Raw genomic sequence first — 57311 nt, 5'->3', positions numbered from 1 at the left:
TCGATGACCCGGAAACCCTCCGTTGAAAGATCGCTCGCCCCGACCGCGACGACTTTCCCGTCCCGGAACAGGACCGTGCCATTATCTATCCGTTTACCCGCTCCGTCGAACACGGTCGCTCCGACCAGCGCCGTCGCCTCGCCCGGATAGGGTGAGTAGGTCGAGGGGAAGGGACCCTCGGCCTCGGTCTTGGCGGCGAAGCGCGGGGCGTCGTCCTTATCCGCGCTGCTGGCCGTATTCGCCGAACCGGTGGTAGCGCATCCGGCAAGCGCAAGCGCGCTCGTCGCAGCGATGAGAGCTTTCATCATTGTCATTCCCCTCCCGATTGGCCCGCTTATTCAGCGGGGCGGGTCGCTGGACGCATACCGGCAGCCTGCGGTTCGCCGACCTCGTCCTGACCCAGAAGGTCGTCATCGACCGTATCGTCCGAAAGCGTGTTGAGGTGCATCAGTTTCTTCACGAATGGGCTCAGCACCATCACACCGACACCGATCGCGACAGCGAACATACCGACATCCGAATAGACATCGAGCACAACCTGTTTGCCCGCTTCTTCTCCGACGCCCTCGGCTCCGGTCGCCGCAGCGATCAGGCCAGCGGCGAAGTTACCGGTGGCCGATGCAAAGAACCATGTGCCCATGATGAGGCTGGCGATCTGCGGCGGTGCGAGGCGGTTCATCGCCGACAGGCCGACAGGCGAGAGGCAAAGTTCACCGGTCGTGTGCAGCAGGTAGATGAGGAAGATGAAGATAACCGGCGTCGGAACATCGATCCCGACGCTGTTCGCACCCCAGACGAGGACGAGGAAGCCAAGGCCGACCTGGACCACGCCAAGGCCGAACTTCATCGGTGTCGATGGCTCCATGCCCTTGCGCCCAAGCACGGTCCACACGGTTGCGAATACCGGCGCGAGCAGGATGATGTAGATTGCGTTGATCGACTGGAAGGTCGATGCCGGCACGCCGCCGCGGTCGACATGGCGGTCGGTGAACAGGTTCAGCGAAGAGCCGGCCTGTTCAAACAGCGCCCAAAAGATGATCGACACTATGATGAGGAACATCGCGGCGACGATCCGGTCGCGGTCGTGATCGGTCTTCGCGATCATCTGCAATACCATGACCGAGATAACGCCGCCCAAACCGATGACGGCAGGAAGGCGCCAGAACGCATCGCCATTGGACACGAAGAACATCGAGATGACGAGCAACGCGCTAAGGCCGATATAGGACATCAGCGCAGGCTTTGGGGCCCGGTCATAGCTTCCATATGGCAGCTGGAAAGTCGCGATCGCGAGGACGTAGCAGACCAGAGCCGCGCCGAACGTGCCAAGGAAGACGCCAACCGCATCCTGGAACTGGATGGCGACCCAGCAGAACGCGACGAGCAGGACGCCGACGCCGTACACGCCGAATTCCCTGCCCTTGGCGAGGATCGCAGGCGGCTCGCCCCGACCCAGCAGCAGCGGCTTGCCCCATACGAACACGATGAGGCCGAGCAGCATGCCGATGCCCGCCAAGCCGAAGCCGTATGCCCAGCCATAGGTTTCTCCGATATATCCGCACAGCAGCGAGCCAATCGCAGCGCCGAGGTTAATGCCCATGTAGAAGATCGTATAGGCGCCGTCGCGGCGCACATCGGTGCGCGGGTAAAGCTGTCCGACGATCACCGAGATATTGGCCTTGAGGAACCCTGAGCCGACGATGATCAGCGCCAGCGCCAGCCAGAACACGTAGATGATGGGATTACCTTCATTGCCCGCCGCCGGTTCCCCCTCGAACGCCATGAAGAAATGGCCCAGTGTCAGCAGGACAGCCCCGAACAGAACTGCCTTGCGCTGACCCAGATATTTGTCGGCAAGATAACCGCCGATCACCGGAGTGATGTAAACGAGAGCGGTGTAGGCTCCGTAGATGACGCCAGCATCGCTGTCCGAAAAGAGCCAGTGTTTGGTCAGGTAGAAAATGAGCAGCGCGCGCATGCCGTAATAGGAAAACCGCTCCCACATTTCGGCGAAGAAGAGGACAAACAGTCCTTTTGGATGTCCCAGCAGTGTTCCTGCGCTGTCCCCGTGCGGAAGCTCTTGCGTTGCCATTGTCGTATTTTATCCCGTCATTTGCGCGGTCGCGCGCGTCCCCGAAAGTCCGGCACCCTAGCGCCTGTTTCGCCTCTGTGAAGCCTTAGTTGCATGTGAAACCTGAATGCGGGGTGGAAAGCCGGGAACCTTGACGCGCCTCGCTGTATTATGTCACTGATGCACTCAGCGAGGGAATCATGAGCCAAAGCCGACCCGTCTACCTGAAATTGCGCGATCAGATCGCGGCCGCCATTATCGAGGGGCAGTATCCCGAGGGCAAAATGCTTCCATCGGTCCGCGCGCTCGCTGCCGAACAGGGCGCAAACCCGCTTACTGTCGCGAAGGCCTATCAACAATTTCAGAACGATGGCTTGGTCGAAGTGCAGCGTGGGGTCGGCATGTATGTTGTCAAAGGCGCGGCAGAACAGCTCCTTAGGCGTGAAAGGGAGCACTTCCTGCGCGAAGAATGGCCCGAAATCCGTGCACGAATGGAACGGCTAGGCCTCGATCTGACCGAGCTAGCGGAGTGCAACTAGGGCATGCTCTCAGTAAAGCTCTGAAAAATCTACTTATCTCCTGAAATACGCGGCGCTGAAGTTATTTCCGGTCGTTCGCTTGCGAGAAGTACTTCGCTCTGGCACACTTCGTATTGGAGTGTTGTCCGTCGGGTCCGGGCAACTTGGGGAAAAATTGCGAGGGAACTCGCCTTTGGCAGACCGGCCCTGCGATGCCGGGATTGCCAGGAGATCGAAATGATCAGATCCGAACTGCTGCAAGAGCTGCATAAGGATAACCCGGAACTGCGAGCCGAAGAGGTGGAGCAGGTTCTCGACATCTTCTTCGATGAGATTGCGCAGCGACTTGCCGAGGGCGGGCGCGTGGAACTGCGCGGTTTCGGCGCGTTCTCGACACGCGAACGCGAAGCGCGCACCGGGCGCAACCCACGGACAGGCGAAGCTGTCGATGTGCCAGCGAAACGGGTGCCGTATTTCAAGTCAGGCAAGGAAATCCGTCAGCGCCTCAACGCCGATTAGGCGCTGAGAAGAGGGCGAATGCCAGCGCCGGTCAGGCGGCTTCCATGGCAGCTTCATCCTGAGCCCGGCTGGGCGCAGGTCGCTTGCGCTCGACATTCAGCGCTGAAAACACCTTCTCGACCACTCTTTCCGGGCCGCCCTCTCCGCCGCTGACGACCGGCACCAGGCCCATCTCTTCGAATTCGTTTTCGGCCTCTGAGGTCGGCAGGGCCACGATACGGTGGATCGCAGGCAGACGCTCCTCGACCAGCGGGGTCAGATCCCGCGTGAGTGCTACGTTGCCGGTGGCCACGACCAGCACTTGCCGTCGCTCCATCCCCAGCGCATCCCAGCTGCGCGGATCGGCAGGATGGGCGTGGTGCGCGTGATAGCCGTCCGCAATCGCCTGTTCGAAGCGCGCATGATCAGGCTCGACCGCGAGAAAATCGATTTCGTTGTAGCTGAGAGCATCCGCAACCGCGCGGCCGGCGGGGCCAAGGCCGATGATCACAACCGGGCCATTATCGCCCTCCATCTTCTCATCCGGAGGGCCGGAGCGCAGCTTTCCGGCGAGCTTGCGGCCAACATTCGAAACGAACGGGGTCACCGCCATGCTGATCGCAATTGCTGTCACGAGAATGGCGAGCGGTTCGCTTTCGACGAGACCGGCAACCGTCGGGATCGCGAAGAGGACCAGCGCAAACTCGCTGCCTTGGCCAAGGAGAAAGCCGAGCTGGATCGATCCCGGGACCGACCAGCGATTGGCAAGACCCGCGATTACATTGAGCAGGCATTTCAGGACGATCAGGCCAAGTGCGGCGCCGATAATCGTCAGCCAGTTATCAGCCACGATGGCGGGATCGATGCCAAGCCCGACGGAGATGAAAAAGAAACTCAGGAACAGTCCTCTGAAGGCGTCAATCTCCGCCTGTACCAATATGCGATAGCGCGAATCCGCCACGGCCATGCCGCCCAGGAATGCGCCGAGCGTAAGCGACAGACCCACTACGCCCGTGGCCCAGCCTGCGGCGAGCGCAATGAACAGCGCGGTTGCGGTATAGACCTCGCTGCTGCCCGCGCGGGCGATCAGCCGGAAGAGCGGACCGGTAAGATACCGGGCGAAGATCACCGCCACGCCGAACGCCGCAAGCGCTTTCAATCCGGCCAGTCCAAGCGCAGGGGCCATGGTTCCGCCGGTGCTGAGCGCGCCGGCGGCCACCAGCAGCAGGATGGCCGCAATATCCTGAAAAATGAGGATCGATTGCGCCGCTCTGCCGACCGGACAGTCCTCCTGATCGCGTTCTCGAACGAGGCCGATCACCACCGCAGTCGAGGAAAGGCCCATCGCGAACCCGCCGATAATCGCGAATTCCAGCGGCAATCCGATCGCCCAGAAAAGGAGCGCGAACGTACCTCCCGCGACAAGCATCTGTAGGCTACCGAAGCCGAAAATGTTGGCGGCTTCGGCGCGGATCCGACCTAGCGAGAAGTGCAGCCCGAGATTGAAGAGCAGGAACATGACGCCTGCCTCCGCCATCGCTGCAACCACGGGCCCGCTGAAGTCATCAGCATAGCCCAGTGTGGCGATACCGAGGCCGAGCCCAAGGTACCCGACGATGGGATTAAGCCGGCATGCCCGCGAGACAAGTGCAGCGCCGATGCCGAGGCCCAGCAAGGTGATCGCCGGTTGAATCGTCGCCACCACCGAATGCGCGTCGTGAATCTCGCCTGCCATGATACCCCGGACAGCTGTTTCGTTTCCGACACGCAAATGGGCCATGGCGTCACACCATGCAAGCAGCAGCTTGGTCTTGCCCTTTGCGCTGTTGCCCACAGCCGCATGGCTGGCTATCGCGCGGTCTGCTCGCATTTTGGCGAGGCGGGTGTGGCGGAATGGTAGACGCCGGGGACTTAAAATCCCCTGATCCTATAGATCGTGTGGGTTCGAGTCCCACCACCCGCACCAGCTGCATCAATGCCATTCGCGCATATGCGAACAGTTGGTCCGCAGAAATCGCACGAATGATCCAATTGTTAACGGATGCCGCGGTAGAGCACCCGGTCTGCGCTTAATACCAATCTAGGCCTGTGGCGGCATATGTGCGGCCAGGTAACGGGCAGGATAGAGCATTATGGAGCATTCGGCGATTTCACCGCGCACTCAAGCAAGTCCGATCGACGCGAGCGATTTGCGTGAAGCGCCGCGTTTCACGCTGCTCGTTCGCGCTGCGAAGCTGGTGAGTTCCCAAGGGGAATTCGTTTGCGTGATCAGAGACGTATCCGAAACCGGAGTGAGCGTAAGACTGTTCCACCGTCTTCCTTCGGACGATTTGATTGAATTGCATATGCCCGGTGGCGGCACCTACCAGATCCGTTCCGTATGGGAGCGTGACAATCAGGCGGGTTTCGAATTCGTCGAGCGGGTGGATATCGCGCGCCTGATTCACGAGGCCGACGAATACCCGAAGCGCGGTCTGCGCCTTGGGGTCTGCTTTCCGATCGTCATAACGGCGCTCGATCGAAGTTGCGAGGCAATCGTCGAGAACCTCTCGCAGCAGGGCGCGAAGATCGAGTGCGAACAGCTGTTCGCGATCGACCAGGCCTTGCTCATACAGAGCGACGATTTTGCCGAGGTGAGAGCGAAAGTCCGCTGGCGCCGCAATTCGCACTACGGACTTGTATTCGATGACACTCTGACTCTGGGTGATTTTGCACGGCTCGCCGCGAAGCTTCAGGCTCCTGCGCTGTTGATGGCTTGATGCTGTTTCGCTGAATTAAACAGCTCCGTTTACGGCTCGCTAACCATTTTCCTTCACTCCGGTCTTTGCATGGAAGCCGCGGCCTTAGCTGCGGCGTGCAAAACGGGGGCCGTTAATGACTGTGGTTGGCGAAAAGCAGCCTGGAATTCTTGATGTCGATGTTGCCATTATCGGCGCCGGACCTGCAGGTCTGACTGCGGGTTACCTGCTGACCAAGCAAGGCAAATCGGTCGCGATCATCGAAAAAGACGAGACCTATGTCGGCGGCATCAGCCGCACGGTCGAGCATGACGGTTATCGTTTCGATATTGGGGGGCACCGCTTTTTCTCGAAGTCGCAGCAAGTCGTCGATCTCTGGAACGAGATCCTGCCCGACGATTTCATCCAGCGCCCTCGCATGAGCCGCATTTATTACGAGGGCAAATTCTACAGCTATCCGCTGCGCGCCTTCGAAGCGCTTGGCAATCTGGGCCTGCTGCGTTCGACTGCGTGCATGGTCAGCTATCTTCGCTACAAGCTGTTCCCGATCAAGGATGTCAAAAGCTTCGAGGACTGGACCACCAACCAGTTCGGCAAGAAACTCTATTCGATCTTTTTCAAGACCTACACCGAGAAGGTGTGGGGCATGCCGTGCGACGAGATGAGCGCCGACTGGGCCGCCCAGCGCATCAAGGGGCTGTCGTTGTGGAACGCAGTGACCGACGGGCTGAAACGCTCGCTCGGCCTCAACAAGAAACCCAATGACGGGCAGGAAGTGAAGACGCTGCTCGAAACCTTCCGCTATCCGCGGCTTGGGCCGGGCATGATGTGGGATGCCGCGCGCGATCACATCGTCGCAACCGGCAAAGGCCAGGTCTTGATGGGCCACGCGCTCGACAGGCTTGCCAGCGATGGCAATGGCGGCTGGTCGATGACGGCTGACGGCCCGAATGGAAAAGTCCAGATACGTGCGAAAGACGCAATCAGCTCCGCGCCGATGCGCGAGCTATCCATGCGCGTGCACCCGCTTCCGCAGAGCAGTTTGCAAGGTTCCAACCTCAAATATCGCGATTTCCTGACAGTCGCGCTGATGGTCAAATCCGAAGACCTCTTCCCGGACAACTGGATCTACATCCACGATGACCGTGTGCAGGTCGGACGCGTGCAGAATTTCCGCAGCTGGTCGCCCGAAATGGTGCCGGATGAGGACATGGCTTGTGTCGGGCTCGAATATTTCTGTTTCGAAGGCGACGGGCTCTGGTCGTCGTCGGACGAGGATCTGGTCGCTCAGGCGACGCGCGAAATGGAAATTCTCGGCCTTTGCGACCCGGCGAAAGTCGTGGGCGGCACGGTCGTGCGCCAGGAAAAAGCCTACCCGGTCTATGACGACGAGTACGAGGCCAATGTCGAGGCTATGCGCGTCGAACTCGAAGAAAAATATCCTTCGCTGCACCTGGTCGGTCGCAACGGTATGCACCGCTATAACAATCAGGATCACGCGATGATGACCGCGATGCTGACGGTCGAGAATATTCTCGCCGGAAAGCGTATCTACGACACTTGGTGCGTGAACGAGGACGCCGAATACCACGAGGCAGGCGATGAGGGTGCGGAAGCGTCCATCCCAGCCCGCGATGCGGCGACGGACACGAAGCCGCTGAGCGATGATCAGGTTGCTGCTCTCACGTCTTTGCGCGGGGTGCCCGAGCGCATCGCGCCGGACGCCGAAGAGCCACGGCGCAAGTCGGCTTAGGTCAGGGGCTGGGGGAACCAACCAGGCATGTCGCAAATGATCGGCACCTTGATCGGCAAACTGCGCGACGTCCGCTTTGTGCGCTATGTGCTGGCGAGCGTCGGGGCGCTCGCTGTCGATGTCGGCGCTTTTCTTGCATTGCTTTCGATCGGCATGGCGGCCGCTGCTGCCTCGGCGATCGGCTATTCGCTGGGCATTCTTGCGCATTGGCTCATGTCGAGCCGTGCGGTTTTCCAGGACAATGTCGCCGCAGGAGGGCTGGCGCGCACTCGGCAGAAAGCCCTGTTCGTCATTTCCGCGCTAGTAGGTCTGGCTCTCACCACGGCCATCGTCGGACTGGCCGATTACACCGGCAGCGATCCGCGTATCGCGAAACTTGCCGCGATCGCAGTCAGCTTCACGGCGACCTGGCTGATCCGCGCCCGCATCGTGTTCCGCCCCTCGCCGGGCGCGGCGCAGGGAGGGTGAGACGATGCTGGTCGAACGTCGCGGCAATGCACTGCCGATTGAATTTCTCGCTCGCGTAGGGATTGCCTGGGCGGTCGTGTGCTGCCTGTTGATGGTGGTTCACTGGAGCCTTATCGCCAGCGGACGTTTTCCCGACCCGGACGACATGCTGAGATTGGTCCAGGTGCGTGATCTGCTAGCCGGCCAAAACTGGTTCGATCTTCACCAATACCGCATCGATGCCGCAGGCGGCGGCGTCGCCATGCATTGGTCGCGGCTGGTCGATATCCCGCTGGCGCTCGTCATCTTTGTCCTGACACCCATTGTCGGGACCGCAGCCGCAGAAACTGCGGCGCTGGTTATCGTACCGCTGCTCACGCTGCTCACGGCCATGCTGCTCGCCGCGCGTATCGCGTGGAAATTGCTGGGCGATGAGGAAGCGACGCTTACGTCGCTCATCCTCGTCATCTCTATCCCGGTCCTATTCCAGCTGAGCCCGATGCGGATCGACCATCACGGCTGGCAGATCGTGTGCGCGCTCGCGGCTGTAAACGGGCTGATGGCGCGGTCGAAATGCGCAGGCGGCTGGACCGTGGGCGCCTCGCTCGCCATGTGGCTTTCGATCTCGATGGAGGGGCTTCCGCTCGCCGCGGCTATCTTTGCGGTTCTGGCATGGCGCTGGCTCAAGGATCGTGGGGAGCGCCAATGGCTCGTCAGCGCCATCCAGTCGTTCACGGTGATCGGCGGGGCGTTGTTTCTCGCGACCCGCGGTATCGGCGACCTTGTCAGTTATTGCGACGCGATCAGTCCCTGGCACCTTGCCATGTTTGCTTGGGGCGCCGTGGTGCTCACCGTCCTTGCCAAGATGGAGCCGCTGCCGCGAGGTATGGTTTTTGCTGGTTTCGTCGTTGCAGGTGGCGGCGCGCTGGCCACGATGTTTGCTGTCGCCCCGCAATGTGCGACCGGCGGATTTGCTGACCTCGATCCGGTCGTCGCTGAGAATTGGCACCAATATGTCAGCGAAGGCATGCCGATGTGGCGGCAGACGCTTCCGGTGGCATTACAATATGTCGTAACTCCGCTGATCGGGCTGGTCGCCGCACTCAATCTCGCCCGCCAATCGCACGATTGGCTGCGGCGGTTCTGGTTCGATTATGCGCTGATCCTCGGCGCAGCATTGCTCGTATCGCTTCTGGTAGCCCGTGCCGGTGCTGTCGCCTGCGTCCTCGCAGCGCCACCACTGGCATGGCAGGTGCGCTCATGGCTCAGGTCGATCCGCGCCATGAAAAAACCTGCCCCGCGCGTGGCCGCCATGGTCGCGGTCGCCTGCGCGCTGCTTCCCACATTCCCGCTTGTCCTGCTGACGAATGCGATGCCGGCTCAGGCTTCCCTCGGCAACGGCCGCATCGCGGCAATCGTACCAGAACCGCCAAAGCCTGCGACATGCGAGGTGAAAGACGTCGCCCCGCAGCTCCGAACACTGGAGCAAGGTGAGTTCTACGCGCTGATGGACATCGCACCGCACCTGCTTCTGACCACCGAGCACAGCGTTGTCGCGACTGGCCACCATCGCGGCGACGAATCGATGAAAGTCCTGATCGAAACGGCCCTTGGGTCATCCGACGAGGCGCGCGATGTCCTAAGTGAGCGCGGCACCAAATACGTGATGATCTGCCCATCGTTGGACGAGCTGGAAATCTATTCCAAGCTCGCCCCTGATGGTTTCGCTTCGGAGCTACGAGAGGGCACTGCGCCTGAATGGCTTCAGCCGATCAAGCTTGATGGCGAAACCGGCCTCAAGGTGTGGGCCGTCCAATAGCAGCGGCACTGCGCCCCTGCGTTACGCCGGGACGAATTCCATCGCGAGGCCATTGATGCAGTGCCGCTTGCCCGTCGGGCGAGGGCCATCTCCGAAAATGTGGCCAAGATGCCCGCCGCAATCGGCGCAATGCACTTCAGTCCGCGGATATCCGATCTTGTAGTCGACCGAGGTTCCGACAGCGCCGTTATCGATCGGCTTGTAAAAGGACGGCCAGCCGCTGCGGCTGTCGTATTTGTGCGCGGATGAATACACGCTGTTGTTGCAGCCGGCGCATTTATAGACGCCCTCGCGCTTTTCATGGTTGAGCGGCGAGGTGTATGCGCGCTCGGTCCCGGCCTCGCGCAGGATGCGGTATTGTCCGCGGGTCAATTCGCGCCGCCACTGTGCATCGGTCTTGCGGACGCGAAAGTCTTTTCTTGCTTGCGCCGACGCCGCACCGCAGCTTGCCAAAACGGGCAGGCTAGCGGCAGCAGCGGCAACAGCCATAAAGTTGCGGCGGTTCGGTTTTTTGATCTTCATTTTCGTATTTCCGGTAAAATTTGAACGTGCTTCACTTTCACCTACGTAAGAAACACGGGAAAGGTTACACGCAGCGACAAATTTTTTGCCCGGCAATCAGAACTCCGTGATCTCCACCTCTAACTTACGGAAACCATGGACGAAATTTGCGCGCACGCGCTCGACGTCGCCGGCGACATGCACGCGCATCCGGCGCTTGTGCATCTCTTCGAGCAGCACGCGCAGCTGCAATTCGGCGAGCCGCGCACCGACGCAGCGGTGGATGCCGTAGCCGAAGGCGATGTGCCGCCGCGCATTCTCGCGTGTGATGTCGAGCTTGTGCGGGTCCGGGAAGATATCCTCCTCGTGATTGGCCGCGAGATACCACAGGACGACCTTGTCGCCTTTCTTGATGGTCTTGCCAAAGACTTCGGTGTCCTCGGTGCAGGTGCGGCGCATATGGGCTAGCGGCGTCTGCATTCGCAGGCATTCCTGCACCGCGTTCGGGATCAGTTCCGGCTGCTCTTCGAACAGTTTCCGCTGGTCGGGAAACTTGTCGAGCGAATGGATGATCCCGCTCATCGTGTTGCGGGTGGTGTCGTTGCCACCGACGATAAGCAGAACCAGATTGCCAATGAACTCCTCGGGCCGCATCTGGTTCATCGCTTCGGAATGCACCATCATCGAAATGAGGTCGTTGCCCGGCTCCTTGTCCTTAGTGCGCTCGATCCAGAGCGACTGGAAATAGGCCGCCATTTCGTGGAGGAACTCCCACCGCATCTCGTCGAGCTCGCGCACGCCGGCAAGCTCGGTGTCGCCCGACCAGTCGGACCAGAAAGTCAGCATCCGGCGATCTTCCCACGGGAAGCCGAACAGGATCGCAAGCATTCCGGTGGTCAGTTCGATCGATACCTCGTCGACCCAGTCGAACACTTCGCCGCGCGGCAAGGTATCCAGCAATTCGCCGGTGCGCTGGCGAATCTCGGCTTCCATTTCCGTCATCGCACTCGGCGTGAATTTGGGCGCGACTGTGCGCCGCTGGCCGGTGTGCTGCGGGCGGTCCATCGCGATGAACATCGGTAATTCGCGGCGGTCCGCGTTGCTTTCCGCCAGCTCTTCCTCGGTCAGGCGCTCAAGAATGGTGATACCGCCATATTCCCAGCTCGATGAGAAGATGTCGGGCAGCGCCTCGATATGTTGAATTGCCTTGTGTCCAACCACCGACCAATAAGGGCCGTAGGGGCTTTCAGGTATCCAGTGCAGTGGGCCTGCGTTCTGCATCTCCTTAACGATCGGCTGCCAGCGATCCTCAAAATAGATATCGCTGCGGCTGAGGTCCCATTTGTGCGGATGCTGCGGACGCTCTTCTGGATGCTTTTCGTAATGCTTCGTCAGCGCCTCATAGGCGGTTGGCGAATTGCGAACTTTCGGACGCTCGGGTGCCGTCGTGGCCATTTCACTCTCCCATCGAGGGGCTTGTGCCCCATCGTTGAGTCGCATCCTGCCGTAACTGACACGGGTGTCAATAGTCAGTTGCGATTTGCGACTTATTCTGCGGGCTCGATGGAAGATTGTTGCGCGGGTGAACGGTTGAAGAGCCTGCGCTTTTTCGTGTCGCGCCCCGCGCCGCCCGATTTCATCACGCGCTTGCGGAATAGCAGAGATCCAGCCTTGATCAGCAGAAAGGCTGCGACCGCCTGCCAAGCGACTGCTGCAATATGCACCCACAATGTCTCATCGAGCGCCGCGCGAGCGAGCATCGCGAACGGTGATGACAGCGGGAAGAGGATCGCGAAGGTCTCAAGCGCCGATCCAGGCAAGGTGATGGTGTAGGCTGCCAGAAAGAACACCATCAGCTGCATCATCGTGACCGGCATCGACATGGTCTGCACTTCGCGAACCGTCTCAGCCATCGCGCCGATAGCGAGGAACAGAGCGCCGAGGAGCAAATAGGCCATGGAAAAATAGATAATCCCGAACAGCAGAAACATCGGCCAGCCGACGGCAGGGCCAGGCAAGCTTCTGAAATCGGTCTGGGTGACGACGACGATCGCGTCTTCTGCGAGCGCCCAGAAGCTCCAGCCGAGCGCCCCCCACACCGCGATGCCGACGAAGGACACACCCAGCATCGCAAACAACTTGCCCATGAACACCGCATCCATCGGCAGCGCTGCGGCGAGAATCTCGATGATCTTGTTGCCTTTCTCCTCCGCCAGGTTCGACAGCACCATCCCGGCGAGCAGCATGGTCAGGAGAAACAGCACCATTTGCGATGCCTGTGCGGTGCGGATGCGGTTGGTTCGTTCCGAAGCGGCGCTGCGCGCAACGACGCTGCTGGAGCTGCTCGGAAATGTGCCCGGCGAGGTCTGGAGCGCCGTCGCGGCCACCAGTTCAATGGGCCCGCTCCAGCGGTCGATCTGACCCTGCGTGCCGACAACTTCCGGCGCCGCCAATGTCCCCGTGACGACCGCTGCATAATTGCCTCGCCGTTCATTGACGAAAGCGCGCGCGTCGAAATTCGCCTCGCCCCTCGCCTCCGGTATCACGCTCATGCTGGGAATCGATCGCCCCAGCTGCGGGCGAAGCGTCTCGGCGGCAGCGATCATCGCGGCGCTATCGTCCGCCTGCATGGCGAGACCGATTTCGGTCGTAACGGCAGAGCGCGAGACTTGCCCGCCGACGCTACCGGCGAGACCGCCCACGAGTACTGGGAAGAGCGGGCCGACAAGGAAGAACAAGAAGGCACGGCTGAACAGCACCGCGACGAAATCCCGCCGCGCGATGACCCATGCCGCCTCAAGCCGCGACAGGCGCGGGCGTGCATCGATCGCCGCCTGATCGTGATCGCTCATGATGATGCTCCCGCTTGGTCCGCTTCGAGCTGGCGCGCTGCTGCTTCGCCAGCAATCGCAACAAATGCATCGTGCAATCCTGCACGCTCGATCGAAAGCGAGAGAATGCCTGCATCGCCCTCGATCAATTGCTTCAGCAGGGGTTCGACCCCGGTTTCCGGGAGCGAGAAATAGAAGAAATCGCCTTCGCGCCGCGCGTCTTCAGGAAGGGCAGCAGTCCAGGCTCCGTCGCGTGCGCGCGTCTCCAGCCTGACCTGCGCCGGAATGCGATCCCGCGCTGTCTCGACGCTGCCAGCATACGGAACCTTTCCGCCCGCGATGATGGCCACGCCTTCGCACAGCCGCTCGGCATGGTGGATGACGTGCGTGGAGAAGATCACGGTCACGCCCTCATCGGCGAGAGCGCGGATCATTGTTTCGAGCTTGCCCTGGTTGATCGCATCGAGGCCGGAGAATGGCTCGTCCAGTACAACCAGTCGCGGCCGGTGAACCAGCGTGCCGAGCAATTGCACGGTTTGCGCCATACCTTTCGAAAGCTGCCGGATGGTGCGGTCCGCGGCGTGCGCAAGATCGTGCTTTTCAAGCAATTCGAGCCCGCGCTTGCGCCCTTCGGCAAGCGGGAGTCCGCGCAGAGCGCCCATGAAAGCAATCGCCTCGATCGCCTTCATCGCTGGATAAAGCCCGCGCTCCTCAGGCAGATAACCGATCAGCCGCCCGATATCGTGCGGACGGTCATGACCGAATACGCGGCGCACCCCTTGGTCCGGATCGATAATGCCGAGCAGCATGCGCAAGGTCGTCGTTTTGCCCGCGCCATTTGGGCCGAGGACGCCGTAAATCGCGCCTTCCGGCACGCTGATGTCGATGCCCTGCACTGCCATGGTGCCATCGAAGCTTTTCACGAGGCCGCGCGCTTCGATGGCGAGCGGCCGGTCTTCGTTTATGGGGGCCGAGACATTGCTCGCCGACATGTGTTCGCCTACCTGCATATGCATGTGCGCGGGGCTTAACGCGCGAAACTGAACGGGAGCAACCCCAAGCGTGGTTAACAGCTCGGCAACGCTTAACCTAGAGGAGCGGCTCGAAAACCGCGCTCGGGAACTGGGTTTCGTCTCGGTCGGCATCGCCAGTGCGCGCGAAGATCCGCTGCGCGCCCAACGTCTTGAACAATGGTTGGGCGAAGGACATCACGGATCGATGGAGTGGATGGAGACACGGCTCGAGCATCGCCGCTCTCCGCAAGGGCTTTGGCCCGAGGCGCGCAGCGTTATCGCGCTGGGCATGAGCTACGCGCCCGCGAACGATCCCATGGCGCTGGAACAAGCCGGCAGCCACGCGCGGATCTCGGTCTACGCGCAAGGCAAGGACTACCACGATGTTGTGAAGAAGAAGCTCAAAGCACTGGCGCGGTGGCTGGTCGCGAACCAGCCCGACGCCGAAGTCAAAGTCTTTGTCGACACCGCCCCGGTGATGGAGAAGCCGCTGGGCGAAGCGGCAGGGATTGGGTGGCAAGGCAAGCACACCAATCTCGTCAGCCCCGAACATGGAAGCTGGCTGTTTCTTGGCGCGATCTACACGACGCTCGACCTTGATCTCAGCGATCCGCAGCGTGACCAGTGCGGATCATGCCGCGCCTGCCTCGACAGCTGCCCCACCGACGCCTTTCCCAGCGCATACCAAATCGATGCGCGGCGCTGCATTTCCTACCTCACCATCGAGCACAAGGGGCCGGTCGCCGAGGACCTTCGCGAAAAGCTCGGCAACAGGATTTACGGCTGCGATGATTGCCTGGCGGTTTGCCCGTGGAACAAGTTCGCCGAGGAAGCGCACGCGATGCGTGAATTCCTGCCGCGCGCCGAACTCGCGGCACCGCGGCTGGGCGAGCTGTTGGCGCTCGACGATGCGGGCTTTCGCTCGTTCTTCTCCGGTTCTCCGATCAAGCGGATCGGGCGCGACCGGTTCGTGCGCAATTGCCTCTATGCTGCGGGAAACAGCGGTGATGCAGCGTTGATGGGGCAGTGCGAGAATTTGCAAGGCGATCCCGATCCGGTGGTCGCCGATGCAGCCCGATGGGCAACCGAACGCCTCAGATCAATTCCTTGATCGGAATGTCGGGATTGGCCAGCAATTCGCGGTCGATCTTTTCCGTACCTGCTTCGAGCATCTTCCGGCCCTGCACATAATCCTTCATCGTACCGACGCAATCGAAGGCGATTGGCTTCCCCTCTTTCAGATATCCCACCGTGAATTTCCGGTCCGCCGGATCGCCGCGCAACACCGTCTCGTCGTAATCCAGACTGAGGCCCGCGGTTTGGAGCTTGAGATCGTATTGGTTCGACCAGAACCACGGAAGCGCCTCGTAATCGTGCTTGTCGCCCATGATCGCCTTGGCGACGGTGTTCGCCATGTCATGGGCGTTCTGAACGGACTCAAGCCGGATCACAGCGTTATCGGCATAGGGGTTCGCATGCGCCGCGCAGTCGCCAATGGCATAAATGTCATCGAGCGTGGTGCGGCAGCAGAAATCGACATCGACCCCGTTTGACCCTGCGGCACCCGCTGCGATGAGCGGTGCCACCGCGGGCACGATCCCGATGCCGACGACCACCATGTCGCAGGGAACGGTGTCGCCGCTGTCAAGCAGAACGCCAGAGACCCTGCCCTCTTCGCCAAGGATTTCGCTTACGCCTGTATTCAGACGAACGTCGACACCCTGCCGGCGGTGCTCGTTTTCGTAAAAGCGCGACAAGTCCTCTCCGGCGACCCGTGCAAGAACCCTGTCCTGCGTTTCGACCAGCGTCACTTCGCTGCCGAGCTTGCGCAGGACCGCCGCCGCCTCAAGCCCGATATAGCCGCCACCGATCACGACCGCGCGCTTCGATCCCGCGTCGAGCGCGGCCATCATCGCATCGGCATCGCGCTTGTCCCGGATGTAGAACACCCCTTTAAGGTTTGCCCCGGCGCATCCGAGACGGCGCGGATCCCCGCCGCCCGACCAGATCAGTTTGCGGTAGCCGATGACGCTGCCATCGGAGAGGGTGAGCGTGTGGGCTACCGGATCGATTTCCACGACGCCGCTGCCCAGGCGCAGGTCGATTTTCTTGTCGGCCCAGAACTTTTCAGGGCGGATCATAATCCTTTCGAACCCTTTGTCGCCCGCCAGGTATTCCTTGGAGAGAGGAGGGCGTTCGTACGGCGGGGAGGTGTCGCGTCCGATCATCAGGATCGAGCCTTCATGACCTTGCTGGCGCAGCGCTATCGCTGCCTGGGCGCCGCCGTGGCCGGTGCCGACGATGACTATGTCGGCGCTGTTTCGCGTGATGTCCTCTCGCTCCATGAACCGGTGGGTCGCGTCAAAATGGCTTCGCGTCAAGCGGTGAAAACACGGGAGTCAGCGTTCAAGCAGGTTGCGCGCCTGGCTCGCGATCTGCGCGAGAACCGCAGGCGCCACCGGAGGCCGCTCCTGCGCGCGGCTGACCATACGGCGGAATTGCTCGACCGCGGTCTCATTACGTTCGGCCCATTCGGCGATGGTGCCCTGCGGGTCGATCTTGCCCGTTTTGCGGCGCATCAACCGTTTGAGGAATTCGAGCCGCATGTGCTGGAAATCGCGTGCCAGCCCGTCGACAAGCAGACGTTCCCAGATGTCCGATGGCGACATATGCGCCGCCGTGCCTTGCGCCCAATCGAGCCCGATCCGCTCACCGATATCGGTGAAGGCCAGCGTGAGTTTTTCCGGTTCAATCTCGGTCTTCCGCGCGAGCTGAGCGAGGCCGACAGAACCGTCATAGTCGAACAGATTAGCGACCCTGACGGCGAGCGCTTCTGGCGCGCCGTTGTCGGTGAAATATTTGCGCAGATTGTCCGAGCGCTCGCGGTTTTCTGCCGAGAGCAACGTCTCGCGCGCCGCCGTGAGTTTGGTCACGCCGCTAGCAAGGTTTGCGATCATTTCGCCTGCTTCGATCTGGCCAGCAGATGTGCGCAGCACGTCGGACATGAGGTTGGCCACCGCTGCCGCAAGCCGATCGAACAGGATCAGCCGCGCGCTTTCACTCATTGCTGCGTTATCGAGATCGTCCCACAGATCGGCGAGGCCGAAGAGGTGCTCGACAACGACGAAAGCGGCCGCAACATCGGACAGCCCGGCGCCTTCTTCCTCGGCAAGTTCGAAGGCATGGACAAGTCCGAGGCGATTGACGATGCGATTGGACAGATCGGTTGCGACGAGTTCGCGGCGGAGCCGGTGTTCGCGAATCTGCTCGGCATAGGCTTTGCGCATCGGCTGTGGGAAGAGCGCGATGAGCGAATCTTCGAGGACAGGATCATCGGGCAGGCCGCTCGCTTCGATCGCGTCCTGCAGCACCAGCTTCGCCGAGGATAGCAGCACCGCGAGTTCAGGGCGTGTAAGGCCCTGACCGTCAGCTGCGCGGCGGCTCAGCGCTTCGCCATCGGCGAGACCTTCCGTGCGCCGGTCCAGATCGCCCGCATGCTCCAATTGTTCAATGAGGCGAACGTAGGAAGCGGTCGCGTCCGGACCGCCGGCTTCTGCAATGGACAAGGCAAGTGCCTGAAGGCGGTTGTCCTCCAAGACGATCTCGGCGACCTCGTCCGTCATCTTCGCGAGCAGATTGTTGCGCTTTTTTTCGGTAAGGCTGCCATCCCGGGTTGCTGCCGCCAGCGCGATCTTGATGTTCACTTCGTTGTCCGAGCAATCCACGCCCGCCGAATTGTCGATAAAATCGGTGTTGATGCGTCCGCCGCCGAGCGAAAACGCAATGCGTCCCGCCTGGGTGATGCCAAGATTGGCGCCCTCGCCGATTACCTTTGCCCGGACATCGCGCGCGTCGACGCGCAGGGCGTCGTTTGCAGGATCGCCAACCGCGATGTGGCTTTCCGCTTCGGCCTTGATGTAGGTGCCGATACCGCCGAACCAGATCAGGTCGAGCTCGGCCTTCAGAATGGCGCTGACAAGTGCATCGGGTTCGATTTCCTTGTCCTCGATGCCCAGCATTGTTCGCGCTTTCTTGGACAGCTTGATTCGCTTCAGGTCGCGCGAATAGATGCCGCCGCCGCGCGAAATCAGGTCGGGATTGTAGTCCTCCCAACTCGATCGCGGCAGGTCGTAAAGCCGTTTGCGCTCTTTCCAGCTCGCGGCCGGATCAGGGTCTGGGTCGATGAAGATATGGCGGTGATCGAACGCTGCCACCAGCTTGATCGCCTTCGAAAGCAGCATGCCATTGCCGAAGACATCGCCCGACATGTCGCCGCACCCGGCAACGCGAATGCTGTCCTTCTGCACGTCCACGCCCATTTCGAGGAAGTGGCGCTGGACCGAGACCCAGGCGCCGCGGGCTGTGATGCCCATCGCCTTGTGGTCGTATCCGTTCGATCCACCGCTGGCGAAGGCATCATCCAGCCAGAAGTCTTTCGATTCCGCGATAGCATTGGCGACGTCGGAGAATCGCGCCGTGCCCTTGTCTGCTGCGACCACGAAGTAAGGATCTTCGCCATCGTGGATCGCGACTTTCTCCGGGTGCACGACCTTGCCGTCCACGATGTTGTCGGTGACCGACAGCAGGGTGCGGATAAACACCTCGTAGCTCGCCTGCCCTTCGGCGGCCCAGCCTTCACGGTCGATCGCGGGAGAAGGCAGTTCTTTCGGATAGAATCCGCCTTTCGCGCCCGTGGGCACGATGACCGCGTTCTTGACGCGCTGCGCCTTCATCAGGCCGAGGATTTCGGTGCGGAAATCGTCTCGCCGGTCGGACCATCGCAGGCCACCGCGTGCGATCGCGCCAGAGCGCAGGTGAATACCCTCGACCCGGCGTGAATAGACGAATATCTCGCGCCACGGCACCGGCTTTGGCAGGTTGGGAACGAGGCTGGAATCGATCTTGAACGCCAGCGCCTCTGCCGCGGCTGGTGCGAAGGCGTTGGTTCGCAGGATCGCATCGATGACCGCGCGATAGAGACGAAGCAATCGATCGTCGTTGATCGCCGAAACCTTCGCCAGGCCCCGCGCATAAGCGGTTTCCGCTCCTTCGATCGCGTCTTTCCGATCACTGTCGAAGTCCGGATCGTGCCGTGCCGCAAACAGGTCGATCAAAGCGCGCGTGACACTTGGCGCGCGGCCGAGCGCATCGACTACTGTGTAGATTGTGAAGCTCATCCCGGTCTGGCGCAGATAGCGATAGATCGCGCGCAGCCAGCCGGTATCCCGCGCCGCCAATGCTGTTCCGACGACGAGCCGGTTGAACGCGTCGTCCTCGGCCACGCCATTCAGCACTTCGGCTATGGCCGCCTCGATAATGTGCGCGCGGTCCAGGATTGCATCGCCATCGTCGCCGGGGAGCAGGCGAAGGGTGAAGTCGTGCACATTGCCCAGCGTGCCTCCCTCAAGCCGAGTGGCCGTTTCGCCGATCACCGTGAACCCGAAATTCTCAAGCGCTGGAACAGCATCGGAAAGCGCGAGCTCGCCGCCGATATGGTACACTTTCAAACGCAGCCTGTCGGCAGGGTCGGCTGGGAGCCTGTAGAGGCGGGCATCGCGCGCTTCGTTCTCTCCGCCAGCAAGACCGCGCAAACGGACGATGTCCGCAGCGGCTTCAGTCGGCCCGTACAGTGTACGGAACATGGGCGGAAATGCGCTTGCGTAACGCCCGGCAATCGCAGCTGAGCGAGCGGCGTCGTCGATATCGGCGAGATGGTTCTCGACCGCATTGTTCCAGCCGCGAAGCATGTCTTCGAGCTGAGCTTCGATCGCACCGGCATCCGGCAAGGCTTCGGCGCTGCGTATGTCGAGCAGATACTGGAACATCGCGAGCGCGCCGCCCTCAACCTCGAGCGTCCAGTCGAGCACTTCGGTGCCCGGCGCCATGCTGAGCATGTTTTCGATCTGAAGCCGTACGTCGGTCGAAAGCATGTCGCGTGGCAGCCATACGAACGCGAACAGGTGCCGGCCCAGGGGTGACTGGATCATGACAAGGCGCGGGCGAGGCCGGTCGACCAGGCTCATCATGGCGGTCGCGAGCGTGCGGATATCGTCTTCGTTGAAGGCGATCAGCACATCGTGAGGCAGCGAGGTGAACGCATGGATCAGCGCCTTGCCGGCATGGCCGGAAGGGTCGAAGCCAAGGTCGTCAGTCAGCGAAGCAAGAGCCGCTCTCAATATCGGCACCTCGCTCGGCGGAGAGGCGAGAGCGGCACTGGTCCACACGCCCGCATGGATCGACAGCGCCGTCACCTCGCCTTTGCCATCGCGGACCGGGACCACGAACAGATCGAGCGGCACGCGACGGTGCACGGTCGACAGCACGTTGGACTTTATGATCAAGAGCTCGCGCGGCCCGCGACCGGGCTTGGGATCGTCGAACCAGGCGAAGGCCCGCTCGTAAGACGTCTCGGCAAGCAGCTGGCGAGCGCTCTTGCGGCAGATGCCCATTATATCGGTTTCGCGCCCATCGCGGTGCAGCGTGATATGCCCGAGCTGTGTGAGCATTCCGAGATTAAGCCAGTCGAGCAGAGCCGCAGATTCGTCGTCCGATGAGCGGATCGTATCGGCGTCTGCCTTTGTCGCCTTTCGCACCTTCGCCCAGTCGCCCACAGCGGCACGAACATCGCCGAGCGTGACGCGCAGCTGATTGACCAGCTCTCGGCGCTGGCGCGCGTCAACGCGCGGCGTCTCTATGTAGATCAGCGATTCGCTGGATGTGCCGTTCGCCTTTGCTTCAGCGAATTTCACGAGATTACCGGCTTCGTCGCGTTCGACGCCGATAACCGGGTGCACCAGACGATCAATGCTGAGGCCTTGGGCGGCGATTGTTGCAGCGATGGAATCGACCAGGAACGGCATGTCGTCATTGACGATCGCGATCCGCAGGCGGCGACGCTCTCCGGTCGCCGATTCCAGTTTGAGCGCAGATCGAGCGGGTTGGCGCGTGGCAGCCGCTGCCAAGAGAAAATCGGTGGTCTCGCCGAGCTGCTCGCCTTCGAGCGCATCATCACCGGGGAGGATTGCCGCCTTGAGGTGCTTTTCGAGGGTCTTGTGCAATGCGGTTTTGCCAGAAGGCGCTGCCGGGGACTTCCGCTTGGGCTTTGCCGCCATATTCCTGCTCCGGGTAATATAATTATGCCGGTTTATTCTTATCGTGTTCGCGATACTCGCTTTGCGCGGTTCGGCGCAAGCACCATCATCGCCCGCCGCTCTGCGCCTGCTGAATTTTTTATGCAAGCAGCGCCCGGATTGCGCGGATACTTTCTATAACAAGAATGCGGCGGGTGCTCCGGCCCCCTACTGCGGGCAATTTCGCCGCGTCTGGTGCCCACGTCCCGGGTCCGCTTGCTGCATTACTGGACTGCTGCCGCTCCCCCATTCGCAGTATGTCCGACGGCTTCGATGGTCAGTTGCAGTGAGCGGATCCGGGCTTTCGGATCATAGGTCGATCCGCACAGGATGATCTCGTCGGCATCCGTCCGCTTTACGAAAGCTTCTATACTTTCCCGGACTTGTTCGGGCGTCCCCACCGCCGCAGCCTGCCCGAGACTGTCGAGCATTGCCCGGTACGGCGCCGGAAGCGTGACTGTGTAGTGCTCGATCGGCGGTGGCAGTTTACCGGGCGTGCCCGAGCGCAATGCGACGAAGCTTTGCTGCTGGCTAGAGGCGAGCGTCTCGGCATCCTCTGTGCTGCCAGCAGCGAAGACGTTCATCGCAACGCTGACATAGGGCTGCGCCAAGGCGTCCGACGGCTGAAAATCGCGCCGATAGAGTTCCAGCGCAGCATCGAGATGGGCCGGCGCGAAATGCGCGGCGAACGCGTAAGGTATACCGAGTTTTGCCGCGAGCTGCGCTCCGAATAGGCTCGATCCTAGCATCCATAGCTCGACCTTAGCGCCGAGGCCGGGCGTGGCTGCGATCGGAAGATCGACATCGCCCGTCAGCAGCGCGCGCAGCTCGACAACGTCCTGCGGGAAATATTCCGCTGCCTGGTGCAGATCCTTGCGCAGCGCGCGTTGCAGCTCGGGCCCAGCGCCCGGCGCGCGTCCCAGGCCGAGATCGACCCGGCCTGGAAACAGGGCATCGAGCGTGCCGAACTGCTCGGCGATCTGGAACGGTGTGTGGTTGGGCAGCATGATCCCGCCCGACCCGATCCGGATCGTGCTGGTGGCATTGCCGATGTGTGCGAGAACGACCGATGTCGCCCCGCCTGCAATCCCGTCCATCGCATGATGTTCGGCGACCCAGAAGCGCTTGCAGCCGAGTTCCTCGGCGGCTTTCGCGAGTTCGACGCTCGCCGCGAAAGCTTCACCAAGCGTCCCGCCTTCGCGCACAGGGACGAGGTCGAGAACAGAGAACGCCGTCATGGATTGGAGGTTTGCCCGGTCTCAGGCGCCGGGCCGAGCTGTTCGAGATAATCTTCTGCCGTCTTTGCTGCGGGGCTCTCTGGCTGCGTGTCGATGACCGATTGCCAGCTTTGCCGCGCGGCCTCGTCCCGTCCCGAAAGCACCGCGATCAGGCCCGCCTCCAATCCGATCGCGCCTTCCAGCGGCGCGAGCCGCGCTGCCTGCTCGATCGCCTCCTGTGCATCGTCCAGCCGCTCAAGGCGGCGATACAGGGTTGCGGTCAGGAGCCAGGGTTCGGCTTTCTCGGGCTCCAGCAGAGTCGCGCGCGACAGCGGCACGAAGGCATCGTGCGGGCGTCCTAGCGCGACGAGCACGCGCGCAACATCCATGGCAGCCAGCGCTTCCAGCGTGGCCGATGCCGCAGTCTTGGCATTTTCCTGCGCGGTTTGCAGCAGCAGCAGAGCGTCGTCTTGATCGCCTGCGCCGAGCGCCGCATTGCCAGCCATCAGGCCGAAGCGCGCCTTGGTCCGCTGCTCGTCCATCGGCGTCTCGTCGCGCGCCGCAATAAAGGCGGTTCGCGCATCGTCCCACAGTCCCAATTCGGTCGCGGCCAGACCGAGGCAATGGTTGGCGATAATCCGGTCAGCTCCGCTCGTTTCGGTCAGCCTGATCTGCGCCTTCGAATGCGCGCGCGCAGGATCCTGCGCGAGCAGATCGAGGCATTCTTCCAGCCACGCCGTGGTCGGGTTCTGTGCGGCTTCGAGGGACGACTGACGCGGCGGGCGGTTCAAAAGCTCATCGGGCACGCCGAGATTGTCGTTTGCGGCGGGGTTGGGGCCGACCTGGATCAAGAAGGCGAGGATCATGGACACTTGGGAAATTTCCGTCAGTAAAAGCTGGCGACGAGGCTTTTGAGCAAAGCGATATCGCTTTCTCGCGAGAGCCGGTGGTCGCCATCCTTAACCAGCATCACCTGTACCGCATCCGAACGCAGCGCCTCGGCCAGCTTCAGGCTTGTCTGCCAGGGCACATCGGCATCGCGCTGTCCGTGCAGAAGTTTGACCGGGCATGACACATCAATGCCTTTGTCGAGGCGCATGTGATTCTCGGCATCGGCGCAAAAGCCGGGATGGGTCGGGGTTGGCTCCGGTCCATAAGGATTGTCCTCGTAAATGGTCTGGCCTGCTGCCAGAGACGCGCGCTGATCTGCGGAATAGCCCCAGTGCGTAAAATCCGGTGCAGCGGCAATGCCAATCATCCCGGCGAGCCGATCGCCAAGTTGTTCGGCCACCAGCAGCATCAGCCAGCCGCCCATCGACGACCCGACGAGCAGGATCGGCTTACCCGTATACGCTTCGATCAGCGCGAGCACCTCGTCGCGCCATTTCGACAAGGTGCCATCGGCAAAGTCGCCGTCGCTTTCGCCGCAGCCCGAGTAATCGAGCAACAGGCATGCGCGCCCCTCAGCCCGCGCTTCATCGAACAAGGCCGTCGCTTTGCCGCCTGACATATCGGACATGTAGCCGGGGAGGAAGACGAGAGCTGGGCCGTCGCCTTTGATGTAGCGATAGGCGATCCGCGTCCCGCCGGGCATGTCATGGTGCTTGATATCGAACATGCGCGCCTTCTTGCCCGCTTGCAGCGCGCTCGTGCAAGTCTTGTCATTGCCAAGACACGCATGGGGGCTAATGTCGCTCCATGATCAAGAACGAACCCGCTGAACAGCCAGCCCGCAAATCCGCCGATCTTTCCCGCCGCAGCCTGTTCCGGCTTGCAGGAGCATCCGCCGCGCTGGGCGCTGCGCCGGCAGTAGCGCGCAGTTTCGGCACGGGCTTCACCCACTCGGTTGCCAGCGGAGAGCCTCACGCGGACAATGTGCTGCTGTGGACCCGCTATGTCGGCGAAGCGGAGGCAGAGCTCGAATGGCAAGTCGCTGAAGACAGTGATTTCACCCGCGTCGTGTCCGAGGGCAAAGCGACGGCATCGCCCAATCGCGATTGGTGCGCCAAGGCGATCGCGAACGGCCTCGATCCCGATAGCTGGTATTTCTATCGCTTCATCGCCGCAGACGGGGCCATGTCCGACACGGGACGCACGCGCACTCTACCGGAAGGGCCGACACGCTCTTTCAAGCTTGCAGTGTTCTCATGCTCGAATTTCGGGTTCGGTTACTTCAACGCCTATGGTCATGCGGTCGAGGCGAACGATTGCGACCTCGCCGTGCATCTGGGCGATTACATTTACGAGTACGGCGCGGGCACCTATCCTTCCGCGCAGCAGGCGCATGCCATGCGCACGCTCCGGCCCGATACTGAAATTGTCGCGCTGACCGATTACCGGCTTCGTTACGCCACGTACCGGGCCGACCCTGATCTGCAACGCCTGCATCAGGTGCTGCCGATGATTTCCGTCTGGGACGACCACGAGACCGCCAATGACAGCTGGACCGATGGCGCGCAGAATCACCAGCCGGAAACCGAGGGCGATTGGGATGCGCGCAAGGCAGCGGGCAAACGGGCTTACCGCGAATGGATGCCCGTTTCCGATGAGCCCTATGCCGCTTACGATGTCGGCGATCTTGCCACGCTCATCCGGCTCGACACGCGGCTTGAAGGGCGTGAGGAGCAGTTCAGCCTCGAAACCATACTTGGCGGGGTGAGCGATGCCGATGCTGCTGCAGCGGCTTTGGTGAGTTTCCGCGATGGCGACTGGGCCGATCCGGACAGACAGCTGCTCGGCGCAGCGCAGGAGCAATGGCTGGCCATGCAATTGGCCGCTTCGAAGGCGCGCGGCGCAACTTGGCAAATCCTCGCGCAGCAGGTCTTGATGGGCAATCTCAAGACCCCTCCGAGCATCGTCAGTGCGATCAGCGAAGAGATGCCGGAATTCATTCGCGCGCGCCTGCTCGCAGCGGCGCTCGCCAGTCAGATCGGCCTGCCCGCCAATATGGACGCGTGGGACGGTTACCCAGCGGCGCGCGCCAGAGCGCTCACATCAGCGCTCGAAGCCGACGCGAACCTGCTGGTGCTCGCGGGCGATACGCATAATGGCTGGGCATTCGAGCTGGACGATGAGGGAGCCAAGGCCGGGATCGAATTCGGCGTGCCTGGCGTCAGCTCGCCCGGCCTTGAAACGAACCTCAGCGCAATACCGCCGCAGGATTTCGCCCGCGCCGCCGTCGCCGCCAACGATCAGCTCAAATGGGCCGATACATCGCAGCGCGGCTACATGGCGGTGGAAATCACCCCGGAACGCGCGACAAACGAATTCCGCTTTCTCGATACGATCAAGACACGCTCGACCAAGCTCGCTGGCACCACGCGCATTTCAAGCGAAGCGGGATCGCGCGCGCTCACCGTTTGACCGTCTGCGACGAGCTGCTCCGGAAGACTGACCGAATTCGGAACCACACCGCGATCTCCTGCATTGATTTACCAAAGGAGATTGAAATGCTTGGTAAAATCATCGGAGCTGCCGTTGGCGGCAAACTCGCGAAACAGACAAAGGGCATCGGCGGGACGACCGGCGCCATGATCGGCGCAGCTGCGCCTTTCGTCCTCAGCCGTTTGAGCATCCCCGCGATGATCGCGCTGGGCGTGGGCGGCTATGCCGCGAAAAAATTTTTCGGCAAGGACAGCGAAGAGCAGCCGCAGCCGACGAACCCGGAAACCGCCCCCGTGGCGAGCGTGCCGCAGCCCGCGACGGCATAAGAATAACTCAAGAACTATTGGGAAGAGCCCGCGCCATGATGCGGGCTCTTTTTTTGGCCGGTCTCAATCCCGGCTGAATATATCTTCGATGGTAAGGCCGAACACATCGGCGATCTTGAATGCCAGCGGCAGCGACGGATCGTAGCGGCCCTTCTCGATCGCATTGACGCTCTGCCGGCTTACCTCGAGCCGCTCGGCGAGATCCTGCTGCGACCAGTCGCGCTCTGCGCGCAGCACCTTAAGGCGGTTGTTCATCAAACAGCGCCCCACGTACCGTATTGCACGCGGTTGGCGAGCGCGCCGAGAAACAGGCCGAAGAACCATGCGACTGCCCACCAATAGGCGTCCACGTGCGGGACTACATCGGCGGATTCAAGGAAGCCCCATACGGTCGCAGCGCTGAGCGCCACGGAGGTCGCAACAAGTGCCTGCCGAACGACCAGCATGCGCATGAATTCGTCCTTTTCCTCGACTATCAGCCTGCCGATCGCCCAGAAGATTCCGCAGATTGCGAGGCCGGGCAGCAGGGCCAGCGCGAATTTCAATTCTCCCTCTATTCCGATCTCGCGATCGGCGAACATCAACAGTCCGAATGTGGCGAGATAGAGCGAGGTGAAGATTGCAGTTCGCTTGATATAGGTTTTTTGAGCCGCGCCCTTGCCGCCGCAGCTTGCCGATGGGCTATCGGCCATCTTGTATCCGGCCCGGAACATCACCATCGCAAGGCTGACCGGCACGATCGTGAGCAGCAGCAGCGGCGCCTTCTGTTCAATCGCGCCCGTGACCGAGAGGGTGACAATCAGCGCGGTACTGATAAAAACCATCACGGCCCAGAATGCCGGTCCGCGCCCGAGCACACCCGATGGGCGATGCTTTTCCGTCGTCATGAGAGGCACCTGCGACCGCAGCCCATCTCTCCCTGCAAGCTGCCCCAAGCGGCACCGGAAAGGCCCATGACAATGCCGAAGCTGGCGCTGTCGCTTACCCCGTTCGACACGCAGAAGAGCGCAGCGGCAATGATGGCGCCTGCCCAAATCAGTGATTGTAAAATCTTGCTCATAAGGAAAGCTCCCTTTCATTTATGGAAAGCATACTTGTCATTGATTCGTGCGTTTGTCAAGCGTACTTTCCAAAATGGAGCGAGCCCTTTCCGTTCTCCGCCGAGTGAAAGCGGTGATGACATCGTCACCGCTTGCGCTTATATGCACCGCCATGGCCACGCTTCTGACTACCACCACGACAACTACCACCTCGGATTTCCGGGGGCGGTTGCTGCTGGGTTAGGCCAGACAGTCCGCCTCCCGGTTTCGGGCGGCGCGGTGTCCTCCTGAAATCGGTAAAATGCCACACCGCACTTCCGGTGCCTGCCCGCTTGTGGCAGGGCGCCGGTGAATGCGCGCGGGACGAGTTTTGCGCGAAACAAGAGACGGACGAAACGAATGACCGAATTGCTCAAGATCAGCCTGCCGGATGGCTCCGTGCGCGAAATGGAGCCGGGCAGCACGCCGGGCGATGTTGCTGCTGCGATCGGGCCGGGTCTGGCAAAAGCTGCCCTCGCCGCTCGGGTGAATGGTGAAGTGCGCGACCTGGATCGTCCGTTTGAGGGCGATAGCGAACTCGCGCTGATCACGTCTAAGGACGAAGAGGAAGCGCTTGAGCTCGCGCGGCACGATTACGCCCATGTGCTCGCCGAAGCAGTGCAGGCGCTTTATCCGGGAACGCAAATTACCTTCGGCCCCGCGACGGATGACGGCTTCTATTACGATGTGAAAGCGCCGGAGGACCGCGCGCCGTTCAGCATGGAAGATCTTCCCGATATCGAGGAGAAGATGCGCGAGATCATCAAGGCGGATAAGCCGCTGCGCCGCGAGGCGTGGACGCGCGAACAGCTTATCGAGAAATGGCAGTCTGAAGGCGAGACGTTCAAGGCTGAATGGGCAAAGGAACTGCCCGAGAACGAGGAGCTGACGGTATACTGGTCGGGTGACGACTGGCTCGACATGTGCCGCGGCCCGCACCTTCCCTCGACCGGCAAGCTCGATCCGCAGGCATTCAAGCTAATGCGCGTCGCCGGAGCCTATTGGCGCGGCGACCAGAAGAACGCGCAGCTTACGCGCATTTACGGCACTGGCTGGCTCAACAAGAAACAGCTGAATGCGCATCTTCACCGGCTGGAAGAGGCGGCCAAGCGCGATCACCGAAAGCTCGGCCGTGAGATGGACCTGTTCCACCTTCAGGAAGAGGCGCATGGCAGCGTTTTCTGGCACCCAAAAGGCTACCGCATCTGGCGCGAGCTCGAAGCCTATATGCGCCGCAAGATGGATGGCGGCGGATACCGCGAGATCAAGACCCCGCAGCTGATGGATGTGCGCCAATGGACCCAGTCCGGCCACTGGGGAAAGTACGCCGAGAACATGTTTGCCGTGCCCGACATGGTGCCGGAAGTCGATGAAGAGGACGGTGCAGCCTCCCCCAAGGTCGCACCCGATGCCGACTGGATGGCGATCAAGCCGATGAACTGTCCTGCGCATGTGCTCGTCTTCAAGCAGGGCATCACGTCTTATCGCGACCTCCCGATCCGTCTGGGCGAGATGGGCTGCTGCCACCGCAACGAACCGCATGGCGCGCTGCACGGCCTTATGCGGGTGCGTCAGTTCACGCAGGACGATGCGCATATCTTCTGCACCGAAGACCAAGTGGTCGAGGAGGTGCGCAAATTCTGCGCGCTGGCCGACAGCGTCTATCGCGACTTCGGCTTCACCTATCACGTGAAGCTGGCGCTACGCCCTGAAAAGCGCTTCGGGTCGGAAGAGGATTGGGACAAGGCCGAACAGGAATTGCGCGATGCCGTCGCCGAAGCGGGCATGGACAATGACGAGTATGGCTGGGAAGAACTGCCGGGCGAAGGCGCGTTCTACGCGCCCAAGCTCGAATGGCACCTTACCGATGCGATCGGTCGGACGTGGCAGGTCGGCACGATTCAGGGCGACCGTGTGCTGCCCGACCGGCTCGATGCAACTTACATTGGCGAGGATGGCGAGAAGCATCGCCCGGTCATGCTGCACCGCGCGATCTTCGGTTCGTATGAGCGCTTTATCGGCATCCTGATCGAGCATTATGCCGGACGTCTGCCGGTGTGGCTCTCACCGGTGCAGGCGGTCGTTGCGCCGATCGTGTCCGACATCGATGGCTACGCGCAGGACGTCGAAGCGCGGCTCGCCGCCGCTGGCGTCCGCGTGAAAAGCGATCTCCGCAACGAGAAGATCAATTACAAAGTGCGCGAACATTCGCTGGCAAAAGTCCCGCACATCCTGGTCGTCGGTAAGCGTGAGGCGGAAGAAGGCAAGGTGACGATGCGGACCCTGGGCGAAAAGGATCAGAAGGTGCTCTCGCTTGAAGAGGCGGTGGCGATGCTGACCGAAGCTGCGACACCGCCGGATCTGCGGGACTGACGTTTGGACTTTCTTGCGGGGTTCAGTGCGGCGCAGATCGCCGTCGCGATTGCTGCGACACTGGGAGCCGCCTTCGTGCGCGGATTGACGGGGTTCGGTTTCGGGATCCTCTTGGTCCCCATCCTTGCATTGGCTCTCACGCCGGTCGAGGCCGTGCTTGCGATCAACATCATGGCGGGCCTGCTGGCGCTGACCGAAATCCGCCTGATCCTGCGCGAGGCGGAACGAAGCGCGTTGCTGATAAGCACGCTTGTTGTCGTCGGTACGGCCCCGGGGCTTATGCTTCTTGCTGCCACGCCGCAGGACCTGGCACGCTTGCTGATAGCGCTGGTGGCTCTGTCGGCGTTTGGTGCGATCCTGCTTCCGCGAAGGAGTGCCGCGCAGCCGGGTGCAGGGGCCACGACGGCTGTCGGCCTATCGGCTGGAGTTCTTACCGGATTTGCTGCCATGCCCGGCCCGCCAGTCGTGCCCTATTATGTCGGACGCGACATTCCGCGTGCCACCGCGAAGGCGTCCATGATCGGGATTTTCGGTGTTGCCGCGGTCGCCGGCATTGCATCGGGCAGCGCGATCGGCGTGCTGGAGTGGAAGATCGTCTCCCTTGGGCTGGCGCTGTTCCCGCTGGTTCTTTTCGGCAACTGGATCGGCAGTCTTGCCTTCGGAAAAGTCAGCGATCCGGTCTGGCGCAGCTTTGTCGGCACGGTTCTCGGCGCGGCGGCCGTCGCGGCGCTCTTAAAGCTGGTTTAGCGTTCAAGCCACTGCGCTGCGAGGACCGCGCCGCCAGCGCGCTCGCGCAGCAAAAGAGTATAACGATCCGCGCGCGGCATTCCGAGATCGCCGCGCCGGATCACATGGCTGGCCTTTCCACCAGACCATCTCGACACCACGCGCTCACCGACCAGAACATTCGCGTAAGTGACGTTGCGGCCCCGGTTCTCACCGCGCTCGATGGCGACTGTCGGACTGCTCTCGACACCCACCAGCACAAGCTCCCCCATGGTGCCTGCCGGGCCTGCGATGCCGATCGCGTATCCCGTGTCGCCATTCCCGCGCACACGGATGGCGGAAGTCTGCTGCCGTGCAGCGGCTCTCACGGAATTCCGGATGGCGCGCTCATCGGATCCGACCTCGCCGTATCCACCCGCGATCACCGATTGCGGCGTGTAGACACCGTCATACCCCTCCAGACCTCGGCGCGCATAGGCGCGCTGGAGGGCGGTGTTTTCAGGGCTGGCGAAAGTATCCTTCCAGCCGAGCCTGTCCCAATAATCGACGGGCTTGGAAATCACCACCAGACCGGGTTCGCTTTCGAGCCGGTTCGCCAATCTGTCAGCCGGGGGGCACGACGAACAGCCCTGGCTGGTGAACAGTTCAATAAGCACAGGCTCGCCGCCTGCGGGCGAACGATCGATTTGCGCATTGCCGGGTATCGCAAGCCCGAAAGAGAAAGCGGAGAGCGCCGCAATAGCAGTCAGCAAAGCGAGCGAAAATTTTGTCATGTGAACCCCGAAGCGACCAATTGTACGAACTGGGTTCGGCGATAAGGGACAATCGGTTACGGCGGGCGCCGCAGGGGCTTAAAAAGGAAGTGGCTTGCCCGCCAGGATCAGCGCGAGACCGCAGCCTGTCACGACCATGCAGCGCAGGATGTCGAGCTTGCGCGTGCGTGCCGCATCGAGCGCTGTCTTCGAAAAGGCGGTGATCTTGGCCATGGCCGCAATTTTCGCCGCCAAATCCTAATGCGGCGTTAATTCTGCAGGGGTAGCGCGGGCATTTGCTGGCTGGCGCAGTGAAATCCGCCGCCACCGGCCAAGACCGCGTCTGCGGGCAGGCCGATTACATCCCGATCCGCAAATTGCTCGGCGATTGCGGCCACGCCGTCAGCATCATGTACGGATCCGAAAGTCGGAACCACAACGAGGTTCGATGTGATTGCGAAATTGACGTAGCTTGCCGGTTCGATCTCACCATCGCGTGCGACAAGTCCCGGTGAGGGGATGCGCACGACATCGACGCCGAATTCTGCCGCCCGCCTTGCCGCGTCGGTGTAGATATCGCGATTGGGATCGTCCCCGCCCGATGGCGCGGGTACGACTATACGGTTTGGCCCGACGAAACGCGCGAGATTGTCTACATGCCCGTCCGTGTGATCGTTGATCAGGCCCTCACCCAGCCAAAGTACGCGCTCAAAACCCAGCGTCTCCGCGAGCGTAGCTTCAATGTTGCCCCGGCTCATTGCAGGGTTGCGATTGGGATTAAGCAGGCATTGTTCGGTTGTCGCGACAAGGCCGGTGCCATCGCCGTCCACCGCGCCCCCTTCGAGGATCATCGGAGAGGTTATCAGAGGCAATCCTGCATCGTGGGCAAGCTCTGCCCCGATCGTCTCATCGCCGGACATTTCATACTTGCCGCCCCAGCCATTGAAACCGAAACGCCGAGCGGCTGGTTTGCCGTGGTCACTGACGATCAGGGGACCGGTGTCGCGCAGCCAGATGTCGCCATAGACGCGCTTTCCCAAAGCGACCTTTGCGCTGGCGAGCTTCGCCGCGCGCGCCGCATTGTCGTCATCGCGCACCAGCAGGCGAACCTCTTGGCCGCTATCCGCGACCGCGCTGGCGAACGCGGCTATTTGCTCCTGCGCGCGCTCCAGATAGCCCGGCCATTCATCGGCCAGATGCGGAAAGCCGATCCACAACCAATCCTGCGGCGCCCATTCGGGGGGCATCAGGACGTTGGTCACGGATCGGCTCTTTCGTGTCGTGACCGCGCAATCAGCAGCCGGTTTCGGCGCTGACGCAGCTTTCATCGCGAGTGGCGCGGAATTCGTCGCCCTCGTTCCAGTTCGGCCAGCTTGTGCTTTGCGCCATGCTGCGACCGATGCGGTAATACAGCTGCAGATCGCTCATCACACCCGACCAGTCCCAGTCCTCGTTGAACTCGTCCTTCGGGCCGTGATAGCGGTTTTCGGTATAGTCCTGCGCTACCGCAGCACCAGCAGCACGACCGCCTTCCTTAAGGTCTTCGCCGCCATCGAGATAGAGCATCGGCACACCTTGCTTGGCGAAGGCGAAATGGTCCGAGCGGTAATAGTACCCTGCCTCAGGCTTTGGATTGGGCGTCGCTGTGCGGCCATCAGAAACCAGTGCGGCTTCCATGAAAGCATCGAGCTGCGACTTGCCCGGACCGACGACCGTCACATCGTTTGCCGGGCCTGCAACCTGGAATGCGTCCATGTTGATACCGCCAACCGTCTGATCGAGCGGATAGACCGGGTTCGAGGCGTAATAATACGCGCCGAGCAGACCGGATTCTTCTGCGGTTACCGCAAGAAAGACGAGGCTGCGGCGCGGTGCACCTGCCTTTGCGTGTGCTTCTGCGAGAGCGACGAGTGCCGCGGTGCCGGTCGCGTTGTCGACCGCGCCATTGCAGATGTCATCCCCGTCGGGCGCAGGCTTGCAGCGCCCGAGGTGATCCCAGTGCGCGGTGTGGATCACATATTCGTCCGGTGCTTCGCTCCCCGGCAGAATGCCGATGACGTTCTGTGAAGAGAACGTACGAATATCGTTTTCGAAGCTGGTCGAGGCGGTCATGCCCAGCTCGACTGCTTCGAAGCCTTCTTGCTTCGCTGCAGCAGTCAGCGCGTCCAGATCCTGCCCGGCGGCGGAGAGGATTTCGCGGGCGACATCTTTCTGCACCCAGCCATTCATGGTGGTGAGCGGCGGCGGGTTGTCCCCGCGCGCAGCGTAGGCTTGCGGTCCCGACCACGAGCTTTCGACGACGTTCCAGCCATAGCTTGCCGGTTCGGTGTCGTGCACGATGATCGCGCCTGCCGCGCCTTGGCGAGCGGCCTCCTCGTACTTGTAGGTCCAGCGGCCATAGAAAGTCATGGCTTTGCCGTTGAAGGTGCCTTCGAGGCCCGGCGATTCATAGTCTGGATCGTTGACGAGGATGACCACGGTCTTTCCAGTGACATCCACGCCTTCGTAATCATTCCAGCCGCGCTCGGGCGCGTTGATGCCATAGCCGACGAAAACCATCTCGCTATTGGCCAGCTGAACGCGCTCTTCCTCGCGGTAGGTGACGCCGACCCACTCGTCGCCGAAATCGTAGACGAGGTCGGTATCGCCATTGGTGATCGTAAGTGGTGCGAAATTCTTGCCGGTGATCTCGACCAGCGGAACTTCCTGCACCCAGCTGTCACCATTTCCGGGCTGAAGGCCTGCAGCCTCGAACCGTTCTGTGAGGAGCGCCACCGTCTTCGTTTCGCCCTCGGTGCCCGGCATGCGCCCTTCAAACTCGTCGCTCGACAGGGTACGCGTGACGTCTTTCATCGTCGCTTCGGATAGCTCGCCCGCTTCGACTTCGGGGATGTCGAGCTCCGGTGCGGTCTCGCCGCCCGCCATCATGCTATCGCATGCGGCCAGCGCCAGCGCGCCTGCAATGAGGCCGCCAAGGCCGATTGCACGTTTCGTCATTTCAAGTGTCCTCTCGTCCATTGCCCGTGGCAAATTGATGCGCGCTTCTCTTGCAGAGCGCGGGGGTCACTGCAAGAGAGGCCCGAATGAGCGCGGCGAATGAAGCGGACTGGCAAAGCGCGATCGAGCGCGCCGAAGCGCATGCGCCTTTCCTTGCGCGCGCCCTTGCGAAACATCCCGATCTGCGCGCGCTGCTGACTGGGGGAGAATTCGATGCCGCGCTGGACTATTCGCGCGATCAGGGCGCCCATGAGGATGTTGGCGTTGGCCTAAGACGAGAGCGGCTGGCGCTCGCGGCGGCCGTTGCGATCGGAGACCTGGCTGGGGCCTTTCCGCTTTCCCGAACCGTCGGCGAGCTGTCCGATTTCGCCGACCGTGCGCTGGACCGCGCGATCCGCGCAGCCATCATCGACCGCACAGGGGAGGATGATCCTTCGGGCTTCATCGCGCTGGCGCTTGGCAAGCAGGGTGCGCATGAGCTCAACTACTCCTCTGACATCGACCCGATCTTGCTCTATCGGCCCGAAACACTGCGCCGAAAGGATACCGACGATCCCGGCGATGCAGCGCAGCGTTACGCGCGGCAGATCGTCAAAACGCTCAGCGAGAACACCGCCGAAGGCTATGTGCTGCGGGTCGATCTGAGGCTGCGTCCGGCAAGCGAGATCAGCCCCATGGCGGTTCCCTACGCATCCGCCTTGGCGCATTACCAGGGGCAGGCCTTGGCGTGGGAGCGCGCGGCCTTCATCCGCGCCCGCGCTGCGGCGGGAGATGAGGATGCCGGAAAGCGGTTTCTCGACGAAATCAAGCCGTTCATATGGCGCAGCGCTCTCGATTTCGGTGCTGTTGAAGAGATCAGGGAACTGACACGGCGCATTCGTGAGAGCTATTCCGGGCCCGTGCGTCCCGGCCCCGATTTCGATGTTAAGCGTGGACGCGGCGGCATTCGCGAGATCGAATTCTTTGCTCAGACGCACCAGCTGATCCATGGAGGCCGCGACGTGAGCCTGCGCGTGCGCGGAACAAGGGATGCGCTCGATGCGCTTGCAGAGGCTGGGCGGATCGATGCCGACGATGCGGTAACTCTTGGCGAGGGATATGACCGCCTGCGGGAGATCGAGCACCGTCTGCAAATGGTGCATGACCGCCAGATGCACACTCTGCCTGAGGGCGACGCTCTCGATGGCGTGGCGCGGCTCGATGGGCTGGCTTCGGGCGCTGCCCTCATCGGAGAACTCGAAGACCTCACCGAGCGCACGGGCAGCATTTACGAAAAGCTGATCGGTGAGCGCCCGCGCGACGAAGTGCAGGTTGCTGTGCCGAGCGAACTCGCGGACCGGCTGGCTTCGCGCGCGCTTCCGGACCCTGAAAAATTGGCTGAGCGGATCGAGCGATGGCGCGATGGCAGATTTCAGTCTCTACGCTCGGCTCAGGCGCTAGAGGCATTCGACCGGATGCTGCCGCGATTGCTCGACGCTGTTGCTGCCAGCGACGATCCGGAGCGCGCTATTGTCCGGTGGGAGGGTGTAATCGAAGGCGCGTCTTCGGCAATCACGCTCTTCCGGCTGCTAGATGCGCGGCCCGATCTGCTCGACCGACTTGTCGCAACGCTGACGCTCACGCCGATGCTGTCGGACGAACTAGCGCGGAAACCCGAGCTGCTAGACGTGTTGATCGACCAGCGGGCGCTCGAACTTCCCGGCTCCGTCGAGGAAATCGTTGCCCGGATCAGGGGCGCTGCTCAACGTGGCGATTACGAAGCGGTGCTCGACGCAATCCGCGTCATAACCGGTGAAATCCGGTTCGCCCTGGGTGTCCAGCTGATCGAAGGGCTGGCCGACCCGCTCGACATCGGTGCCGCTTTGTCGCGCACTGCAGAGGCTGCGCTGCGCCTCGCCGTGGAGCAGACCGAGATCGAGTTTGCGCGGGCCCATGGCCGGATCGAGGGCGGTGAGTTGCTCATCCTTGGGCTCGGCAGATTGGGCGGCGGGGCGCTTACGCACGCTTCCGATCTCGATATCATCTACCTGTTCACGGGCGACTTCTCGTCACAATCGGATGGCAAGCGGCCGCTTGGCGCAACGCATTATTTCAATCGGCTCGCCAGCCGCGTGAGTGCGGCGCTGTCCGTTCCCACAGCACAGGGCGCGCTCTATGAAGTCGATACGCGATTAAGGCCGCAAGGCGCGCAGGGCCCGTTGGCGGTGAGCTGCGAAGCCTTCGCCAAGTATCAGCGTGAGACGGCGTGGACATGGGAACATATGGCGCTGGCCCGGTCACGTGTGCTCGCTGGGTCCGAAAGTGGGCGCAGCGATCTCGAGACCATCGTCAAATCCGTAATCCTCAAGCCGCGCGACGAGGACGAACTTCGCGAAGCGGTGGCAGGAATGCGCGCCGAGATGGCCGAACACAAGGTTCCCGGAGGGCCGCTCGATGTGAAGCTGCTGCGCGGCGGCCTCGTCGATGCCGAATTCATCATCCATTTCCTGCAATTGCGCGGCGGGGAGGCGCTCGCTTCGGATCATCCAGGGGCGTTCGATCCCGATCTTGGCACCGCGATCCCCAGTATGGTCGAAGCCGAATTGCTCCCAGCAGCCTTCGCGGCCGCATACGACCTTATGACGCGGATGCTTGTTGCGGGACGCCTGCTTGCCCCTGGCGGCGCAGTGCCACCTGCAAGCGCAGCGCGCGCTCTGGCCAAGGCGTGCGGGGTGGAAACATATGGCGCGCTGCGACAGCAATTCGACGATGCGCGTCAATCCATAGCGCAAAGCTGGAACCGCTATCTCGGTCATGCCAAGAGCGCATGAGCCCTTCCCACGAATCGAATATGGAGCACAGCCATGACTGACTTTCCCGCCGCCGGTGACACAATGCCGGACATCGAAATGGGCACGCCCGATGGCGGCACGGTCAAGCCGTCGGATTTCAAGGGGAAGAAGCTCGTCGTTTTCTTTTATCCCAAGGACAACACGCCCGGTTGCACGACCGAGGCGAAGGACTTCACCGCTCTCAAGACCAAATTCGATGCAGCAGGTGTGGAACTGCTGGGCGTGAGTAAGGACAGCGCTAAGAAGCATCAGAATTTCATCGCCAAGCACGACCTCAAGACGCCGCTGGCAACCGATGCGGAAGAAGGCGGGCTCTCCGACGCGCTCGGCATTTGGACCGAAAAGCAAATGTACGGAAAGACCTATATGGGCATGGTGCGTACCACCTATCTCGTGGACCCAGACGGTACGATTGCGCGGGTGTGGAACAAGGTGAAGGTCAAAGGGCACGCGGAAGAAGTCCTCGAAGCGGCAAAGGCGCTTTAGCAGCTTCTCTCGATGCAAAGCGTCGCCGCCGCCATTCGTGCAGCCTTGCTGACCGCCGATCCGCGCGCAAAGTGCTTCGCAGCGCGCGATGTGGCGCGGCGATGGCGCAGGGGTGAGCTCGCCTGGCAGTTCGATGCCGCGATGCCCGATCAGCCCGCCTGGCCCGAGCGTCCTGAATTGCTCCCGCCAAACCGCATGCCGAAGCGGGGCAAATTCGGCTCCGAGCGCGCCCGCATCGCGCTCTGGCACAGCCTCGCGCATATCGAGTTTGTCGCGATCGATCTGGCGCTGGATATGGCTGGGCGGTTCGGCGAGGCGATGGGCAGGGAGTTTGTTTCGGATTTCCTCCATGTCGCCGCAGACGAGGCGATGCATTTCGCGCTGCTCGCACGCAAGCTTGAAAGCTTGGGCAGCCATTACGGCGCTCTGCCTGCGCATGGCGGTTTATGGGAAGCGGCGCATTCCACGCGGCATGATGTTGCCGCACGGCTTGCGGTCGTGCCGATGGTTCTCGAAGCGCGCGGCCTCGATGTTACCCCGGTAACGCTGGAGCGGGTAACGGCGGCAGGCGATGACCATGGCGCAAAGATTCTGTCCCGAATCCTTGACGATGAAATTCGCCATGTCGGCTTCGGCACCAAGTATTTTCTGAAATGCGCGGAAAATGCCCAAAAACCAGCAGATTCGATGTGGAAAGCGCTGGTTCAGGAGCACTTTCGCGGGGCGTTGAAACCGCCATTCAACGACTCAGCGCGTCTTGCAGCCGGTTTGTCGCGGGAATTTTACGAAGAAGTTGCTCTTTAACTTTTGAGCCCGATAACTGCTTCTCACGCACAGGGCGCATTGGGGCCCAGTCATGGGGTTGTAACGTGTGAGCGATGGGACCGTTCCACGTTTTTGCAAAAATTTTTGCAGCAACACCTTCAATTAGCGGGATAAAACCGCACAAGGACGGGTCAATATGTTCACGCTTGCAAAGCGTTATGTGTCAAAAGCTGCTGCTGTTTCGAGCGCCGCTGCGATTCTCGCGGCTGCTGCTCCGGCTGCGGCCAATTCGTCCGCAAACGCGGCCGCCGATGTCACTCAGCCCATCGAAGAAGCTCAGGCCGAAAGCCTGACCACGGGCGATCAACGGTTTCGTCAGCTTTTTGCGAGCTGGACTTCGCTCGACAATGCGGGGCCCGGCGGACCGGCCGAGCAGCCGGTTGTTGCTATCCCGTCGCGCATGCCGCTTGCCGGTGCGAAGATGACCAGCGGTTATGGAATGCGCAATCACCCGGTGCTGCGCAAACGTGCGCGCCACAAGGGCATCGATCTGGCAGCGCCGACCGGCACGCCGATCTACGCGACCGCAGACGGCATCATCGAACGCGCCGATTGGTTCTCGAGCTACGGGCTCTACATTGCGATCGACCATGGCGGCGACCTTGAAACCCGCTACGCTCACATGTCGAAGCTGGCTGTCGCTGCCGGAGATTCCGTACGCAAGGGCGACGTCATCGGCTATGTCGGCTCGACCGGACGCTCCACCGGCCCGCACCTTCATTATGAAGTCCGCGTGGACGGGGTTGCAGTCAATCCAATTCCCTATATGGTGGAAACCGAAACGCAGACGGCGCTCTCGAATTCCGGGAAGCTGGTAGGCGCGGGCGGCAAGTAAGACCCGATACGGATAACCCGCCTGGAAGCGGGTCGGACATTGGAGAGGGTGTCCGAGTATGGGCGGCGGGTTTTCCCGCCGCCTTTTTTATGCGCGCCCATTTAATCGGCTAAAGATAGCGGCGGCGATTTCGCTTGAGTGCCGCGGCCCTCCCGTTAGATTTCTCATCGAGAGAATTCGCGACCGCCAGGACGGTTCGCACGAGGGAGAGACCAATGAGCTTGCATCCGATTGTCCACGCGAAGAACCGCCCCGATCACCCGGCTGTGATCATGGCGGGAAGCGGTGACCAGATGACCTTTGGCGAGATGGATGCGAGCGCGAACCGGTTTGCAAACATGCTGCGCGCACGCGGCCTTGGCGATGGAGATGCGTTTGCGGTGCTGCTGGAAAACCGGATCGAGTATTTCACGCTGATCTGGGGATCGCAGCGGGCGGGCACGATGCTGGTGCCGATCTCTACGCGGCTGACCGCGCCTGAAATTGCCTACATTCTGCGCGACAGCGAGGCGAAGTTTCTCATCACTTCGGCCGCGTTTGACGAAGTTCTGCCGGGCGTTCGCGATGAGTGCCCTGAGCTTCCCATTCTCGTCATGGATGAAGGCGGTGAGGATGATTTCGGCGCGGAATTCAGCCAGCACGGCACCGATCCCATCGCAGATCAAAGCGCCGGAATGGTTATGCTCTACTCCTCTGGCACGACCGGACGACCGAAGGGTATCCGCCCGGCACCGCCTGAAGATCCGGACCCGCAAGCGGCAAACCCGCTGATGGGGCTGGCGATCATGGGGGCCGGGATGCCCGCCGATGGCTCGATGGTCTATCTTTCGCCGGCACCGCTCTATCACGCGGCGCCGATCGGCTGGGCATCCACCGCGCACCGGCTTGGCGGCACCGTGGTGGTGATGGAGAAGTTCGAGCCTGAAGCTGCCTTGAAGGCGATCCAGGATTACAAAGTCACCGACAGCCAATGGGTGCCGACCCATTTCGTGCGCTTCCTCAAGCTTGATCCGGAAATTCGCGAGAAATACGATTTGTCCAGCCATCAGCGTGCACTTCACGCGGCGGCGCCCTGCCCTGTTCCTATCAAACAGGCCATGATCGAATGGTGGGGGCCGATCGTGAACGAATATTACGCCGGGAGCGAAAGCATCGGCATGACCATGGTCAAATCGGAGGACTGGCTCACTCATCCGGGAAGCGTGGGCAAGGCGATCTACGGCACGGTTCACGTTTGCGGACCGGACGGGGAAGAATTGCCAGCGGGACAGGACGGCCTGATCTATTTCGAGAATGCCTTGCTTCCGACCTATCACAACGATCCGGACAAGACGCGCGAGGCGATGCATCCCAATGGCTGGATGACGCTGGGCGATATCGGGCACCTTGATGATGAGGGCTTCCTGTTCCTCACCGATCGCAAGAGCCACATGATCATCTCAGGCGGGGTGAACATCTACCCGCAGGAGATCGAGAACTTGCTGGTCACGCATGATAAGGTCATGGATGCAGCGGTGATTGGTGCGCCTTGTCCCGATCTTGGCGAGAAGGTCGTGGCGGTCGTGCAGCCGGTCGACATGGACACCGCGGGCGAAGCGTTCGAGAGCGAGCTGCGCGATTTCCTCGCGCCGCAGCTCGCCCGGATCAAGATGCCGAAACTGTTCGATTTCCGTCCTGACCTCCCGCGGGAGGCGAACGGCAAATTGTACAAGCGCGAACTGCGCGACGAGTATGAGGCGAAGGCGAGCGCAGGGGCGAGCGAAAGCGCGAGCGCCTGATGGCGGCCGATCCCACCATCCTTCCGACAGCAGTAGCTAAGCAGGTAATCGACCCCCACGCCTATGCCGAATGGGATGGCCTGCTCGACACCTTTGACAGGCTTCGCGAACAAAGCCCGGTTGCCAAGGTGGTACCGGAGCAGGAGGGGCTTTTCGAGCCCTTCTGGCTCGTCACCCGCTACGACGATGTCATGCGCATTTCGAAGGACAATGCGGGTTTTCTGAACAACCCCAAGCCGGTGGTCTTCAGCTTTAACGAAGCAATCGAATTCAGCCGCGCGGCCACGGGATCGAACATGCTCGTCGATTCTCTGGTGGTGTTCGACGCGCCGATCCATCCGAAATATCGCAAGCTCACGCAGGACTGGTTCATGCCGCGCAATCTCGGCCGGATCGAAAGCGAGATCCGAGATCTTGCCCATCGCACCGTAGACCGGATGATCGACCTAGGGCCCGAGATCGATTTCGTGAAAGAGGTCGCCGGGCCCTATCCGTTGCGGGTCGTCATGCAAATCTTAGGGGTCCCTCCCGAGGACGAGCCGCGCATGCAAATGCTCACTCAGCAGCTGTTCGGGGGGCAGGATGCCGATCTTTCAGGCACAGGCATGGAAGACATGACGCCGGAACAGGTCGTCCAGCTTGTCGCGGGCGCAGTGAAGACATTTGAAGACTATTTCGCCGACCTGGCTGAAAAACGGCGCGCTAACCCGACCGGCGATGTGGCGAGCGTGATCGCCAATGCAACCGTGGACGGCGAGCCGCTTCCGCCGCGCGACATGGCCGGTTATTACATCATCGTTGCGACTGCAGGCCACGACACGACGAGCGCCTCGACCGCCGGGGCCATGCAGGCTCTCGCGGGCGATCCCGAGCAATTCGCAAGGGTGAAGGCCGACAGGTCGCTGCTCGCAGGAATTGTCGAAGAGGCGATCCGCTGGACCTCGCCGGTGCAGCACTTCATGCGCACCGCGGCCGAGGATGTCGAAATCGGCGGGCAGCAGATCAAAGCGGGCGACTGGATGATGATCAATTACGTCGCCGCCAACCATGATCCAGCACAGTTCGACAATCCCCGGCGGTTCGACGCAGCCCGTTCGCCCAATCGGCATCTCGCCTTTGGTGCGGGCGCACACCAATGCCTCGGCCTGCATCTGGCGCGGATGGAAATGCGGATATTGTTCGAAGTTTTACTCGATCGGATCGCGGCTGTGGAGCCCGCCGGAGAAGCGCGCCGCGCGACGAGCACTTTCGTAGGCGGATTAAAGTCCCTGCCGCTTCGAGTTACGCCAGCATAAGCCTTGGATATGGGGAGTGATCTGAACAATTCAAGTGTATTCGTGCAATAATCGTTCGCGCCGCGTATTTATCGAACGGAAAGAACGATTTTCCTGTTATTTCTGCGAAACATATGTTAATCACACATTCATGGGAAAAAGAAGGAATATGATCGCTGCGGTCTCCGCGGCACAGGTGTTTGCGGGTGGAATCCGATGACTTTGCTTGAGCCGCACAACCTGCCTTTTGCAGCTGCCGCCATTTTACTGATCTTCATTGCGCTCGCGCAGGTCATCGGCATGGGCGATCTGTTCGAAGGGGCCGATGCCGACGTCGATCTGGATGTCGACGTCATCGATGGACCAAACGGAGCAGACGCTTCCGGCTTCGTAGCAACCGCGCTGAGCCTGCTCGGGATCGGCCGAGTGCCGTTCCTTATCTGGCTGACCCTGTTGCTGTTCCTGTTCGCCGGGATCGGTGTGGCGATCCAGCAGACGATTATCGCCGCAACTGGCAATCCGCTGCCCGTGCTCCTTGCCGCAGCCGGTGCTGGAGCGGCCGCTGTTCCCTTGAACGGAATTCTGACGCGCCCGCTTGCTCAGCTGCTACCGCAGGATGAAACCAGCGCGGTGGGGCTCGGCAGTCTGGTTCGCCGCGACGCGGTGATCCAGATCGGTACCGCACGCCCGGGTTCGCCTGCACGGTCGAAAGTGCTGGATGCTCACGGGCAGCCCCACTTCGTCATGGTCGAGCCACATGATCCGGGCACCGAATTGACCGAAGGCGAAACGGTGCTCCTGGTGCGGCGCGAAGGCGAAATATTTTACGCGGTGCAGTACGAAAATCCGCTTCTGGCTCTGCATAAGGGCTGACACATTCATGCGCGACCGGCTCCCCGCAACCGGCGGATGGCCCGCGCTTCACACCAAACGGAGGGAAAATGGAAAGTCTCATTGAACTAGCAATCTGGATTGGTCTGGCGTTTATCGTCCTGCTGATCATCTTCGTCGTGCTCACCAGCCTGTACAAGCGCGCATCGAAGGAAATCGCGTTTGTCCGCACCGGTGTCGGCGGCGAAAAGGTCGTGATGAACGGTGGTGCTCTTGTACTGCCGGTCTTTCACGAGACCATGCCGGTCAACATGAACACGCTTGTGCTCAGCGTCGTGCGGCGCGATGGCGAGGCGCTGATTACGCTCGACCGACTGCGGATCGATGTGAAGGCGGAGTTTTACGTCCGTGTCCGGCCCGATGCCGGGGCGATCGCGATGGCCGCGCAAACGCTGGGTCAGCGTACGATGCAACCGGAAATGCTAAAGGATCTGGTCGAGGGCAAATTCGTCGACGCGCTGCGCTCCGTTGCAGCTGGCATGAGCATGAACGAGCTGCACGAACAGCGCGCGGACTTCGTTCAGAAGGTGCAGCAGGTTTCGTCTAACGACTTGGCGATGAACGGCCTGGAACTGGAATCTGTCTCGCTGACCGGGCTCGACCAAACGAGCATCGAGCACTTCAACGCCAACAACGCGTTCGACGCCGAAGGTCTGACCAAGCTTACCGAGCAGATCGAGGCGCGCAAGAAACTGCGCAACGATATCGAGCAGGACACCCGCGTCCAGATGGAAACGAAGAACCTCGAAGCCGATCAGCGCTCGTTCGAAATCGGTCGTGACACGGAATATGCACGGTTGCAGCAGGAACGCGAAGTCGAGGTTCGGCGCGCATCGCAGACCTCGGAAATCGCCCGCGAACAGGCCGAGCGTCAGCGCGAAGCCGATGCCGCGCGGATCGAGGCGAAGAAGCAGGTCGATGCGCAGCAGATCGAGGCCGACCGTCTTGTCGAAGAAGCCCGGATCGACCAGAAGCGCGCTCTCGAAATCGCACGGCAGGAGCAGCAGATCGCTGTTCAAAACAAATCGCGCGAGGAAAGCCAGGCTAAAGCAGAAGCCGATGCAGCCCGCGCCAAGGCTGTCACCGCGGAAGAACAGGTCGTCACTTCGCGCGAAAGCGAGATTGCCGAGCGTCAGAAGAAGATCGAACTGATCGAAGCGGCCAAGCAGGCCGAGCGCGACGCCATTGGCATCAAGGTCGAGGCCGAAGCCGAGAAAGACGCGGCGACGAACCGCGCCGAAGCAGCACGGCTCGAGGCGAAGGGCGATGCCGATGCCGAAGTGCTCCGGGCAGAGGCAGACCGGGTACGCTTCGAAGTCGAGGCAGCCGGTCAGGAAGCCATCAACGAGGCGGCCAATATCCTCTCGATGGACCAGATCAGCCTTCAGACGAAGCTCGCCTTGCTCAAGGTTCTGCCTGAAGTCATCCGCGAAAGCGCGAAGCCGATGGAGGCGATCGATTCGATCAAGATCGTCCAGGTCGACGGTCTCACGAACAATGGCGGCAGCTCCGACGGAGCATCGGGCGGCGGCGCTGGCGGCGGTTCCGGCAACCTTGCAACCGATGCTGTATCCGCAGCTCTCGCCTACCGTGCGCAGGCACCAGTGCTCGATGGCCTGATGAAAGAGCTGGGGCTGAACGGTTCCTCGCTTGGCACCTTGGTCAAAGCGGCGGCGGAAGATCCCTCATCCGAAGCGGCGAAAGCGATTGAGGGCTTGAGCCCCGAGGATATCCCGGCGCCCGATGGCCTCACCGTGCTAGGTGAAGAGCCCGAGGATGAAGCGGCCGAGTAAGCGCGGCCCTCGAAAATCAAGAGCCCCGGATCGCATCTCGCGCTTCGGGGCTTTTTTGTGGGCAGCGCTATTTCAGCAGACGTTCGGCCATGGCGCGCACTTCGGCGCCCATGTCCTCTCGCTCGAGTGCCAACGCCAGGGTCGCCTCGACAAAACCTGTTTTGCTGCCGCAATCGTAGCGATTTCCGTCGAACGTGACGGCGTGAAATGGCTGCGAGCCGATCATGCGTGCCATCGCATCTGTAAGCTGGATTTCGCCGCCTGCACCTTTGCCCTGGGTTTCGAGCGTCCGCATGACTTCGGGCTGGAGGATATAGCGGCCCGACACGATCTTGTTGGAAGGCGCTTCTGCGACCGGCGGCTTTTCAACCAGCCCGGTCACTTCGGTCAGCGCGCCGTTTTCGGCACCCGGCTCGATCACCCCGTAGCTGGAGACTTCCTCCATCGGCACTTCGAGAACGCTGATTAGATTGCCGCCGACATCCTCGTAGGCATCGACCATTTGCTTCATGCAGCCGGTTCCGCCGGGCTTACCGACCATCAATTCGTCCGGAAGGAAAATCGCGAAAGGTTCGTCGCCGACAATCGCGCGCGCGCACCATATTGCGTGGCCGAGGCCCATCGGCACTTGTTGGCGCACCGTGATGATGTCGCCCGGCGTCGCGCGGGTCGGTTCGAGCACCGACATGTCCTTGCCGCGCTCCTGCATAGTGTCTTCGAGCTCATAAGCCACGTCGAAATGCTCGACGATTGCGGTCTTTCCGCGGCCCGTGACAAAGATCATCTGCTCGATCCCCGCCTCGCGCGCCTCGTCGACCGCATACTGGATCAGCGGGCGATCGACGATGGGGAGCAATTCCTTAGGGATCGCCTTAGTGGCAGGCAGGAACCGCGTACCCAGTCCGGCAACGGGAAAAACGGCTTTTTTGATCGGTTTATGAGTGCTCATGCTGATTCGGTTAGAGATTGCGGGATCGCCCCGTCAACTGGCGGGTTGGGGTATCATGCATACTATAGGGTGAGCGCCAAGGCGGGTCAGCCGCATTTGCGATAACCTGCAAAAGGGGTAAGGGGCACGCCATGGACAAGCTTATCATCAAGGGCGGTAATCGCCTGTCGGGCACGATCCCGATTTCCGGCGCAAAGAATGCCGCGCTCACACTGATCCCGTGCGCGATCATGACCGAAGAGCCGCTTACTTTGCGGAACCTGCCGCGGCTTGCCGATATCGACGGGTTCCAGCACTTGCTGACGCAGTTCGGCGTTTCGGTGAGCATCCAAGGCAAAAGGCCTGAGGATTTCGGCCGTGTTGTCACATTCGAGGCATCCCGCCTGACCTCGACGGTCGCGCCCTATGACCTCGTGCGAAAGATGCGAGCTTCGATCCTGGTTCTCGGGCCCCTGCTCGCCCGCGCGGGTGAAGCGACTGTCTCGCTGCCGGGTGGGTGCGCGATCGGCAACCGTCCTATCGACCTGCACCTGAAAGCCCTTGAAGCATTCGGCGCCACGATTGAAATGGCGCAAGGCTATGTCAAAGCGATCGCGCCCGATGGCGGGTTGCCGGGCGGGGATTTCGACTTTCCGGTGGTCTCGGTTGGCGCGACCGAGAACGCTGTGATGGCCGCAGTTCTCGCAAACGGGACCAGCAGGCTCACCGGGGCCGCGCGCGAGCCGGAGATTGTCGATCTGTGCAACCTGCTCGTCGCCATGGGTGCGGAGATCGAAGGGATCGGCACTTCGGATCTGACGATCCATGGTGTCGATCGCCTCAATGGTGCGACCTACAAGGTCATGCCAGACCGGATCGAAGCCGGCTCCTATGCCTGTGCGGCGGCAATCACAGGGGGCGAAGTCCGCCTGGAGGGGGCGAGGGCAGCCGACATGGTTTCCTCGCTCGCTGCGCTTCGCAATATCGGCGTCGAGATCGAAGAGGACCCCAAGGGCATCACGATCAAGACCAACGGCGCGCTCAAGCCCGTCGACCTGACGACCGCGCCTTTCCCGGGCCTCGCCACCGATATGCAGGCCCAGCTGATGAGCCTGCTGTGCAAGGCCGAGGGCACCAGCGTGCTCAAGGAAACGATTTTCGAAAACCGTTTCATGCATGTGCCCGAGCTCACGCGAATGGGTGCGGACATCGCGACCGAGGGACGCACGGCCATCGTCAAGGGCCCTGCCGAACTCACTGGCGCAGAAGTCATGGCAACCGATCTTCGCGCATCGATGAGCCTGATCATCGCCGCGCTCGCGGCTGAAGGCGAAACGCAGGTGCGGCGCATTTATCACCTCGATCGCGGGTACGAGCGGCTTGAGGAAAAGCTCCAACTGGTTGGCGCGGATATCGAGCGGGTAGGCGACGACTAAGGGTCGCTCTCAAGTCTCATCTGGCTCGGTGTTATCCTGTCTGCCGACCAGCCAGACGCGGATCGCGCTTGCGAGGCCGGGCGGCGTTTCGGCCCGGATGCGCTCGGCGTCGATTTGCGCAACCAGCGCATTGATCGGCACGCCGTCTGCCTCCGCCGTGCGGCGGAGGAGATCCCAGAACACCGGCTCGAGACTGATCGAGGTCTTGTGACCGGCGATCTCGACCGAACGTTTGATCGGCGGATGATAGAGCGGGGTGGACATTGCGCTGCTCATAGCAAGGCGGCCTTGGCATGTCCTCTTTAACAGTGCCGCTCCGTTTCTCTTTCGTCTATTGCTGCGACTCGCGCTGATTTCAGGAGAAAAATCATGGCGAACGACGCAGACCCCATGGACGCGATCCGCAAGGCGATCGGCGATCTGGAGACGCGCTTCGACGATATGGCCAAGGCGGTGTTCGGCACCGATGCATTCGCGAGGGCTACCGGGACCGCGACCGAAATCGGTGTGAAAGCGCAAAAACAGATGGCCGATCAGATGTCGCGCAATCTGGAATTCTTCAACATGCCCAGCCGCGAAGACGTGACGGCGATCGGAGAGCGGCTCATGACAATCGATGAGCGGCTGATCCGGATCGAGGCCGCGATCGAAAAACTCGTGCCTCCCGATCCGGGACCGGCGACCGGTCCGAAACGAACCCGTAAACCGCCGGCACGGAAAGCCGGAAGCGCAAAGCCCAAATGACGCATGTCTGAAGCCAAGGAAGCCCAGCCAAAAAATGATGCCGGTAGCGCGATCCGGACGCTCGTCGAGCGAACGATCCAGCGCAACATCAAGGGTGTCGAATATTTCGCGTCGGCCGCGCCGCCCGTCGGCCTGACGCCCAAAGACACGATCCATAAGCGCGGCACGCTGAACCTCTACCACTACAAGCCTTTGGTGGACGAGGTGTACCGGGTGCCAATCCTGATGGTCATGGCGACGACCAATCGCGGCTATGTATTCGATGTCGCCGAGGAACACAGCTTCGTACGCTTCCTGCTCAACGCGGGGTACGACGTGTTCGTGATGGATTGGGATTACCCCCGGCCTGAGGAAAAGACGCTTTCGCTCGACGATTACGCCAGCCGGTTCTTCGATGAATGCATCCGCAAGGTGCAGCGGGCCACAGGCGAAGAAGAGGTGTCGCTGATGGGGTATTGCATGGGCGGCGTGCTCTCCACGATCTACGCCGCATCGCATCCAGAGGCGCCGATCAGGAACCTTGCCTGCTTCACGACGCCGATCGACTTTTCCGAGATGACGATCTTCTCGCACATGGCGCAGCCCGAATATTTCGATGTCGACCGGTTGGTGGACAATGTCGGGAACGTTTCGCCTGAGCTGCTACAGGCCTCGTTCGATATGCTGCGCCCCTCGGGCCGCGCGGCGAGCAACCGGATGCTGTGGGACAATATGTGGAATGACGAATTCGTCGAATTCCACCGCAAGATGGATCGCTGGGCGAACGATATGCTTCCGCTGGCAGGCGAATATTTCCGCGACACGATCAAGAAACTGATGTGGGACAACCAATTGCTGAAGGGGACACTTGAGGTCGATGGCCGTGTGGCCGATCTCGCCAATATCAAGGTTCCGGTGTTCCACGGCGTTGCTCAGCACGATCACATTGTCCCGTATGAAGCGAGCAGGCATCTGATCGCCAAGGTGGGGTCCGAAGACAAGGAAGAGCTGGTGATGAAGGGCGGACATATCAGCCTCATTGCCGGGGCCAATGCGGTCCGCCGCCTGTGGCCTGCGCTCGATGCATGGTTTGCCGAAAGGTCAGTATAGAATGAAAGAGACAATCACCCTTGGCGGCGCGGACTTCACGCTGCGCGATATGAAGGCGGACGACAAGGACGCGATGCTCGCCTTTGCAGGCACTTTGCCCGCGCACGATCTTCTGTTCCTGAGGCGAGACATTCGGCAACCACGCGTGGTCGATGCCTGGATCGAGGCAACCGGTGCGGGCGCATTCAACTCGGTGCTCGCTGAAAGGGATGGCGAGATCGTAGGCTGCGTTGCGCTCTACACCGATCCGTTCAGCTGGTCGCCGCATGTCGGCGATCTGCGGGTGTTGGTGGCCGAGGCGGCGCGCCAGCACGGGCTCGGCAGGCACATGGTGCAGCAGGGTTTCCGCATTGCGCTGGATAAGGGTCTCAGCAAGCTCACCGCACAAATGACGGCGGATCAGAAGGGCGCGATCACCGTTTTCGAAGAGCTGGGTTTCCGCGGTGAAGCGCTGCTCAAGGATCATGTGCAGGATGCGACAGGCGCACTGCACGATCTGGTGACCCTGTCCTGCGATGTCGCCAATGCGGCCCGCCGGCTCGAAGCGTATGGGATCGGCGAAAGCGCCTGACCTCGCCGCGTCCGTCAGTACATATGCTGACCGCCATTGATGCTTATCGTCGAGCCGGTGACGAAGCCCGCATCCTCCGAACAGAGGAAGCTCACCCCGCGCGCAATTTCATCGGCCTGTCCGAGCCTGCCGACGGGGATTTTCGCCACGATCTTGTCGAGCACGCCCTGCGGAACGGCTGCCACCATGTCGGTGTCGATATAGCCCGGCGCGATAGCGTTTACAGTAACGTTTGAGCGCGCACCTTCCTGTGCGAGCGCCTTGGTAAAGCCGTGGATTCCCGACTTGGCAGCGGCGTAATTCACCTGCCCGTATTGGCCCGCCTGTCCGTTGATCGATCCGATATTCACGATCCGGCCCCATTCACGCTCCCGCATTCCCGGAAAGCAAGCCTTCGCCATGTTGAAGCATCCGCCCAGATTGATGCGCATCACTTCGTGCCAGTCCTCGTAGGACATCTTGGTGAGCGTGCCGTCGCGGGTGATCCCGGCATTGTTGACCACGACCTCGATGGGGCCGATCTCGTCGTGGATCTGCTGACACCCGGTCATCACCGCCTCGTGATCGCCAACATCGAACTTGTAACAGCTGATCCCTGCTTCTTCGGCGCATTCCTGGGCCGCCTTGTCGTTGCCGGCATAATTGGCGACGACATTGAAGCCGTCTGTCTTGAGCTGCTCGCAAACGGCGCGGCCTATTCCGCGCGTCCCTCCGGTGACTACGGCGACACGGTTCATGGCAGATTCTCCCAAGTTGTTGTTTGGGCTCGACCCTAGACCTGACGTTACGGAACGCAAAGAAAAACCCCGCCGAAGCGGGGTCTTGCATACCAAAGTCTAACAGACTGGCATTTGCGCGCTCGATCAGAAGCGGATTTGCGTCCCGACATAGACCGCTTGGCTATCCTGAACCGAATTGGTCAGCGGATCGAGGCGCTCACGTTCCTGCGAATACCGCACACCCGCCGTCACATCGAGGTTGGGTGAAAGGCTGAAGCTACCGCCCACATCGACCGTTTGAGAGCCGAGCGCATCGAGCGTGTTCGGCGAACGGCCCGCGACTGCTTCGTCGCCAAGCTCGATCCGCGGCTGGAGCCGGCTTGGCTTATCTTCGACTTGCGGCTTGGCTGGTTCAAACTCGGTAAGGTCGGGCATGCTCAGGCTGCGAACATTGCTGGGCAGTTCGATCTCACGTGCGAAGCTCTGATAACCGCGCGCCGTCCCCAGATTGAACTTGCTCGATTTGAGTGCCGCGATCGACTGGCCTGCGCCCGGTGCCGCATCAATGGCAGACCGCACAGAAATCGCCTGTGCAGTTTCGGCATCCACCCGGATGGCGACCGTCACGGTTTTGCCGCTCAGCGCAGGATTGGCACGAGCCGGTGTGAAACGAATGCCTTTCTCGCGCGCTTTCCCGGCAACGCGGGCGGCGAGATCGGGATCGACCGATGCGGGCGTGAAGAAATCGAATGCCGAAGCGTCATCGCCCGATCCGTCCGGACCCAGACCGACAACAGCAAGGCTGGCCGAAGGGAGAGCCAGCATCAATGCACCGGCCATACCAAGCAACGGCAGCTGGCGCTGCATTTTCGCTGACTTGTTCATCCGGCGTGACATACCTGCTTCTATCCCTGTTTCCCCCCAATTGACCGGGGCGATCTGGTTGCGATCCAGATTGAAACACTTTTCGCCTTAACGTTGGCTGAGTGAGCTTCGACTCGGATTACAACGGTTTAAGAGTAGGACTACGTAGCGGACTCTAGCAATCATTTCCCTGATTTCGCCGACTCTTATTGATAGGAGTGTTGCACGGCGCACACACGAGCGCGACGCTCAATGCGCAATTCAGCAACGCTTAAGGCGCTCACAGGCTTCTGCAACCGCGGGTTTCGGGACGTTTGTGCGGGTGATTGGCCCTGCACAAAGCTTGCCGCGCGCAGCATGCGGGCTATAGAGCCTGTGAAGACAAACAAAGGGATTTTCTTGCCGTGACACGCGCCAAATTCGCATTCTCCAAAACGACTCGGGCCGCGCTGGTCTGCGGCGCGCTTGCCAGCCTTGCTGCTTGCGGCGGGCGTGACCGTCCCACGACCGAATTGCAGTCGGCACAGATCAATACGATCGGCGTCAATGCCTTCCTCTGGCGCGCAGCACTCGAAACAGTCAGCTTCGCGCCGCTTGCCTCGGCAGATAGCGCAGGCGGCGTGATCGCCACCGATTGGTACGCGAACCCCTCGAATCCCGAAGAGCGGGTGAAGCTTACCGTGACCATTCTCGACCAGGATCTGCGCGCTGATGCGTTGCGGGTCGCGGCGAGCCGCCAGGTCTCGCAAAACGGCAATTGGGTGGAAGCGCCAGTTCAGGCCGCCACCGTGCAGAAGCTGGAAGATATCATCCTTACCAAGGCGCGTGATCTCCGGCGCAAGGCTCTCGCTTCCTGATCCCGTTCGCTTTAGCGGTTTTGCATGACTGATAATCGATTCGATCCGTCTTCCGCCGACGGGCGCTGGCAGCGCGCGTGGGAGGAGGCTGGGACCTTCGTCGCCAATTCGGGCAGCGACAAACCGAAAAGTTTCATACTCGAGATGTTTCCCTACCCATCGGGGCGCATCCACATGGGCCACGTGCGCAACTACACGATGGGCGACGTGCTTGCGCGGTACAAGAAAATGCAGGGGCGCGAAGTGCTCCATCCGATGGGCTGGGACGCTTTCGGCATGCCCGCGGAAAACGCGGCGATGGAAAAGAAAGTCCATCCCGGCAGCTGGACCCGCGCCAATATCGAGGGGATGAAAGCGCAGCTCAAGCGCATCGGCTTTGCGCTCGACTGGACGCGCGAATTCGCGACCTGCGATCCTGAATATTACGGCCACGAACAGGCCCTGTTTCTCGACATGTACGAAGCGGACCTCGTCTATCGCCGTCAGAGCGAGGTGAACTGGGACCCGGTCGACATGACCGTCCTTGCCAATGAGCAGGTCATCGACGGGAAAGGCTGGCGCTCGGGCGCGGAAGTCGAGAAGCGCAAGCTCGACCAGTGGTTCCTCAAGATTACCGATTTCGCCGAAGACCTGCTCGATGGGCTCGGTGATCTGAAGGATTGGCCCGAAAAGGTCCGGCTGATGCAGGAGAACTGGATCGGCAAATCCTCCGGGCTCGAATTCAGTTTCGACCTGTCGAATGGGGAAAAGCTGCCGGTCTACACCACCCGTCCCGATACGATTTTCGGGGCCAGTTTCTGCGCGATCGCTGCCGATCATCCGCTCGCCCAGGCAGTGACGGCGGAGGATCCGCTGGCAGGCCCATTCATCGAAGAGTGCAGGCGCGGCGGCACGACCGCTGCCGAGCTGGAGACCGCCGAAAAGCTCGGTTTTCGCACCGGCATCACCGCGAAGCATCCTTTCACTGGCGAAGCCATGCCGGTCTTCATCGCGAACTTCGTGCTGATGGATTACGGCACGGGCGCGGTGATGGGCGTGCCGGGCCATGACCAGCGCGACTTCGAGTTCGCGACGAAGTACGAGCTGCCGATCCAGCGCGTCGTCGCCAGCGATGCGGGGCAGGCGGATGCTCCCATGGGCGACGAGGCCGAACCGGGTGACGGCGTGATCGTCAATTCGGATTTCCTCGATGGCATGAGCGTCGAGGATGCCAAGGCCGAAGTGATCAAGCGCGCAGAGGCGGACGGATGGGGCGAAGGCACGACCGTCTGGCGGCTGCGCGACTGGGGCGTCTCCCGACAGCGCTATTGGGGCACGCCGATACCCTTCATCCACTGCGAGAAATGCGGAGTGGTGCCAGTCCCCAAGGATCAGCTGCCCGTCACCCTTCCCGAAGATGTGGACTTCGAAACGCCGGGCAACCCGCTTGAGCGCCATGCGACATGGGGCAAGGTCGATTGCCCTACCTGCGGCGGCCCGGCCCGGCGCGAGACGGACACGCTCGATACCTTCACCAATTCGAGCTGGTACTTCCTCCGTTTTGCCTCGCAACCCGAGGGCACGCCGTTCGATGCAGACGAGATCGCGAAATGGATGCCGGTCGAGCATTATATCGGCGGGATCGAACACGCGATCCTGCACCTGCTCTACGCCCGTTTCTGGACCCGCGCGCTCGCGCACATCGGCAAGATCGATGTGAAGGAGCCCTTCGCCGCATTGTTCACGCAGGGCATGGTCACACACGAGACATATAGCCTCGGCGATGGTAGCTGGCTGTCGCCCGACGAAGTGCGCAAGGATGGCGCCGACTGGGTGACGATCGAAGACGGCCATCCGGTTACGGCCGGGCGCGTGGTCAAGATGTCGAAGTCGAAAAAGAACGTCGTCGATCCCGACTATATCATCGACCAATACGGCGCCGACGCCGTGCGCTGGTTCATGCTGTCCGACAGCCCGCCCGAACGCGACCTGCCATGGTCCGAAAGCGGGATCGAAGGGTGCGGGCGGTTCGTGCAGCGGCTGTGGCGGCTGTTCGACAGCTATGATCCGAACGCGAGCGGCGACGACAAGCCGCTTGCGCGCAAGGCGCATCAGGCGATCGTTGCAGTGGCGGGCGATATCGAAGCGCTGGGTTTCAACAAGGCGGTTGCGCGCATCTACGAGCTGACCGGTGCGGCGGAGAAGGCCGAGCCGAGCGAGGCGCGCAATTTTGCAATTCGCACGATCCTTCACCTCGTCAGTCCGATGATGCCGCACCTCGCCGAAGAGGCATATGCCAAGCTCGGCGCGACCGGCCTGATCGCCGACGCGCGCTGGCCTGAGCACGATCCTGCTATGCTGGTTGAGGACGAGGTGACCATCGCGATCCAGCACAAAGGCAAGCTGCGCGACACGATCACCGCACCCAAAGGCGCGCCGAAAGAAGACCTCGAAGCGCTTGCGCTGGCGAGCGAGAACGTTCAGCGTTCGCTGGGTGGAGCGGACATTCGCAAGGTTATCGTCGTGCCTGATCGTTTGGTGAATATCGTTACATGATGCGCCTTGCCGGCCTCTTCGCCGCGTTGCTCGCGCTCGCTGGTTGCGGGCTTCAGCCGATGTATGCAGGCGGCAGCAGTGCGGGCGTGGCACAGGGCCTCGCTGCAATCGATGTCCCCGCGATCCCCGGCCGCGCTGGCTGGCTGGTGCGCAACGCGCTGGTCGACAGGTTTGGAGCGGCGGGTGAGGCTGCACCCGCCTATCGCCTCGACGTTCGGCTCGACGATTCGCTGCAGGCGCTCGGCGTCCTGAACGACGATACGATTAGCCGGGAGCGCCGCATCCTGCGCGCCCGCTATCAGCTGGTCGATCTCGCATCCGGCGAAATCCTGCTCGATGCGACCGACGGTTTCGATTCCGGTATCGACGTGGTCTCGAGCGAATATGCAACGATCGCGGCAGAGCAGACCGCGCTGGAGGATCTGGCAAGGGAAATCGCGGACCGGATGACGACCCGTATCGCCCTTTCTCTGAGGAGCCAGGCTGAAGGCGCCGCTGGCCAGTGAGTAGGGCAGCGAGGCGGCGATGAAGGCCACGCAAAAGGATTTTGCGCGAGGCCTTCCGCGCGGGGCCGATCAGGCGAATATCTTCTTTTTCTGCGGTCCCGATGAAGCAGGCGCGTCCGCCGCGGCGGCGAAGGTCGTCGAGGCGATGGCCGATGCGGGTGAGCGCTTCGATATTTCCGGCGCGGACCTGCGACGCGATCCCGCAATGCTTGGCGATGAGGCGCGTTCGGAATCCCTGTTCGGTGACAAGCGTCATATCCTCGTCCGCGCGAGCGGCGATGAGGCGCATGATGCGGTTAAGGCACTCATCGAAACGAGCGAAGCAGGCGGCGGCGACGCTGCGCCGGTCCTGATTGTCGCGACATCGGCAACCGACAAATCACGCACCGCGAAACTGCTCGACAAGCGCAAGGATGCGCTGGTTGCGATGTTCTACCCGCCCGACATGATGAGCGTCGCAGTATCGGTGCGGGCCATGGCCGATGCGGCCGGGCTCAGGCTCGGCGGCGATCTGGCCGAGCGGATCGCGCGCGCGGCCGGGCTCGATGTGCGACTTGCGCAATCGGAAGTGACCAAGCTCGCGCTATACTGCGATGCCGACCCGCAATCGCCCAAAGCTGCGAGCGTCGAGGATTACGCCGAAATCGGCGCCGCGACCGAGGAGGACGGTTTCCAGCCCGTGGTCAATGCAGTCATGGGCGGAGAGATAAACCGGCTATCCACTGAGATACGCCGGATGCGCGAACTGGGCCTTAATCCGGTCGGCCTGCTGCTCGCGCTGGAACGACGCGCGGCGCAACTGGCGCAAATCCTCGCAAAGCTGGGCCCGCGCGGGTCTTTCGATAATCTGAGCAAGGGCGAAAAGGCGCAGCTCGGTATCTTCTGGAAAGAGGAACGCGACATACGTCAGCAACTTGCGCGCTGGCACAGATCGAAGCTGGACCGGCTGATCCCGCGCCTCGTCGGGCTGCATCGCAACCTGCTTGCGAACAGCCAGTCGGCAGAGCTGCTGCTCGCTCAGGACCTCGCTGAGATCGCTCGGTTTGCGGTGAAACGATGACAATTTGAGGAGAAACGGCCGATTGCGGTCGCCATTGGCGTGGTTTTCTGCGTAAACGTGGGATCAGGGAAAACACGTAATAAGTGTTTGTCGGGATACGCGCCGCATGAACAAGATCACCGGTCCGCTCTTAAAGACCGAAAAGATCGACGAGATCGAGACGAAAGTCGTCCCGTCGCTCGAGAAAAGGCGCGTCCACAGTTATATTGCAATGATGGCCTTGGATGCCGCCATCGTGCATCTTGCTTTCGTGACCGCTGCTTTCGTTTACGACGGGTTCTGGTGGCAGAACCAGTCGCTGATCGCGGCGCAAACGATTTTGCCGCTCTATTTCACGATTGCGCTATACAACAGATCCTATGGTGCGCGGGCGCTCGCCGACTGGATCTATGCCGCACGGCAGGCGGTGACCTCGCTGTTCATGTCGGCAGCGCTCGTCAGTTTCGTCGCTTTCTACACCAAGTCTTCGGCCCAGTTTTCGCGTGTTGGCGTTACACTGGGTCTGTTGTTTACCGCGATTGCGTTGGTTGCATCGCGGTGGCTGATCATCCGCCTGATCGATCATTTCTGGCAGGGAAAGACCCGCAATTTCCTGATCATTCAGGATGAGGGGCCGGAGTTTGCACTGGCCACGGCCGATGTGATCTCGGCCAGGCAATACGATATCGACCCCGCCGCAGACGATCCTCATGTGCTGGACCGGCTCGGTAAACTGCTCCGCAACAGGGACAAGGTTATCGTAAGCTGTTCGCCGGAGCGGCGGAACCAATGGGCTTTCCGATTGAAGTCGTTCGGCGTTCACTGCGAGATAGTGAGCGAGCCGGCGCGCGAACTTGGGGCGCTGGGTGTCCAGCGGTACGAGAACCCGGACCGAACGACCCTGGTTGTGTCGACTGGCCCCTTGAGCCTGCGCGGACGGGCCATGAAACGCGCCTTCGACGTGTTTGCAGCATCTTGCGGGCTCATTCTGCTTTCCCCGCTTCTGCTTGCAGTCGCTATTGCCATCAAGGTGACAGATGGCGGGCCAGTATTGTTCTTTCAGGAACGCACTGGGCGCGGCAATCAGTTCTTCAGGCTGCTCAAATTCCGCTCGATGCGAATGGACGGGCTCGATGC

General features: G+C 61.4%; 51 protein-coding genes and 1 tRNA gene (2 of these 52 running past the window's edge). 29 read left to right on the top strand and 23 right to left on the bottom strand.

The window, feature by feature from the left end:
• Both IB285_RS12610 and IB285_RS12605 read right to left on the bottom strand, forming a co-directional pair.
• Nucleotides 1–314 carry the 5' portion of an amidohydrolase gene (locus IB285_RS12610; protein ID WP_190788494.1) on the bottom strand. Its footprint begins 1084 nt before the window's first position, so 314 of the gene's 1398 nt are visible here — the first part of the coding sequence; it begins with the start codon at nt 312–314; its stop codon lies off the left edge, out of view.
• A gap of 20 nt (nt 315–334) precedes the next feature.
• A complete protein-coding gene (locus IB285_RS12605; RefSeq protein ID WP_190788493.1) occupies nt 335–2092 on the bottom strand; it encodes a peptide MFS transporter in 1758 nt (585 codons plus the stop codon).
• A 179-nt stretch (nt 2093–2271) separates the two neighbouring features.
• Here IB285_RS12605 and IB285_RS12600 point away from each other — a divergent pair, with 179 nt between their 5' ends.
• Both IB285_RS12600 and IB285_RS12595 read left to right on the top strand, forming a co-directional pair.
• Nucleotides 2272–2610, top strand: a complete 339-nt coding sequence (locus tag IB285_RS12600; RefSeq protein ID WP_190788492.1) for a GntR family transcriptional regulator — start codon at nt 2272–2274, stop codon at nt 2608–2610.
• A 216-nt stretch (nt 2611–2826) separates the two neighbouring features.
• Nucleotides 2827–3108 (top strand): integration host factor subunit beta, encoded by a 282-nt coding sequence (locus tag IB285_RS12595; RefSeq protein WP_190788491.1) that lies wholly within the window; start codon nt 2827–2829, stop codon nt 3106–3108.
• A 31-nt stretch (nt 3109–3139) separates the two neighbouring features.
• Here the strand turns inward: IB285_RS12595 and IB285_RS12590 are convergent, their stop codons facing one another.
• Nucleotides 3140–4957: a cation:proton antiporter domain-containing protein gene (locus IB285_RS12590; protein WP_234033150.1), complete on the bottom strand. Its 1818-nt coding sequence runs from the start codon at nt 4955–4957 to the stop codon at nt 3140–3142.
• 9 nt (nt 4958–4966) lie between these two features.
• On the opposite strand from IB285_RS12590, the gene IB285_RS12585 reads away from it, so the two are divergent.
• From IB285_RS12585 to IB285_RS12565, 5 genes are all read left to right on the top strand, one after another.
• Nucleotides 4967–5053: transfer RNA gene (locus IB285_RS12585), tRNA-Leu, on the top strand.
• A gap of 166 nt (nt 5054–5219) precedes the next feature.
• On the top strand, nt 5220–5846 hold the full coding sequence (locus tag IB285_RS12580; RefSeq protein ID WP_190788490.1) for a PilZ domain-containing protein: 627 nt from the start codon (nt 5220–5222) through the stop codon (nt 5844–5846).
• A gap of 115 nt (nt 5847–5961) precedes the next feature.
• Nucleotides 5962–7578, top strand: coding sequence for an NAD(P)/FAD-dependent oxidoreductase (locus tag IB285_RS12575; protein WP_190788489.1), 1617 nt, complete (start codon nt 5962–5964; stop codon nt 7576–7578).
• 27 nt (nt 7579–7605) lie between these two features.
• Nucleotides 7606–8046 (top strand): GtrA family protein, encoded by a 441-nt coding sequence (locus tag IB285_RS12570; protein ID WP_190788488.1) that lies wholly within the window; start codon nt 7606–7608, stop codon nt 8044–8046.
• A 4-nt stretch (nt 8047–8050) separates the two neighbouring features.
• A complete protein-coding gene (locus IB285_RS12565; protein ID WP_190788487.1) occupies nt 8051–9844 on the top strand; it encodes a hypothetical protein in 1794 nt (597 codons plus the stop codon).
• Nucleotides 9845–9865: 21 nt separating this feature from the next.
• Here IB285_RS12565 and msrB read toward each other — a convergent pair whose 3' ends face one another.
• The 4 genes from msrB to IB285_RS12545 all read right to left on the bottom strand — a co-directional run bounded on the left by msrB (nt 9866) and on the right by IB285_RS12545 (nt 14186).
• The gene (gene msrB, locus IB285_RS12560) at nt 9866–10366 is read right to left on the bottom strand and encodes a peptide-methionine (R)-S-oxide reductase MsrB (RefSeq protein WP_190788486.1); all 501 of its coding nucleotides are present in this window, start codon (nt 10364–10366) and stop codon (nt 9866–9868) included.
• A 96-nt stretch (nt 10367–10462) separates the two neighbouring features.
• The gene (locus IB285_RS12555) at nt 10463–11800 is read right to left on the bottom strand and encodes a cytochrome P450 (RefSeq protein ID WP_190788485.1); all 1338 of its coding nucleotides are present in this window, start codon (nt 11798–11800) and stop codon (nt 10463–10465) included.
• 92 nt (nt 11801–11892) lie between these two features.
• Complete coding sequence (locus tag IB285_RS12550; RefSeq protein WP_190788484.1) at nt 11893–13197, bottom strand: ABC transporter permease; 1305 nt, start codon at nt 13195–13197, stop codon at nt 11893–11895.
• Nucleotides 13194–14186 (bottom strand): ABC transporter ATP-binding protein, encoded by a 993-nt coding sequence (locus tag IB285_RS12545; protein ID WP_407925623.1) that lies wholly within the window; start codon nt 14184–14186, stop codon nt 13194–13196. Before IB285_RS12545 ends, IB285_RS12550 begins: the two co-directional genes overlap by 4 nt.
• Nucleotides 14187–14238: 52 nt before the next feature.
• On the opposite strand from IB285_RS12545, the gene queG reads away from it, so the two are divergent.
• Nucleotides 14239–15300: a tRNA epoxyqueuosine(34) reductase QueG gene (queG, locus tag IB285_RS12540; RefSeq protein ID WP_190788483.1), complete on the top strand. Its 1062-nt coding sequence runs from the start codon at nt 14239–14241 to the stop codon at nt 15298–15300.
• Here queG and IB285_RS12535 read toward each other — a convergent pair.
• The 5 genes from IB285_RS12535 to IB285_RS12515 form a co-directional block, all read right to left on the bottom strand.
• Nucleotides 15284–16534, bottom strand: coding sequence for an NAD(P)/FAD-dependent oxidoreductase (locus IB285_RS12535; RefSeq protein ID WP_190788482.1), 1251 nt, complete (start codon nt 16532–16534; stop codon nt 15284–15286). The two genes, queG and IB285_RS12535, sit on opposite strands and share 17 nt — an antisense overlap.
• 54 nt (nt 16535–16588) lie before the next feature.
• A complete protein-coding gene (locus tag IB285_RS12530) occupies nt 16589–21301 on the bottom strand; it encodes an NAD-glutamate dehydrogenase (RefSeq protein WP_190788481.1) in 4713 nt (1570 codons plus the stop codon).
• Nucleotides 21302–21543: 242 nt separating this feature from the next.
• Entirely contained in the window at nt 21544–22557 is a 1014-nt protein-coding gene (locus IB285_RS12525) for an LLM class flavin-dependent oxidoreductase (RefSeq protein ID WP_190788480.1), read from the bottom strand.
• On the bottom strand, nt 22554–23402 hold the full coding sequence (locus tag IB285_RS12520) for a tetratricopeptide repeat protein (protein ID WP_199803369.1): 849 nt from the start codon (nt 23400–23402) through the stop codon (nt 22554–22556). The genes IB285_RS12525 and IB285_RS12520 overlap by 4 nt, the downstream gene beginning before the upstream one ends.
• Before the next feature lie 20 nt (nt 23403–23422).
• Nucleotides 23423–24154: an alpha/beta fold hydrolase gene (locus tag IB285_RS12515; protein ID WP_190788479.1), complete on the bottom strand. Its 732-nt coding sequence runs from the start codon at nt 24152–24154 to the stop codon at nt 23423–23425.
• A gap of 80 nt (nt 24155–24234) precedes the next feature.
• Between IB285_RS12515 and IB285_RS12510 the strand changes: the two genes are divergently transcribed.
• Together IB285_RS12510 and IB285_RS12505 are read left to right on the top strand one after the other, a co-directional pair.
• Entirely contained in the window at nt 24235–25899 is a 1665-nt protein-coding gene (locus IB285_RS12510; protein WP_190788478.1) for an alkaline phosphatase D family protein, read from the top strand.
• An 86-nt stretch (nt 25900–25985) separates the two neighbouring features.
• Nucleotides 25986–26246 carry a hypothetical protein gene (locus IB285_RS12505; RefSeq protein ID WP_190788477.1) on the top strand — a complete coding sequence of 87 codons (261 nt, stop codon included), beginning with the start codon at nt 25986–25988 and terminating at the stop codon, nt 26244–26246.
• 63 nt (nt 26247–26309) lie between these two features.
• Here IB285_RS12505 and IB285_RS12500 read toward each other — a convergent pair whose 3' ends face one another.
• From IB285_RS12500 to IB285_RS12490, 3 genes are read right to left on the bottom strand one after another with little or no spacing between them, the layout of a single operon-like run.
• Nucleotides 26310–26501, bottom strand: coding sequence for a helix-turn-helix transcriptional regulator (locus IB285_RS12500; protein ID WP_190788476.1), 192 nt, complete (start codon nt 26499–26501; stop codon nt 26310–26312).
• Nucleotides 26501–27133 carry a hypothetical protein gene (locus tag IB285_RS12495; RefSeq protein WP_190788475.1) on the bottom strand — a complete coding sequence of 211 codons (633 nt, stop codon included), beginning with the start codon at nt 27131–27133 and terminating at the stop codon, nt 26501–26503. The genes IB285_RS12500 and IB285_RS12495 overlap by 1 nt, the downstream gene beginning before the upstream one ends.
• Nucleotides 27130–27306 (bottom strand): hypothetical protein, encoded by a 177-nt coding sequence (locus IB285_RS12490; RefSeq protein ID WP_190788474.1) that lies wholly within the window; start codon nt 27304–27306, stop codon nt 27130–27132. Before IB285_RS12490 ends, IB285_RS12495 begins: the two co-directional genes overlap by 4 nt.
• Nucleotides 27307–27685: 379 nt before the next feature.
• Here IB285_RS12490 and thrS point away from each other — a divergent pair, with 379 nt between their 5' ends.
• Both thrS and IB285_RS12480 read left to right on the top strand, forming a co-directional pair.
• Nucleotides 27686–29698 (top strand): threonine--tRNA ligase, encoded by a 2013-nt coding sequence (gene thrS / locus IB285_RS12485; protein ID WP_190788473.1) that lies wholly within the window; start codon nt 27686–27688, stop codon nt 29696–29698.
• Nucleotides 29699–29701: 3 nt separating this feature from the next.
• On the top strand, nt 29702–30445 hold the full coding sequence (locus tag IB285_RS12480; RefSeq protein ID WP_190788472.1) for a sulfite exporter TauE/SafE family protein: 744 nt from the start codon (nt 29702–29704) through the stop codon (nt 30443–30445).
• Here the strand turns inward: IB285_RS12480 and IB285_RS12475 are convergent.
• From IB285_RS12475 to IB285_RS12465, 4 genes are all read right to left on the bottom strand, one after another.
• Entirely contained in the window at nt 30442–31197 is a 756-nt protein-coding gene (locus IB285_RS12475) for a DUF1223 domain-containing protein (protein WP_190788471.1), read from the bottom strand. The genes IB285_RS12480 and IB285_RS12475 overlap by 4 nt on opposite strands.
• Before the next feature lie 78 nt (nt 31198–31275).
• On the bottom strand, nt 31276–31410 hold the full coding sequence (locus tag IB285_RS15105) for a hypothetical protein (RefSeq protein ID WP_268888710.1): 135 nt from the start codon (nt 31408–31410) through the stop codon (nt 31276–31278).
• 35 nt (nt 31411–31445) lie between these two features.
• Nucleotides 31446–32423, bottom strand: coding sequence for an agmatine deiminase family protein (locus IB285_RS12470; RefSeq protein ID WP_190789113.1), 978 nt, complete (start codon nt 32421–32423; stop codon nt 31446–31448).
• Between the two features lie 46 nt (nt 32424–32469).
• A complete protein-coding gene (locus tag IB285_RS12465; RefSeq protein ID WP_190788470.1) occupies nt 32470–34173 on the bottom strand; it encodes a M28 family metallopeptidase in 1704 nt (567 codons plus the stop codon).
• Between the two features lie 86 nt (nt 34174–34259).
• Here IB285_RS12465 and glnE point away from each other — a divergent pair, with 86 nt between their 5' ends.
• The 8 genes from glnE (at nt 34260) to IB285_RS12425 (ending at nt 44886) form a co-directional block, all read left to right on the top strand.
• The gene (gene glnE, locus IB285_RS12460; protein WP_190788469.1) at nt 34260–36983 is read left to right on the top strand and encodes a bifunctional [glutamate--ammonia ligase]-adenylyl-L-tyrosine phosphorylase/[glutamate--ammonia-ligase] adenylyltransferase; all 2724 of its coding nucleotides are present in this window, start codon (nt 34260–34262) and stop codon (nt 36981–36983) included.
• A 33-nt stretch (nt 36984–37016) separates the two neighbouring features.
• Nucleotides 37017–37490, top strand: coding sequence for a peroxiredoxin (locus tag IB285_RS12455; RefSeq protein ID WP_190788468.1), 474 nt, complete (start codon nt 37017–37019; stop codon nt 37488–37490).
• Nucleotides 37491–37502: 12 nt separating this feature from the next.
• On the top strand, nt 37503–38294 hold the full coding sequence (locus IB285_RS12450; RefSeq protein ID WP_190788467.1) for a ferritin-like domain-containing protein: 792 nt from the start codon (nt 37503–37505) through the stop codon (nt 38292–38294).
• A 157-nt stretch (nt 38295–38451) separates the two neighbouring features.
• Nucleotides 38452–39150: a M23 family metallopeptidase gene (locus IB285_RS12445; protein WP_190788466.1), complete on the top strand. Its 699-nt coding sequence runs from the start codon at nt 38452–38454 to the stop codon at nt 39148–39150.
• 215 nt (nt 39151–39365) lie between these two features.
• A complete protein-coding gene (locus tag IB285_RS12440; RefSeq protein WP_190788465.1) occupies nt 39366–40928 on the top strand; it encodes an acyl-CoA synthetase in 1563 nt (520 codons plus the stop codon).
• Nucleotides 40928–42223: a cytochrome P450 gene (locus tag IB285_RS12435; RefSeq protein WP_190788464.1), complete on the top strand. Its 1296-nt coding sequence runs from the start codon at nt 40928–40930 to the stop codon at nt 42221–42223. Before IB285_RS12440 ends, IB285_RS12435 begins: the two co-directional genes overlap by 1 nt.
• A gap of 195 nt (nt 42224–42418) precedes the next feature.
• Nucleotides 42419–43075: an OB-fold-containig protein gene (locus IB285_RS12430; protein WP_190788463.1), complete on the top strand. Its 657-nt coding sequence runs from the start codon at nt 42419–42421 to the stop codon at nt 43073–43075.
• A 68-nt stretch (nt 43076–43143) separates the two neighbouring features.
• On the top strand, nt 43144–44886 hold the full coding sequence (locus IB285_RS12425; RefSeq protein WP_234033149.1) for a flotillin family protein: 1743 nt from the start codon (nt 43144–43146) through the stop codon (nt 44884–44886).
• A 67-nt stretch (nt 44887–44953) separates the two neighbouring features.
• On the opposite strand, the gene IB285_RS12420 is transcribed toward IB285_RS12425, so the two are convergent.
• The gene (locus tag IB285_RS12420; protein ID WP_190788462.1) at nt 44954–45835 is read right to left on the bottom strand and encodes a UTP--glucose-1-phosphate uridylyltransferase; all 882 of its coding nucleotides are present in this window, start codon (nt 45833–45835) and stop codon (nt 44954–44956) included.
• A 131-nt stretch (nt 45836–45966) separates the two neighbouring features.
• On the opposite strand from IB285_RS12420, the gene murA reads away from it, so the two are divergent.
• Nucleotides 45967–47250 (top strand): UDP-N-acetylglucosamine 1-carboxyvinyltransferase, encoded by a 1284-nt coding sequence (gene murA, locus IB285_RS12415; protein WP_190788461.1) that lies wholly within the window; start codon nt 45967–45969, stop codon nt 47248–47250.
• A 9-nt stretch (nt 47251–47259) separates the two neighbouring features.
• On the opposite strand, the gene IB285_RS12410 is transcribed toward murA, so the two are convergent.
• Complete coding sequence (locus IB285_RS12410; RefSeq protein ID WP_190789112.1) at nt 47260–47514, bottom strand: ribbon-helix-helix domain-containing protein; 255 nt, start codon at nt 47512–47514, stop codon at nt 47260–47262.
• Between the two features lie 105 nt (nt 47515–47619).
• Here IB285_RS12410 and IB285_RS12405 point away from each other — a divergent pair, with 105 nt between their 5' ends.
• The 3 genes from IB285_RS12405 to IB285_RS12395 are packed head-to-tail and all read left to right on the top strand — an operon-like array spanning nt 47620 to nt 49654.
• Nucleotides 47620–47994: a hypothetical protein gene (locus IB285_RS12405; RefSeq protein ID WP_190788460.1), complete on the top strand. Its 375-nt coding sequence runs from the start codon at nt 47620–47622 to the stop codon at nt 47992–47994.
• A gap of 3 nt (nt 47995–47997) precedes the next feature.
• On the top strand, nt 47998–49083 hold the full coding sequence (locus IB285_RS12400) for a PHA/PHB synthase family protein (RefSeq protein ID WP_190788459.1): 1086 nt from the start codon (nt 47998–48000) through the stop codon (nt 49081–49083).
• A 1-nt stretch (nt 49084) separates the two neighbouring features.
• Nucleotides 49085–49654, top strand: coding sequence for a GNAT family N-acetyltransferase (locus tag IB285_RS12395; protein ID WP_190788458.1), 570 nt, complete (start codon nt 49085–49087; stop codon nt 49652–49654).
• A gap of 14 nt (nt 49655–49668) precedes the next feature.
• On the opposite strand, the gene phbB is transcribed toward IB285_RS12395, so the two are convergent.
• Both phbB and IB285_RS12385 read right to left on the bottom strand, forming a co-directional pair.
• Entirely contained in the window at nt 49669–50391 is a 723-nt protein-coding gene (gene phbB / locus IB285_RS12390) for an acetoacetyl-CoA reductase (protein WP_190788457.1), read from the bottom strand.
• Nucleotides 50392–50517: 126 nt separating this feature from the next.
• Nucleotides 50518–51258 carry a phage tail sheath protein gene (locus IB285_RS12385; RefSeq protein WP_234033148.1) on the bottom strand — a complete coding sequence of 247 codons (741 nt, stop codon included), beginning with the start codon at nt 51256–51258 and terminating at the stop codon, nt 50518–50520.
• Nucleotides 51259–51641: 383 nt separating this feature from the next.
• Here IB285_RS12385 and IB285_RS12380 point away from each other — a divergent pair, with 383 nt between their 5' ends.
• The 5 genes from IB285_RS12380 to IB285_RS12360 all read left to right on the top strand — a co-directional run.
• A complete protein-coding gene (locus IB285_RS12380; RefSeq protein WP_190788455.1) occupies nt 51642–52094 on the top strand; it encodes a DUF3576 domain-containing protein in 453 nt (150 codons plus the stop codon).
• Nucleotides 52095–52118: 24 nt separating this feature from the next.
• On the top strand, nt 52119–54629 hold the full coding sequence (gene leuS / locus IB285_RS12375) for a leucine--tRNA ligase (protein WP_190788454.1): 2511 nt from the start codon (nt 52119–52121) through the stop codon (nt 54627–54629).
• The gene (lptE, locus tag IB285_RS12370) at nt 54626–55135 is read left to right on the top strand and encodes an LPS assembly lipoprotein LptE (protein ID WP_407925611.1); all 510 of its coding nucleotides are present in this window, start codon (nt 54626–54628) and stop codon (nt 55133–55135) included. Before leuS ends, lptE begins: the two co-directional genes overlap by 4 nt.
• 19 nt (nt 55136–55154) lie before the next feature.
• The gene (gene holA / locus IB285_RS12365) at nt 55155–56195 is read left to right on the top strand and encodes a DNA polymerase III subunit delta (RefSeq protein WP_190788453.1); all 1041 of its coding nucleotides are present in this window, start codon (nt 55155–55157) and stop codon (nt 56193–56195) included.
• A 106-nt stretch (nt 56196–56301) separates the two neighbouring features.
• On the top strand, nt 56302–57311 hold the 5' portion of the coding sequence (locus tag IB285_RS12360; RefSeq protein WP_190788452.1) for an exopolysaccharide biosynthesis polyprenyl glycosylphosphotransferase. The gene runs 394 nt beyond the window's last position; only the first 1010 of its 1404 coding nucleotides appear in the window; it begins with the start codon at nt 56302–56304; its stop codon lies off the right edge, out of view.

It is taken from the genome of Erythrobacter rubeus, from assembly GCF_014705715.1.
Lineage (GTDB): Bacteria > Pseudomonadota > Alphaproteobacteria > Sphingomonadales > Sphingomonadaceae > Erythrobacter > Erythrobacter rubeus.
Note: the sequence above shows the minus strand (reverse complement) of the source record. Positions and strands in the feature narration are given on the sequence as shown.

Bases quoted from the DNA above. Each gene is read 5' to 3' on its own strand.
- IB285_RS12505 (WP_190788477.1), top strand. From the start codon at position 25,986: ATGCTTGGTAAAATCATCGGAGCTGCCGTTGGCGGCAAACTCGCGAAA.
- IB285_RS12550 (WP_190788484.1), bottom strand. From the start codon at position 13,197: ATGAGCGATCACGATCAGGCGGCGATCGATGCACGCCCGCGCCTGTCG.
- IB285_RS12440 (WP_190788465.1), top strand. From the start codon at position 39,366: ATGAGCTTGCATCCGATTGTCCACGCGAAGAACCGCCCCGATCACCCG.
- IB285_RS12420 (WP_190788462.1), bottom strand. From the start codon at position 45,835: ATGAGCACTCATAAACCGATCAAAAAAGCCGTTTTTCCCGTTGCCGGA.
- leuS (WP_190788454.1), top strand. From the start codon at position 52,119: ATGACTGATAATCGATTCGATCCGTCTTCCGCCGACGGGCGCTGGCAG.
- IB285_RS12580 (WP_190788490.1), top strand. From the start codon at position 5,220: ATGGAGCATTCGGCGATTTCACCGCGCACTCAAGCAAGTCCGATCGAC.
- IB285_RS12475 (WP_190788471.1), bottom strand. From the start codon at position 31,197: ATGACAAAATTTTCGCTCGCTTTGCTGACTGCTATTGCGGCGCTCTCC.
- IB285_RS12605 (WP_190788493.1), bottom strand. From the start codon at position 2,092: ATGGCAACGCAAGAGCTTCCGCACGGGGACAGCGCAGGAACACTGCTG.
- IB285_RS12500 (WP_190788476.1), bottom strand. From the start codon at position 26,501: ATGAACAACCGCCTTAAGGTGCTGCGCGCAGAGCGCGACTGGTCGCAG.
- IB285_RS12470 (WP_190789113.1), bottom strand. From the start codon at position 32,423: ATGCCCCCCGAATGGGCGCCGCAGGATTGGTTGTGGATCGGCTTTCCG.
- IB285_RS12435 (WP_190788464.1), top strand. From the start codon at position 40,928: ATGGCGGCCGATCCCACCATCCTTCCGACAGCAGTAGCTAAGCAGGTA.
- IB285_RS12450 (WP_190788467.1), top strand. From the start codon at position 37,503: ATGCAAAGCGTCGCCGCCGCCATTCGTGCAGCCTTGCTGACCGCCGAT.
- thrS (WP_190788473.1), top strand. From the start codon at position 27,686: ATGACCGAATTGCTCAAGATCAGCCTGCCGGATGGCTCCGTGCGCGAA.
- IB285_RS12515 (WP_190788479.1), bottom strand. From the start codon at position 24,154: ATGTTCGATATCAAGCACCATGACATGCCCGGCGGGACGCGGATCGCC.
- lptE (WP_407925611.1), top strand. From the start codon at position 54,626: ATGATGCGCCTTGCCGGCCTCTTCGCCGCGTTGCTCGCGCTCGCTGGT.
- IB285_RS12545 (WP_407925623.1), bottom strand. From the start codon at position 14,186: ATGCAGGTAGGCGAACACATGTCGGCGAGCAATGTCTCGGCCCCCATA.
- IB285_RS12495 (WP_190788475.1), bottom strand. From the start codon at position 27,133: ATGACGACGGAAAAGCATCGCCCATCGGGTGTGCTCGGGCGCGGACCG.
- msrB (WP_190788486.1), bottom strand. From the start codon at position 10,366: ATGAAGATCAAAAAACCGAACCGCCGCAACTTTATGGCTGTTGCCGCT.
- IB285_RS12600 (WP_190788492.1), top strand. From the start codon at position 2,272: ATGAGCCAAAGCCGACCCGTCTACCTGAAATTGCGCGATCAGATCGCG.
- IB285_RS12405 (WP_190788460.1), top strand. From the start codon at position 47,620: ATGGCGAACGACGCAGACCCCATGGACGCGATCCGCAAGGCGATCGGC.
- IB285_RS12575 (WP_190788489.1), top strand. From the start codon at position 5,962: ATGACTGTGGTTGGCGAAAAGCAGCCTGGAATTCTTGATGTCGATGTT.
- IB285_RS12385 (WP_234033148.1), bottom strand. From the start codon at position 51,258: ATGAACAAGTCAGCGAAAATGCAGCGCCAGCTGCCGTTGCTTGGTATG.
- IB285_RS12490 (WP_190788474.1), bottom strand. From the start codon at position 27,306: ATGAGCAAGATTTTACAATCACTGATTTGGGCAGGCGCCATCATTGCC.
- IB285_RS12510 (WP_190788478.1), top strand. From the start codon at position 24,235: ATGATCAAGAACGAACCCGCTGAACAGCCAGCCCGCAAATCCGCCGAT.
- glnE (WP_190788469.1), top strand. From the start codon at position 34,260: ATGAGCGCGGCGAATGAAGCGGACTGGCAAAGCGCGATCGAGCGCGCC.
- IB285_RS12520 (WP_199803369.1), bottom strand. From the start codon at position 23,402: ATGATCCTCGCCTTCTTGATCCAGGTCGGCCCCAACCCCGCCGCAAAC.
- holA (WP_190788453.1), top strand. From the start codon at position 55,155: ATGAAGGCCACGCAAAAGGATTTTGCGCGAGGCCTTCCGCGCGGGGCC.
- IB285_RS12400 (WP_190788459.1), top strand. From the start codon at position 47,998: ATGTCTGAAGCCAAGGAAGCCCAGCCAAAAAATGATGCCGGTAGCGCG.
- IB285_RS12395 (WP_190788458.1), top strand. From the start codon at position 49,085: ATGAAAGAGACAATCACCCTTGGCGGCGCGGACTTCACGCTGCGCGAT.
- IB285_RS12535 (WP_190788482.1), bottom strand. From the start codon at position 16,534: ATGGAGCGAGAGGACATCACGCGAAACAGCGCCGACATAGTCATCGTC.
- IB285_RS12465 (WP_190788470.1), bottom strand. From the start codon at position 34,173: ATGACGAAACGTGCAATCGGCCTTGGCGGCCTCATTGCAGGCGCGCTG.
- IB285_RS12410 (WP_190789112.1), bottom strand. From the start codon at position 47,514: ATGTCCACCCCGCTCTATCATCCGCCGATCAAACGTTCGGTCGAGATC.
- IB285_RS12425 (WP_234033149.1), top strand. From the start codon at position 43,144: ATGGAAAGTCTCATTGAACTAGCAATCTGGATTGGTCTGGCGTTTATC.
- IB285_RS12455 (WP_190788468.1), top strand. From the start codon at position 37,017: ATGACTGACTTTCCCGCCGCCGGTGACACAATGCCGGACATCGAAATG.
- phbB (WP_190788457.1), bottom strand. From the start codon at position 50,391: ATGAACCGTGTCGCCGTAGTCACCGGAGGGACGCGCGGAATAGGCCGC.
- IB285_RS12570 (WP_190788488.1), top strand. From the start codon at position 7,606: ATGTCGCAAATGATCGGCACCTTGATCGGCAAACTGCGCGACGTCCGC.
- murA (WP_190788461.1), top strand. From the start codon at position 45,967: ATGGACAAGCTTATCATCAAGGGCGGTAATCGCCTGTCGGGCACGATC.
- IB285_RS12565 (WP_190788487.1), top strand. From the start codon at position 8,051: ATGCTGGTCGAACGTCGCGGCAATGCACTGCCGATTGAATTTCTCGCT.
- IB285_RS12430 (WP_190788463.1), top strand. From the start codon at position 42,419: ATGACTTTGCTTGAGCCGCACAACCTGCCTTTTGCAGCTGCCGCCATT.
- IB285_RS12445 (WP_190788466.1), top strand. From the start codon at position 38,452: ATGTTCACGCTTGCAAAGCGTTATGTGTCAAAAGCTGCTGCTGTTTCG.
- IB285_RS12530 (WP_190788481.1), bottom strand. From the start codon at position 21,301: ATGGCGGCAAAGCCCAAGCGGAAGTCCCCGGCAGCGCCTTCTGGCAAA.
- IB285_RS12525 (WP_190788480.1), bottom strand. From the start codon at position 22,557: ATGACGGCGTTCTCTGTTCTCGACCTCGTCCCTGTGCGCGAAGGCGGG.
- IB285_RS12555 (WP_190788485.1), bottom strand. From the start codon at position 11,800: ATGGCCACGACGGCACCCGAGCGTCCGAAAGTTCGCAATTCGCCAACC.
- IB285_RS12595 (WP_190788491.1), top strand. From the start codon at position 2,827: ATGATCAGATCCGAACTGCTGCAAGAGCTGCATAAGGATAACCCGGAA.
- IB285_RS15105 (WP_268888710.1), bottom strand. From the start codon at position 31,410: ATGGCCAAGATCACCGCCTTTTCGAAGACAGCGCTCGATGCGGCACGC.
- IB285_RS12590 (WP_234033150.1), bottom strand. From the start codon at position 4,957: ATGCGAGCAGACCGCGCGATAGCCAGCCATGCGGCTGTGGGCAACAGC.